The 55,324-nt window shown below is 63.6% G+C and carries 56 protein-coding genes and 1 other RNA gene (2 of these 57 only partly in view); 34 read left to right on the top strand and 23 right to left on the bottom strand.

Annotated features, from left to right (window positions below):
* The 3 genes in view from ACTIGF_RS04315 to ACTIGF_RS04305 are tightly spaced (at most 8 nt apart) and all read right to left on the bottom strand, a layout consistent with a single transcriptional unit that may run on beyond the window.
* Positions 1–397: the 5' portion of a type II secretion system protein gene (locus ACTIGF_RS04315; RefSeq protein ID WP_439635695.1), read on the bottom strand. The gene continues 353 nt to the left of window position 1, outside the view; 397 of the gene's 750 nt are visible here — the first part of the coding sequence; the start codon lies at positions 395–397; its stop codon lies off the left edge, out of view.
* A gap of 8 nt (positions 398–405) precedes the next feature.
* Positions 406–1,434: a glycosyltransferase family 2 protein gene (locus ACTIGF_RS04310; protein ID WP_439635694.1), complete on the bottom strand. Its 1,029-nt coding sequence runs from the start codon at positions 1,432–1,434 to the stop codon at positions 406–408.
* The gene (locus ACTIGF_RS04305) at positions 1,431–2,360 is read right to left on the bottom strand and encodes a sulfotransferase family protein (protein WP_439635693.1); all 930 of its coding nucleotides are present in this window, start codon (positions 2,358–2,360) and stop codon (positions 1,431–1,433) included. The genes ACTIGF_RS04310 and ACTIGF_RS04305 overlap by 4 nt, the downstream gene beginning before the upstream one ends.
* Before the next feature lie 153 nt (positions 2,361–2,513).
* On the opposite strand from ACTIGF_RS04305, the gene ACTIGF_RS04300 reads away from it, so the two are divergent.
* The 8 genes from ACTIGF_RS04300 to ACTIGF_RS04265 all read left to right on the top strand — a co-directional run bounded on the left by ACTIGF_RS04300 (position 2,514) and on the right by ACTIGF_RS04265 (position 10,304).
* Entirely contained in the window at positions 2,514–6,065 is a 3,552-nt protein-coding gene (locus ACTIGF_RS04300) for a glycosyltransferase (protein ID WP_439635692.1), read from the top strand.
* A gap of 79 nt (positions 6,066–6,144) precedes the next feature.
* Positions 6,145–6,459: a DUF4164 family protein gene (locus ACTIGF_RS04295; protein ID WP_421860369.1), complete on the top strand. Its 315-nt coding sequence runs from the start codon at positions 6,145–6,147 to the stop codon at positions 6,457–6,459.
* A complete protein-coding gene (locus ACTIGF_RS04290; RefSeq protein ID WP_375548207.1) occupies positions 6,456–6,860 on the top strand; it encodes a cell division protein ZapA in 405 nt (134 codons plus the stop codon). Before ACTIGF_RS04295 ends, ACTIGF_RS04290 begins: the two co-directional genes overlap by 4 nt.
* A gap of 34 nt (positions 6,861–6,894) precedes the next feature.
* Positions 6,895–7,054: non-coding RNA, 6S RNA (gene ssrS / locus ACTIGF_RS04285), on the top strand.
* A 20-nt stretch (positions 7,055–7,074) separates the two neighbouring features.
* Positions 7,075–7,650, top strand: a complete 576-nt coding sequence (locus ACTIGF_RS04280; protein ID WP_439635691.1) for a 5-formyltetrahydrofolate cyclo-ligase — start codon at positions 7,075–7,077, stop codon at positions 7,648–7,650.
* Between the two features lie 93 nt (positions 7,651–7,743).
* Entirely contained in the window at positions 7,744–8,529 is a 786-nt protein-coding gene (locus ACTIGF_RS04275; RefSeq protein ID WP_439635690.1) for a hypothetical protein, read from the top strand.
* 107 nt (positions 8,530–8,636) lie between these two features.
* A complete protein-coding gene (locus ACTIGF_RS04270) occupies positions 8,637–9,407 on the top strand; it encodes a ferredoxin--NADP reductase (protein WP_439635689.1) in 771 nt (256 codons plus the stop codon).
* A 78-nt stretch (positions 9,408–9,485) separates the two neighbouring features.
* Positions 9,486–10,304 carry a TIGR00282 family metallophosphoesterase gene (locus ACTIGF_RS04265; protein ID WP_439635688.1) on the top strand — a complete coding sequence of 273 codons (819 nt, stop codon included), beginning with the start codon at positions 9,486–9,488 and terminating at the stop codon, positions 10,302–10,304.
* On the opposite strand, the gene fghA is transcribed toward ACTIGF_RS04265, so the two are convergent.
* From fghA to ACTIGF_RS04250, 3 genes are read right to left on the bottom strand one after another with little or no spacing between them, the layout of a single operon-like run.
* Positions 10,305–11,141: an S-formylglutathione hydrolase gene (fghA, locus tag ACTIGF_RS04260; protein ID WP_439635687.1), complete on the bottom strand. Its 837-nt coding sequence runs from the start codon at positions 11,139–11,141 to the stop codon at positions 10,305–10,307.
* Positions 11,142–11,145: 4 nt separating this feature from the next.
* On the bottom strand, positions 11,146–11,637 hold the full coding sequence (locus ACTIGF_RS04255) for a YaiI/YqxD family protein (RefSeq protein ID WP_439635686.1): 492 nt from the start codon (positions 11,635–11,637) through the stop codon (positions 11,146–11,148).
* Entirely contained in the window at positions 11,600–12,712 is a 1,113-nt protein-coding gene (locus ACTIGF_RS04250; RefSeq protein WP_439635685.1) for an S-(hydroxymethyl)glutathione dehydrogenase/class III alcohol dehydrogenase, read from the bottom strand. The genes ACTIGF_RS04255 and ACTIGF_RS04250 overlap by 38 nt, the downstream gene beginning before the upstream one ends.
* 180 nt (positions 12,713–12,892) lie before the next feature.
* Here ACTIGF_RS04250 and serA point away from each other — a divergent pair, with 180 nt between their 5' ends.
* Positions 12,893–14,116 (top strand): phosphoglycerate dehydrogenase, encoded by a 1,224-nt coding sequence (gene serA, locus ACTIGF_RS04245; protein WP_439635684.1) that lies wholly within the window; start codon positions 12,893–12,895, stop codon positions 14,114–14,116.
* Positions 14,117–14,174: 58 nt separating this feature from the next.
* On the opposite strand, the gene ACTIGF_RS04240 is transcribed toward serA, so the two are convergent.
* Together ACTIGF_RS04240 and fsa are read right to left on the bottom strand one after the other, a co-directional pair.
* Entirely contained in the window at positions 14,175–15,068 is an 894-nt protein-coding gene (locus ACTIGF_RS04240; protein ID WP_439636646.1) for a delta-class carbonic anhydrase, read from the bottom strand.
* A gap of 116 nt (positions 15,069–15,184) precedes the next feature.
* Positions 15,185–15,835: a fructose-6-phosphate aldolase gene (gene fsa / locus ACTIGF_RS04235; protein ID WP_439635683.1), complete on the bottom strand. Its 651-nt coding sequence runs from the start codon at positions 15,833–15,835 to the stop codon at positions 15,185–15,187.
* A 100-nt stretch (positions 15,836–15,935) separates the two neighbouring features.
* Here fsa and ACTIGF_RS04230 point away from each other — a divergent pair, with 100 nt between their 5' ends.
* Entirely contained in the window at positions 15,936–16,772 is an 837-nt protein-coding gene (locus ACTIGF_RS04230; RefSeq protein WP_439635682.1) for a methyltransferase domain-containing protein, read from the top strand.
* Here the strand turns inward: ACTIGF_RS04230 and ACTIGF_RS04225 are convergent.
* From ACTIGF_RS04225 to kdsB, 4 genes are all read right to left on the bottom strand, one after another.
* Complete coding sequence (locus ACTIGF_RS04225; RefSeq protein ID WP_439635681.1) at positions 16,769–18,175, bottom strand: exopolysaccharide biosynthesis polyprenyl glycosylphosphotransferase; 1,407 nt, start codon at positions 18,173–18,175, stop codon at positions 16,769–16,771. The genes ACTIGF_RS04230 and ACTIGF_RS04225 overlap by 4 nt on opposite strands.
* A gap of 80 nt (positions 18,176–18,255) precedes the next feature.
* On the bottom strand, positions 18,256–19,470 hold the full coding sequence (locus ACTIGF_RS04220) for an O-antigen ligase family protein (protein WP_439635680.1): 1,215 nt from the start codon (positions 19,468–19,470) through the stop codon (positions 18,256–18,258).
* Positions 19,467–20,108: a histidine phosphatase family protein gene (locus tag ACTIGF_RS04215; protein ID WP_439635679.1), complete on the bottom strand. Its 642-nt coding sequence runs from the start codon at positions 20,106–20,108 to the stop codon at positions 19,467–19,469. The genes ACTIGF_RS04220 and ACTIGF_RS04215 overlap by 4 nt, the downstream gene beginning before the upstream one ends.
* Entirely contained in the window at positions 20,108–20,884 is a 777-nt protein-coding gene (gene kdsB, locus ACTIGF_RS04210; RefSeq protein WP_439635678.1) for a 3-deoxy-manno-octulosonate cytidylyltransferase, read from the bottom strand. Before kdsB ends, ACTIGF_RS04215 begins: the two co-directional genes overlap by 1 nt.
* A gap of 188 nt (positions 20,885–21,072) precedes the next feature.
* On the opposite strand from kdsB, the gene ACTIGF_RS04205 reads away from it, so the two are divergent.
* Positions 21,073–21,843, top strand: a complete 771-nt coding sequence (locus ACTIGF_RS04205) for a YebC/PmpR family DNA-binding transcriptional regulator (protein WP_439635677.1) — start codon at positions 21,073–21,075, stop codon at positions 21,841–21,843.
* Positions 21,843–22,487 carry a (d)CMP kinase gene (cmk, locus tag ACTIGF_RS04200; RefSeq protein WP_439635676.1) on the top strand — a complete coding sequence of 215 codons (645 nt, stop codon included), beginning with the start codon at positions 21,843–21,845 and terminating at the stop codon, positions 22,485–22,487. Before ACTIGF_RS04205 ends, cmk begins: the two co-directional genes overlap by 1 nt.
* A 37-nt stretch (positions 22,488–22,524) precedes the next feature.
* On the opposite strand, the gene ACTIGF_RS04195 is transcribed toward cmk, so the two are convergent.
* Positions 22,525–24,345 (bottom strand): autotransporter domain-containing protein, encoded by a 1,821-nt coding sequence (locus ACTIGF_RS04195; protein WP_439635675.1) that lies wholly within the window; start codon positions 24,343–24,345, stop codon positions 22,525–22,527.
* A 158-nt stretch (positions 24,346–24,503) separates the two neighbouring features.
* Here ACTIGF_RS04195 and ACTIGF_RS04190 point away from each other — a divergent pair, with 158 nt between their 5' ends.
* From ACTIGF_RS04190 to ACTIGF_RS04165, 6 genes are all read left to right on the top strand, one after another.
* Positions 24,504–25,298: an aldo/keto reductase gene (locus ACTIGF_RS04190; RefSeq protein WP_439635674.1), complete on the top strand. Its 795-nt coding sequence runs from the start codon at positions 24,504–24,506 to the stop codon at positions 25,296–25,298.
* 27 nt (positions 25,299–25,325) lie between these two features.
* Positions 25,326–26,573 (top strand): FAD-binding domain-containing protein, encoded by a 1,248-nt coding sequence (locus tag ACTIGF_RS04185; protein ID WP_439635673.1) that lies wholly within the window; start codon positions 25,326–25,328, stop codon positions 26,571–26,573.
* 101 nt (positions 26,574–26,674) lie between these two features.
* Entirely contained in the window at positions 26,675–27,640 is a 966-nt protein-coding gene (locus ACTIGF_RS04180; protein ID WP_439635672.1) for an ArsR/SmtB family transcription factor, read from the top strand.
* A complete protein-coding gene (gene pgi, locus ACTIGF_RS04175) occupies positions 27,630–29,162 on the top strand; it encodes a glucose-6-phosphate isomerase (RefSeq protein WP_439635671.1) in 1,533 nt (510 codons plus the stop codon). The genes ACTIGF_RS04180 and pgi overlap by 11 nt, the downstream gene beginning before the upstream one ends.
* A 70-nt stretch (positions 29,163–29,232) precedes the next feature.
* Entirely contained in the window at positions 29,233–31,221 is a 1,989-nt protein-coding gene (tkt, locus tag ACTIGF_RS04170; RefSeq protein WP_439635670.1) for a transketolase, read from the top strand.
* 213 nt (positions 31,222–31,434) lie between these two features.
* Positions 31,435–31,692 carry a YjhX family toxin gene (locus tag ACTIGF_RS04165; RefSeq protein WP_439635669.1) on the top strand — a complete coding sequence of 86 codons (258 nt, stop codon included), beginning with the start codon at positions 31,435–31,437 and terminating at the stop codon, positions 31,690–31,692.
* Positions 31,693–31,721: 29 nt separating this feature from the next.
* On the opposite strand, the gene ACTIGF_RS04160 is transcribed toward ACTIGF_RS04165, so the two are convergent.
* Together ACTIGF_RS04160 and ACTIGF_RS04155 are read right to left on the bottom strand one after the other, a co-directional pair.
* On the bottom strand, positions 31,722–32,903 hold the full coding sequence (locus ACTIGF_RS04160) for a cupin domain-containing protein (RefSeq protein WP_439635668.1): 1,182 nt from the start codon (positions 32,901–32,903) through the stop codon (positions 31,722–31,724).
* 5 nt (positions 32,904–32,908) lie between these two features.
* On the bottom strand, positions 32,909–33,604 hold the full coding sequence (locus ACTIGF_RS04155) for a hypothetical protein (protein WP_439635667.1): 696 nt from the start codon (positions 33,602–33,604) through the stop codon (positions 32,909–32,911).
* 125 nt (positions 33,605–33,729) lie between these two features.
* On the opposite strand from ACTIGF_RS04155, the gene ruvC reads away from it, so the two are divergent.
* From ruvC to ftsH, 14 genes are all read left to right on the top strand, one after another.
* Positions 33,730–34,227 carry a crossover junction endodeoxyribonuclease RuvC gene (ruvC, locus tag ACTIGF_RS04150; RefSeq protein WP_439635666.1) on the top strand — a complete coding sequence of 166 codons (498 nt, stop codon included), beginning with the start codon at positions 33,730–33,732 and terminating at the stop codon, positions 34,225–34,227.
* The gene (gene ruvA, locus ACTIGF_RS04145) at positions 34,224–34,874 is read left to right on the top strand and encodes a Holliday junction branch migration protein RuvA (RefSeq protein ID WP_439635665.1); all 651 of its coding nucleotides are present in this window, start codon (positions 34,224–34,226) and stop codon (positions 34,872–34,874) included. Before ruvC ends, ruvA begins: the two co-directional genes overlap by 4 nt.
* Entirely contained in the window at positions 34,871–35,902 is a 1,032-nt protein-coding gene (gene ruvB, locus ACTIGF_RS04140) for a Holliday junction branch migration DNA helicase RuvB (RefSeq protein ID WP_439635664.1), read from the top strand. The genes ruvA and ruvB overlap by 4 nt, the downstream gene beginning before the upstream one ends.
* A 39-nt stretch (positions 35,903–35,941) precedes the next feature.
* The gene (locus tag ACTIGF_RS04135; protein ID WP_439635663.1) at positions 35,942–36,430 is read left to right on the top strand and encodes a hypothetical protein; all 489 of its coding nucleotides are present in this window, start codon (positions 35,942–35,944) and stop codon (positions 36,428–36,430) included.
* A 5-nt stretch (positions 36,431–36,435) separates the two neighbouring features.
* The gene (gene ybgC, locus ACTIGF_RS04130; protein WP_439635662.1) at positions 36,436–36,879 is read left to right on the top strand and encodes a tol-pal system-associated acyl-CoA thioesterase; all 444 of its coding nucleotides are present in this window, start codon (positions 36,436–36,438) and stop codon (positions 36,877–36,879) included.
* A 167-nt stretch (positions 36,880–37,046) separates the two neighbouring features.
* A complete protein-coding gene (locus ACTIGF_RS04125) occupies positions 37,047–37,700 on the top strand; it encodes a MotA/TolQ/ExbB proton channel family protein (protein WP_439635661.1) in 654 nt (217 codons plus the stop codon).
* A 3-nt stretch (positions 37,701–37,703) separates the two neighbouring features.
* Positions 37,704–38,135, top strand: a complete 432-nt coding sequence (locus ACTIGF_RS04120) for an ExbD/TolR family protein (protein ID WP_022700401.1) — start codon at positions 37,704–37,706, stop codon at positions 38,133–38,135.
* A gap of 12 nt (positions 38,136–38,147) precedes the next feature.
* Positions 38,148–38,969: a hypothetical protein gene (locus ACTIGF_RS04115; protein ID WP_439635660.1), complete on the top strand. Its 822-nt coding sequence runs from the start codon at positions 38,148–38,150 to the stop codon at positions 38,967–38,969.
* Positions 38,970–38,998: 29 nt separating this feature from the next.
* On the top strand, positions 38,999–40,345 hold the full coding sequence (gene tolB, locus ACTIGF_RS04110; protein ID WP_439635659.1) for a Tol-Pal system beta propeller repeat protein TolB: 1,347 nt from the start codon (positions 38,999–39,001) through the stop codon (positions 40,343–40,345).
* A 135-nt stretch (positions 40,346–40,480) separates the two neighbouring features.
* Entirely contained in the window at positions 40,481–40,996 is a 516-nt protein-coding gene (gene pal / locus ACTIGF_RS04105; protein ID WP_375548242.1) for a peptidoglycan-associated lipoprotein Pal, read from the top strand.
* Positions 40,997–41,074: 78 nt separating this feature from the next.
* On the top strand, positions 41,075–41,548 hold the full coding sequence (locus tag ACTIGF_RS04100; RefSeq protein WP_439635658.1) for a hypothetical protein: 474 nt from the start codon (positions 41,075–41,077) through the stop codon (positions 41,546–41,548).
* A 76-nt stretch (positions 41,549–41,624) separates the two neighbouring features.
* The gene (ybgF, locus tag ACTIGF_RS04095) at positions 41,625–42,599 is read left to right on the top strand and encodes a tol-pal system protein YbgF (RefSeq protein WP_439635657.1); all 975 of its coding nucleotides are present in this window, start codon (positions 41,625–41,627) and stop codon (positions 42,597–42,599) included.
* 8 nt (positions 42,600–42,607) lie between these two features.
* A complete protein-coding gene (tilS, locus tag ACTIGF_RS04090; RefSeq protein WP_439635656.1) occupies positions 42,608–43,891 on the top strand; it encodes a tRNA lysidine(34) synthetase TilS in 1,284 nt (427 codons plus the stop codon).
* 77 nt (positions 43,892–43,968) lie between these two features.
* The gene (gene ftsH / locus ACTIGF_RS04085) at positions 43,969–45,906 is read left to right on the top strand and encodes an ATP-dependent zinc metalloprotease FtsH (RefSeq protein ID WP_439636645.1); all 1,938 of its coding nucleotides are present in this window, start codon (positions 43,969–43,971) and stop codon (positions 45,904–45,906) included.
* 59 nt (positions 45,907–45,965) lie between these two features.
* Here the strand turns inward: ftsH and ACTIGF_RS04080 are convergent, their stop codons facing one another.
* The 5 genes from ACTIGF_RS04080 to ACTIGF_RS04060 form a co-directional block, all read right to left on the bottom strand.
* Positions 45,966–46,316 (bottom strand): hypothetical protein, encoded by a 351-nt coding sequence (locus ACTIGF_RS04080; protein ID WP_439635655.1) that lies wholly within the window; start codon positions 46,314–46,316, stop codon positions 45,966–45,968.
* Positions 46,317–46,325: 9 nt separating this feature from the next.
* Positions 46,326–47,153 (bottom strand): hypothetical protein, encoded by an 828-nt coding sequence (locus tag ACTIGF_RS04075; protein WP_439635654.1) that lies wholly within the window; start codon positions 47,151–47,153, stop codon positions 46,326–46,328.
* A 140-nt stretch (positions 47,154–47,293) separates the two neighbouring features.
* Positions 47,294–48,403 (bottom strand): hypothetical protein, encoded by a 1,110-nt coding sequence (locus tag ACTIGF_RS04070; RefSeq protein ID WP_439635653.1) that lies wholly within the window; start codon positions 48,401–48,403, stop codon positions 47,294–47,296.
* Positions 48,404–48,450: 47 nt separating this feature from the next.
* Positions 48,451–49,197, bottom strand: a complete 747-nt coding sequence (locus ACTIGF_RS04065) for a helix-turn-helix domain-containing protein (protein WP_439635652.1) — start codon at positions 49,195–49,197, stop codon at positions 48,451–48,453.
* A gap of 59 nt (positions 49,198–49,256) precedes the next feature.
* Positions 49,257–49,622, bottom strand: a complete 366-nt coding sequence (locus ACTIGF_RS04060) for a hypothetical protein (RefSeq protein ID WP_439635651.1) — start codon at positions 49,620–49,622, stop codon at positions 49,257–49,259.
* Positions 49,623–49,711: 89 nt separating this feature from the next.
* Here ACTIGF_RS04060 and ACTIGF_RS04055 point away from each other — a divergent pair, with 89 nt between their 5' ends.
* Together ACTIGF_RS04055 and folP are read left to right on the top strand one after the other, a co-directional pair.
* Positions 49,712–50,644, top strand: coding sequence for a LysR family transcriptional regulator (locus tag ACTIGF_RS04055; RefSeq protein WP_439635650.1), 933 nt, complete (start codon positions 49,712–49,714; stop codon positions 50,642–50,644).
* Positions 50,638–51,477 (top strand): dihydropteroate synthase, encoded by an 840-nt coding sequence (folP, locus tag ACTIGF_RS04050; protein ID WP_439635649.1) that lies wholly within the window; start codon positions 50,638–50,640, stop codon positions 51,475–51,477. Before ACTIGF_RS04055 ends, folP begins: the two co-directional genes overlap by 7 nt.
* On the opposite strand, the gene ACTIGF_RS04045 is transcribed toward folP, so the two are convergent.
* The 3 genes from ACTIGF_RS04045 to ACTIGF_RS04035 form a co-directional block, all read right to left on the bottom strand.
* Complete coding sequence (locus tag ACTIGF_RS04045; RefSeq protein WP_439635648.1) at positions 51,474–52,094, bottom strand: ankyrin repeat domain-containing protein; 621 nt, start codon at positions 52,092–52,094, stop codon at positions 51,474–51,476. The genes folP and ACTIGF_RS04045 overlap by 4 nt on opposite strands.
* Positions 52,095–52,154: 60 nt before the next feature.
* Entirely contained in the window at positions 52,155–54,134 is a 1,980-nt protein-coding gene (locus tag ACTIGF_RS04040; RefSeq protein WP_439635647.1) for a DEAD/DEAH box helicase, read from the bottom strand.
* Positions 54,135–54,300: 166 nt separating this feature from the next.
* Positions 54,301–55,324, bottom strand: the 3' portion of a protein-coding gene (locus tag ACTIGF_RS04035; RefSeq protein ID WP_439635646.1) for an ABC transporter ATP-binding protein. It continues 773 nt past the right edge of the window; 1,024 of the gene's 1,797 nt are visible here — the last part of the coding sequence; its start codon lies off the right edge, out of view; the stop codon is at positions 54,301–54,303.

The raw sequence follows: 55,324 nt of genomic DNA, 5'->3' as shown, positions 1-55,324 counted from the left end.
TGTCTAGACGAAGCGCATATCTCTGCGCGCCCGGACGCTGGGTCGTGACAGGGAGACTGGTGAGCGCGCTGAACTGTGTGTCGTCGCCCGTAAACACGCCGGGTTCGTTCGTATACTCGGCGCGCGTGTTCTCCACGGCCCGGCGGACGCCGGCCAGGGTGATGTAATCTTGGGACGCGTTGCGGGCGGCCTGTTCGATCCGCAAACCATTCGACGTCGAGGCGCGGACGGTTTCCAGAACCGTCGCGGTCAGGATCGCTGTGACCGCGAGCATGATGAGGACTTCAATCAGCGTGTACCCGGCGGAACGGTTCATGGTCATCCAGATCGGTTCAAGAGCGCCCTTCAGGCAATAGCACGGCTTCAAAAGGGTTTGAACGCACTCGGCCTGAGTCATGTGCATTGTTAATCGCGGCTGGAGACCCGCTCGCCTTTCCCGGTGAGCTTGGCGCCGCGCCGTGTCACCAGAACCGGAGACCAGATCATGGCCCGCATAAGCGAGGCGAGGGACCCGGTTCTGATGGGGCGCAAGGCTTTGCGCTGGCTCATCACGGCGCCCAGGCCCTTCCAGGCGGCGCCATAGGCGCGTTTGAGATAGTTGCGTCGCTCGGTGTCAGCCCGCAGATAGAGATAAAGATTGATCGCCAGGTGAAGTGGCGTCAGGACCGGCAACAACGCCGCCGGCGTGTTCTTGAAAAAGACCCAGATCCGGTTCCGGTGGCCGTGAAACAGGGTGAATTCCGAATGTCGGCCCGTGGTCCCAGAACCGGCATGATAGACGATGGCGTCTGTAAGCTGGATGCAGATCTGTCCGGTCAGGCGGACGCGGAAACCGTAATCCACATCTTCGCAATAACAAAAAAAGCGCTCGTCAAACCCGCCCAGCTCCAGAAAGCGCGCCCGGTCATAGAAGGCGGCGGCGCCGCAAGGCGCAAACGTTTCGCCTTCTGCAGGGGTCTCGCTCAGCGGTCGTCCCTCCAGAGCCCGCCAGGCCACGCCGCCCGCATACCAGACATCGCCCGCGCCATCGAGGATGTCCGGTTCATCCAGCCTGAGCTGCGTGGACCCGAAAGCCGGGCAGTCCGGCCAGCGTCGTGCGCCGTCCAGCAAGGCGTCCAGCCAGTTCGGCGCGACGCGCGTATCCGGGTTCAGCAGGGCGATCCAGCGCGCCTGTGACGCGCGGGCCGCGCGGTTATTGCCGCCTGCAAAGCCCAGATTCTCGCCTGGGCGATCAATGCGGAACCGGCTGTCCGGCAAGGTCAGCGCATCAACTGCGCCGTCCGTGGAGGCGTTGTCCACGATCACCGCTTCAAAGTCGGTGAAGCTTTGCGCCGCCAGCGCATCCACACACGGCTGCAGAAAGTCGCCGCTGTTATAGGCGACGATGATGACCGTGATTGTCGGGGAGGTCCGGACGGAAGGGGTGTCGGTCATGCCGGTCCACCCAGCAACGGCCGATCAGCGGAGAGGCTTTCAAAGCGCTCGCGGATGTAGCGCTCGCCCTCTTCGCGTTCTTGCGCCGTGGTGCTCCGTGTCTCTGTGATGGCGTCGTAAAGCGCCTCCGCCTCGCTGAAATTCTCCAGCTGGTCCAGCGTATCGCGAATATCGCTCTGATGGGTGCCCGACGAATTCAGGCGGCGGTTCAGGAAAGCGGTGCACTCCGAGCATGATGGCTCGTTCAGAAATGCGCAGATATTTTCCATAAGCGCTTCGGGGTCAGATTGCAGACGATCAAAGTCGACCCTGAACACACGGCCAGGTCCAAGCGCTCTTTCTGCGTTCCAGGCGGCGCGCACATGGTCCATCCAGATTTCCAACGCCGCTTCGCGTTCGGTGGCGACGCCGCCCGCCACATCAAATTTTTCCAGCGAGGCGATGACGCCCTGAGGCGCGCGCAGATGAAACAGGAATTGCGCCTGGGGGAACATCCGGGCCAGCGCCCAGGTGTAGAACGTGTTGATCGGCGCGCCGTCCACCCAGCGTGTCTTGGGGTGATCTGGATCGAGACGGATATGCAAGAACTCAGGATCCGCCAGCTGGTCGGCGCTGGGGCGGCCTTCCTCGCCATACTTGTCCTTGAGCCGTCTGGCGAAGGCGTCATGAACCACGGCGTCGATGGCGCGTCCCTTGTGTTCAAGAAACGCATCGAACGGGAAGCTGACATTGGAGAGATGTGAGAACTCTCCGCGTTCGGACCCCAGTCTGAACGATTGCAGGCTCGCCACGGTTTCCGCCGCGATCCAGGCCGTCTCCGGCATGGGCTGAATGTCGGGATGCTGGCCGAGCGCCCAGGTCATCACTGAAGTGCCCGAGCGCGGCGCGCCAATGATGAAAACGGGCCGGGGCGATGACGTGGACATGCGGGACGCGCCTGAGGCAAGCAGTAATCTGCACTAAGGCAGCGTGTTTAGCATTTTTCACTTCAGGCGCAATGAAGCGCACACTTCTCGTCTTGACGGGGCGGCCCCGATAAGGGCTACACAGTTGCGCATCACACGGCGCTGGCGGGACATATGACGGAAAACACTTCAACGGCGATCATGGTTCTGGGCATGCATCGCTCGGGGACTTCAGCGCTCACACGGATCCTGAACATTCTCGGCGCCGATCTGCCTGAGGATGTGATCCCGGCCAACGCTTACAACAAGTCCGGCTATTGGGAGCCCACGGGCGTGGTCGCCCTCAACGACGCCTGGCTGGTGAAAGCGGACGCGGCCTGGGATGCGCCCTTCTTGCAGGACGAGGCGCTCCATGAGGCGCTGCCGCGAAACGCCGTCAAGACGGCGGCGGACACACTCCGGACAGCGTTTGGCGAAGGCCATGACCTGATCGCCGTGAAAGATCCGCGCTGCACGCTTTATGCGCCCACCTGGCGGCAGGCGCTGGAGCGGGCGGGCTATGCGCCGGCGCAATTGCTGATCCACAGGGATCCGGCGGAAGTGGCGCAATCGCTGGCGCACCGCGACAAGTTCACCGCTGATGAAGCGGGGCTGTTATGGGCCTGGTACAGCCTGAAAGCGCTCAAGGCGTTTCAGTCTGATGGCGGGGCGGTGGTCAGCTATTCAGCTTTGCGCCAGGATTGGCGGGCGGTCATTGAAACGGTGCGTTCGGGTCTTGGTCTTGACGGGCTCAAGGTGACCCCGGACGCCGCATCTCAGGTTGATGCTTTTCTCAAGGAACCGCGGTCTCGCGCTGAGGCTGATTTCAGCGCTGGCGTAGCTGAGATTCTCACCGAGATCTCCGATTTGCACGACAAGGCGGAAGCCGGAAGCCTGTCAGACGATCTGGGCGCTGTGGAAGACGAGGTCTTGCGCCGCGCCGGCCAAAGCCGCGCCGCCATTTTGCGCGTCCGGGCCGAGGGTCACAAGCAGGTCGCAAAAATTGAACGCGAGCGCGACAAGGCGCGAGAGGCGCAAAAGCAGACCGAAGCGACTCTGACGGAGGAACGCGACCAGGCGCGCGCCGCATTTGAGAGGGCGGAAGAGGAGAAGCAGGCGACTTTAACCCAGCTCCTTAACGCCTCGAACGCTTTGGGGAATTTGAGGAATGAGAACTTAAGCCTCTCCTCGCAGATTTCCGAACTGGTCAGTGATTTCAAAGCGCTCGAAATCTCTGTTCGCGCTTATCAGGAGCACGCTCAATCGCTGGAAAATGAGCTGGAGAATACCCAGGCTGATTATGTCGCGGCCGATTCCGAACGCCAGGCTTTGCGTGCGGAGGCCATGCGCCTGAAAGCCATCGAGGACAGCTCGATCTGGAAAGCCACCACGCCTTTACGGGCTGTGATGACGCGCCTTCCGGGCGTCCGAAACCTCATCCGGCGCGGTTTGAAAGCTGCCTGGTGGACGGCGACCGGGCAGATGGGTGCGCGCTTGCGCGCCCGCAAGGCGTCACAGCTTGCCGCCCAGCTTGATGCTGCCCGCGCCCCGGAGAACGGTGCGCCCGCAAATTCTCCCCGCTCACAGATCAAGACTCTCAACAGTGTGCTCACTGAAGAGTTTGGCGATGCGGCGAGTTATATCCCCGAACTGATCAGCCGGTACGATCTCGCCTTCCAGTCGGAAGGCCAGCCGCCGATCAAGACTGTGGTGGGTGATGAGGCCGCGCGCAAACTGGCGGAGCGTCTGGCCAAGATTGCAGCCAAGCGGCCCAGGGCGCAGACGCCTGACGTCTCCATCATCATCCCGGCCTATAATCAGATTTCCTACACGCTGGCCTGCATTGAAAGCGTTTTCGCGAGCCATCCGAAATCGAGCTTTGAGATCCTGGTGGGCGACGATCAGTCCACCGACGGCACCCAGGCGGCGGCCAAGGTCTCGATGGATCATGTGCGCTGGGTGCGCCATGAAACCAATCAGGGCTTTGTGGGCAATTGCAATCTGACCGCCGAACAGGCGCGTGGTCGGCATGTGCTGATGCTGAACAATGACACCCTGGTGCTTCCCGACTGGCTGGATACGCTGGTGGAGACGCTGGACGCCGACCCCAAGGTCGGTCTGGTGGGATCCAAACTGATTTACCCTGACGGGCGCTTGCAGGAAGCGGGCGGGATTTTCTGGCAGGACGGTTCAGCCTGGAATCTGGGCCGGTTTGACCACCCCCGGCGCCCTGAGTTCAGCTATGCCCGGGATGTGGATTACATCTCCGGCGCCTCCATCGCGCTGCCCCGGGCGCTGTGGGACAAGCTGGGCGGCTTTGATGATATTTTCCGCCCGGCCTATGCCGAGGATGCCGACCTGGCGTTCCGTGTGCGCGCCGAAGGGCTGCGCACTGTCTTCCAGCCGCGCTCCATGCTGGTCCATTTCGAAGGCGTGAGCTCGGGTACGGATCTGGCGTCCGGGGCCAAGGCGTGTCAGGTGAAGAACCTTGAACAATTACGCGATCGCTGGTCGAACGTGCTGGCCGCGCATCGCCCCAACGGGCGGCAACCCGAGCGCGAAAAAGAACGCGGAATTCAAAAGCGTATTCTTTTCATCGACATGACGACGCCTGAGCCCCAGCATGATGCAGGCTCTCTGGTGGCGGTGGAGACGATGCGCGCGCTCCAGGCGCTGGGCTACAAGGTGACGTTCGTGCCGGTCGACAATTTCTTGTGGACCAAGACCTATTCCGCGCCTCTGCAGGCGATGGGCGTCGAGACGATCTATCACCCGTTTTATTCGCGCTTCGAGCCGTTCATCACGGCGCGCGGAGCCGAATTTGACCTGGTCATGATACACCGCTTCGCCGCCGCAGAGCGGGTGATGGGCGCGGTGCGCACGCATGCGCCGCAAGCCAAAATCGCCTTCATGCCGGCGGATCTCCATTTCCTGCGTGAACATCGCGAAGCTGAATTGGCTGATGATGCGCTGGCGCAGGACGCGGCGGCGCAGACCAAGCGTCGCGAGCTGGCGATCATCCGCTCTGCAGATGTCGTGTTGCCGCATTCGGATGCTGAAATCGCATTGCTGGACGAGGAAACGCCCCAGACGCCGGCTTTCAAATTGCCGCTGATCCATGATCCTGAACCGATCCCGGCCGGATTTCATCGCCGCGAGGGCATCGGCTTTCTGGGCGGATTCGGGCACCCGCCGAATGTGGACGCCGTTGACTGGTTCCTGTCGGAGATCTGGCCCGAAGTGCGCGCCCAGAAACCGGATGCGCGTTTTGTCCTGGCGGGCAGCAAGATGCCGGACCGTTTCAAGGCGCTGGACGGCAAGAACGGCGTGAAGGTGTTGGGTTTCGTTGAAACGGTCGATGAATTCTTCGGTCAGATCCGCGCCTCTGTGGCGCCGCTGCGCTATGGCGCGGGCGCCAAGGGCAAGGTCGCAGCCAGCCTGGCGCTCGGCACGCCTTGCGTGTCAACGATGATCGGTGCGGAGGGCATGGGTCTGACCCCCGGCGTGGACGTGCTGGTGTCTGATGACCCCAAAGGCTTTGCGCGCCATATCCTCGCCATGCTTGAGGATGAAAACCGGTGGAATGACGTACGCCAGGCCGGCGTTGAGTTCGCCCGTCGGGAGACCTCGCGCGAGGTCGTTCGGGCGCGATTGTCAGACATGTTGGCGCAGTTGAAGCTGAGCTGAGGGCCGGGCGCAGAGATTCTTTCAGGCTCGCCCTGTCACACTGCTTGAACTTTTGCCGTTAAAGACGGATTTTAAGGGCATGAGTGCGCCTGAACCTCCTGCCGCCGACGATCCGTTGGCTGATGCTGTCGACCGGCTGAACCGGGCCGTGTCGCGTGTGGGCGCACGGCTGGAAGACTATCAGCTGCGTCTGAGCGCCGCCGCGGGCGATGTGGAGGCGGCGCGTGATCTCGATGATGACCGCGCCCGCCTGGCGGCCGCGCTGGATGAGGCGCAAGCGCGTGAAGACGAGCTGCAGGCCGCAGCGACCGACGCCGCGCAGGCGCTCGACGCCGCCATGAGCGATCTGCAAACCCTGCTCGCCGCAACCGATGATGCAGAGGAGACGGCGTGAGCAAGGTCACCATCTCCCTGAACGGGCGCGCCTTCACCATCGGTTGCGAAGAAGGCCAGCAGGCCTATCTGCGGGAGCTGGCTGGGCATCTGGACACGCATGTGCGTGATCTGGCGAACAAGGTCGGGCAGATCGGCGATGTGCGCCTGCTGTTGATGGCGGCCCTTATCGTCACCGATGAAATGCGTGAGGCGCGCGGCAAGGTCGATGAGCTGGAAGATACGGTGCTCGACCTCAAGGGCAAGGTCTCCCAGGCGGACGCCCGCCGGCGCGCGGACCGCGCGCGGGCGGCTGAAGCGCTGATCAGCGCCGCCGAACAGCTTGAGACCATGACCGGGACAGGGGCCGCGGCGGGCGTGACGACTGCGCCGGTGGAGCCTTCAGATGGAGAAAGCGCTTGAGCGCGGGCGATCTCGCCCCCATCTATATCAGCGGCGGTAGCTGGACCGTTCGGCAGGTCTTAACATCCCGAGGACCTTACATCTCTGAGAGGGAGCTGCCTCTGGACTGGACCGTGGTCCTATCTAAGCGGCGCCCACCTGGTTTACCGGGTCATCAGGGTTGGAAAACGACCACCGGCGGAATTGGCGCCGCCACCTTGCCTTTCCACCTCTCATGCTGACGGCCTGGCGCAAAACAAACGCCAGGCGCGCGGCGCGGACCGCGCGGGCGGCGGCCTACGCCAAAGAGCCCGACGCCGGGCGCAGGCTGGTCGAACATTTCCCCGACAGCCTTTGGCCGAAAGTCCGGCAAGTGGTGGCGGGCTACGCCGCGATCGGCGACGAGATCAACCCTCAGACCTTGCTTGAGACCTTCGCGCTGGAGCAGGCGCGCATCGCCTTGCCGTGCGTGGTTGCGAAGGATCAGCCGCTGACATTTCGCGGCTGGACGCTCGACCAGCCTCTGGAGCGTGGACCGTTCGGCACGCGAGAGCCTGCAGCCTCCTCTCCTGAACTGACGCCGAGCTTGATTCTTGTCCCCCTCGTCGGGTTTGACCTGAAGGGGCGACGGCTGGGCTATGGCGGCGGGTTTTATGACCGGACGCTGGAAAAGCTGAAACAATCGGGTCCCTTGACCGTGGTCGGACTGGCCTATGCCGCGCAAAAACTGGCCAAGGTTCCCGCCGAAGCGCACGACATGCGTCTCGATTGGGTCGTCACGGAGCAGGGCGCTCACCAGATCGCCTCCTGAACCGCATTACAAAGCGGCAAGCTGGCGTCCACGGCATTGACCCCAAGCCGGCCGGATGTCTGACTTGCGGTGCAAAACCAAGCGGCGGAATGAATGAACGCGCTCGCCTCTCCCGATTTGTCGGCGGTCTCCCTGTCGAGACTGACCGGCGAAATCAGTCCGACTGTGCTGAAATGGGCGTCGGGCGCTGTGGCCGCGGCGTTGCATCTGGGGCTCGGCGCTGCGGCGCTGTATCTGCTGCATGCGCCGAACCCGCAGCCGCTCCCCGATCGCACGATCCATCTGACGATGGTGACGGTCCCCGAAGTCGAGCCTGAGCCCGTTGAGGAACCAGAATCCAGCGTCGCGCCTCAACCCGTCCCGGAGCCGGTGCAAGATGGGCCAGCGCTCACGTCTGATGCAGCGCTTGTCGAACCTGCTCCTGCGCCTCAGCGTCAGGCCGAGGCTGCAACTGCGGCCCCTTCGCCACCCTCTGAACCGGCGCCGCAACAGGTGCTGACGGCGGAAGGCGGACAAGCGGGCTGGGCGCCGGATGCGGGACCTGCCGTCAGTGAACGCAAGGCCGGGGCCTTGCGCGGCCTGCTCTGTGCGGGCGGTTCTGAGCATACGCGCGCCGCAGCCGGCTGCGATCCGGCGGCGCAAACCGATCCCAATGGCTACGCCGCCTATGCGGATGCTGCAGGCATCGCGCAAATCGAGGCGGCCTTCGGCCCGGTCGAGAGCCTGGGCTATGCGGGCGGCTCCACCGTGGATCTGGGGAGCTTCGCCCTGCCCGGGCAGGTCAATAACAACCAGCCCCATTATGTCTCCGGCGTGCATTCGGTTTTTGGCCAGCTGCCAGTGTCCGACAAGGTCCGTGATCCCGGCTTCGGCGACTGATCGGGATGATCCGGGGCGTGACCGCGCGCCGCAGTGCGAACCATTGGCAAGAAGCCGCCCCCGGCCTAGAACGCCCTCACTTATCAACTTCAGAAAGCGAGACGGCGATGGGCGCGTTTACGGAAGAGGAAGTCATTGCGGTCCGGCATTACACCGACCGATTGTTTTCATTCCGGGTGACACGCCCGCAAAGCTTCCGTTTCCGCTCGGGCGAGTTTGTGATGATCGGCCTGATGGTCGATGGCAAACCGCTGCTGCGCGCCTATTCCATCGCCAGCCCGGCCTGGGATGAAGAGCTTGATTTTTATTCGATCAAAGTGCCGGACGGCCCGTTGACCAGCCAGCTGCAGCATATCCAGCCCGGCGATACCATCCTGATGGGCAAGAAGTCTGTCGGCACCCTGGTGCTCGATGCGCTGGAGCCGGGCAAGCGGCTCTATCTCCTGTCCACCGGCACCGGCATCGCGCCCTTCGCCTCCGTGATCCGCGATCCCGAGACCTATGAACGCTTTGATCAGGTGATCCTGACCCATACCTGCCGCGAGGTGGCCGAGCTGACCTATGGCAAGGAGCTGGTCGACGCCGTGCGCGAAGACCCGCTGGTGGGCGAGTTTGTCGGCGACAAGCTGGTCTATTATCCGTCCGTCACCCGCGAAGAGTTCGAGCGCAAGGGCCGGATCACCCAGCTGATGGATGACGGCGTCATCTATGACGAGCTGGGCGTCCCGCCGCTCAACCCCGACACCGACCGGGTGATGATCTGCGGCTCCATGGAGATGCTCAACTCGTGCAAGGAGCGGTGTGACCGCGCGGGTCTGAAAGAAGGCTCCAACGCGCGTCCGGCCCAATATGTGGTCGAAAAATCGTTTGTGGGCTGACGCCCGGCGCAGGCCATCGCTGGCCTAACAGGCTCGCTTCGCCTATATCCGCACGCCTGAGCAAGGATAGGCGGTTTCATGCGTATTGCGTTTTTTGGCGATGTAGTCGGCAAGTCGGGCCGGGACGGGCTGTGCGAGGCGTTGCCTGATCTTCGCAAACAGCTCCAGCTCGATTTCGTCGTGGTCAACGCCGAGAACGCGGCGGGCGGCTTCGGGATCACCGAAAAGACCGCCAACGAGATGTATGATGCGGGCGCAGATGTTCTGACGCTCGGCAATCACGCCTGGGACCAGTCTGAAACCCTGTCGCATATTGAGCGTGAGCCGCGCCTGCTGCGCCCGGTCAATTATCGCGAAGGCACGGCGCCGGGGCGCGGAGCGGGGCTTTATGACCTGCCGGACGGCCGCCGGGTGCTGGTGATGAACGTGATGCTGCGCCTGTTCATGCAGCCGCTGGAAGACCCGTTCGCCTCGGTCAGCCATGAGATCGATTCCTGCCCGCTGGGCGCGGTGGCGGACGCCATCATCGTCGACATGCATGGCGAGGCGACGAGCGAGAAGGTGGCGCTGGGCAATTATTGCGATGGCCGCGCCAGCCTGGTCGTGGGCACCCACACCCATGTGCCGACTGCCGATCATCGCATCCTGCCCAAGGGCACGGCCTATCAGACCGATGCGGGCATGTGCGGCGATTATGATTCCGTCATCGGTATGGTGAAGGACGAGCCGATCAATCGCTTCGTCACCCATATGCGCTCGGGCCGCTTCACCCCGGCCTCGGGCGAGGCGACCGTGTGCGGGCTCTATGTGGAGACCGATGACGCGACGGGGCTGGCGGTGCGCTGCGAGCCGATCCGCGTGGGCGGCCAGCTCGCAGAGATCATCCCCGAGGTCTGATCAGAGCCGTTCGCTCAGCCACCGCAAATGGTCTTCCATGAAGGTGGCGATGAAGAAATAGCTGTGATCATAGCCGTCCTGGCGGTGCAGCGTCAGCGGCTGGCCGGCCTTGCGGCAGGCTTCTTCGAGCAGTTCAGGTTTGAGCTGTTCAGACAGGAACTGATCGCCTAGCCCTTGGTCCACCAGAATGCCGGCCTCGCACCGCGCGCCGTCTTCAATGAGGGCGCAGGCGTCGTATTGGCGCCAGGTCTTCAGATCATCGCCGAGATATCCGCCGAGCGCTTTCTGACCCCAGGGGCAGTGGATGGGTGAGCTGATGGGGGCAAAGGCGCTGATCGCCTTGAAAAGGTCGGGGCGCTTCAGGCCCAGGGTCAGCGCGCCATGCCCGCCCATGGAATGGCCCGTGATGGCGATGTCTTCCAAATCCAGGCACGGCGCGGCCTCGCCCGCGACCTTCAGAAGTTCGCCGGTGACATAGCTTTCCATGCGGTAGTGTTTGGCCCAGGGCGCTTGCGTGGCGTCCACATAGAAGCCGGCGCCAGAGCCGAAATCATAGCTCTCATGCTCGCCCGGCAGATCGAGACCGCGCGGCGAGGTGTCGGGGGCCAGGAAGGCGAGGCCCAGCTCGGCGCAGACGCGCTGGAAGCCGCCCTTGTCGGTGACATTGGCGTGGGTGCAGGTCAGGCCTGACAGATAAAGCACGACCGGAACCGGGCCGTCTTCCGCGGCGGGCGGCAGGTAGAGCGAGAACGTCATGTCCGTGCCGGTTTCCTTGGACTGATGGGTCCAGACCTGCTGGCGGCCGCCAAAACTGCGGTTTTCGGATTTCAGTTCCATGGGCTTATCGTCCTCGTTTGAGATCCTGGAACAGGCGTTCGAGCCCGTTGAGAAAGTTCGACCGGTCGCGGGGGCCGAACGGCTTGCCGCCGCCCCCTTCCATGGTTCCGGCGCTGCGTAGGTCCGTCATCAGATCGCGCATGGCGAGTTTCGACCCGATGGAGTGCGAGTCAAACTCTGTCCCGCGATGATCAATCGCCTTGCCGCCCGCCTTCAAACATCGGTCGGCCAGGGGAATGTCCCCGGTGATGCAGATATCGCCCGGCCCGATCCGCTCGGCGATCCAGTCGTCGGCGGCGTCCGCGCCTTCCGGTACGATCACCAGCTCCGCCCATTGGCTTTGCGGGCGGCGCAGACCGCCATCGCACACCAGCTTGACCTCGGTGCGATGGCGTTCGGCCACCTTGATCGCCTCATCCTTCACCGGACAGGCGTCAGCGTCGATGAAGAGCGTCAGATCAGAACTCCACGACCGAGCGTATGCTTTCGCCTGCATGCATCAGGTCGAAGGCGGTGTTGATGTCGTCGAGCGGCATCTTGTGCGTGATCAGGCTGTCGATATCGATCTTGCCGTCCATGTACCAGTCGACGATTTTCGGCACATCGGTCCGGCCGCGCGCGCCGCCGAAGGCTGACCCTTTCCAGACCCGGCCGGTGACCAGCTGGAAGGGGCGGGTGGAGATTTCCTGGCCCGCCTCGGCCACGCCGATGATGATGCTCTCGCCCCAGCCGCGATGGCAGCATTCCAGCGCCTGACGCATGACGTTCACATTGCCCGTGCAGTCAAAGCTGTAATCCGCGCCGCCGCCGGAAATGTCGAGAATGGCCTCGACGACCTTGTCCATGCCTATTTCATTGGGATTGATGAAGTCGGTCATGCCGAACTTTTCGGCATGGGCGCGCTTGGCCGGGTTGATATCGATGCCGATGATCTTGTCCGCGCCGACCATGCGGGCGGCCTGGATCACATTCAGGCCGATGCCCCCGAGGCCGAACACCGCGACATTGGCGCCCGGTTCGACGCCGGCGGTGAAGATCACAGCGCCAACGCCCGTGGTGACGCCGCAGCCGATATAGCAGACCTTGTCGAACGGCGCGTCCTCGCGGATTTTCGCCAGCGCGATTTCGGGCATGACGGTGAAGTTCGAGAAGGTCGAGCAGCCCATATAATGGTGGATCTTTTCACCATTCAGGCTGAAGCGCGACGTCCCGTCCGGCATCAGGCCCTGGCCCTGGGTGGAGCGGATCGAGGTGCACAGATTGGTCTTCTGGCTCAGGCAGCTTTTGCACTGGCGGCATTCCGGCGTGTAGAGCGGGATCACATGATCGCCCGGCTTCACGCTGGTCACGCCTTCGCCGACTTCACGTACGATCCCGGCGCCTTCATGGCCCAGAATGGAGGGGAAGATGCCTTCGCTGTCCTTGCCGTCGAGCGTGTAGGAATCGGTATGGCAGACGCCGGTCGCCATGATCTCGACCAGGACTTCGCCTGCGCGCGGCCCTTCAAGGTCCACCTCATGGATTTCAAGCGGTTTGTTGGGGGCGAATGCAATTGCGGCGCGGGTCTTCATGAAAGCCTCCTCAAGAATGGGCGGTCTGATCGACGGCGTATGGCGTCTCCAGATACGCGTGCAGGGGGACGGCGGCAAGGCGAGGCGCAGGATGAATTCAGGATATGCCCGAACCCAGCATTGAAATGTCTGGTCATTTGGGCACAGTGGTGCGACGCAACATGATCATTGGACGCCCCCATGGCTCACACCCCTGAATACACCGCCCTTTTGCTCGAAAACGTGCACCCGGACGCCGATAGCGCCCTGCAGACAGCCGGGCCGGTGACGGTGAAGCGTTTGTCGGGGTCTCCTGACCGCGCTCAGCTGGAAACGGAAATCGCCAGCGCGCACGCGTTGGGCATCCGCTCACGCACCCATGTGGACGCGGCCCTGCTGGACGCCGCCAAAGAGCTTCAGGCTATTGGCTGCTTCTGCATCGGCACCAATCAGGTTGATTTGAACGCCGCCGCCGAGCGCGGCGTGCCGGTGTTCAATGCGCCCTTCGCCAACACCCGCTCGGTGGCCGAGCTGACTTTGGCGTCCGTGATCATGCTGATGCGGCGCATTCCCGAAAAGATGTTCGCGATCCAGCGCGGGGAATGGCTGAAAACCGCTGACGGCGCCAATGAAGTGCGCAAGAAGAAGCTCGGCATTATCGGCTACGGCAATATCGGCGCCCAGCTGTCCGTGCTGGCGTCTGCTCTGGGCATGCATGTCTATTACTATGACATTGCGCCCAAGCTGGCTCATGGCAACGCCCGCCCGATGGATACGCTCGACGGGCTTTTGTCTGAGTGCGACGTGGTCACCTTGCACGTGCCCTCCACCGCCCGCACCAAGAACATGATCGGCGAGCGCGAGATCGCCCGGATGAAACCCGGCGCGTTCCTGATCAATCAGGCCCGTGGAGACCTGGTGGATGTGGATGCCTTGGCCGCGGCGCTCAATTCCGGTCATCTCGCCGGCGCGGCGGTGGACGTGTTCCCGGTTGAGCCCAAAAGCAAGGATGAGCGCTTTGAAAGCCCGCTCACCCAGTGCGCCAATGTCATCCTGACCCCGCATATCGGCGGCTCGACGCTGGAGGCGCAGCAGGCCATCGGTCTGGACGCGGCGGGCAAGCTGGCGCGGTATCTGTATGAAGGGTCGACCACGTTTGCCGTGAACTTTCCCCATGTGGACCCCGGTCCTATCCAGCCGGGACGCACCCGCGTTCTCGCCCCGCACAAGAACCGTCCGGGCTTCCTGCGGCGTTTGAATGACGCTGTGGAGCAGGTGGGCGCCAACGTCGCCGCGCAGTTCCTGCAAACCGAAGGCGATCTGGGCTATGCGGTCGCTGATCTTGAAGGCGATCTGCCGGGCGATTTCCTGGATCGCGTTCGCGCTATCGACGGCACGATCCGCGCGCGCCTGATCAAGGGATAAGTCCATACACAAAAAACCCCCGCCGGAAGGCGGGGGCTTGAGTGGCGGAGATCAATCTCTATTCGATCGGCGAGAGCAGTTCCGGCGCTGTCACCAGCTGGCGCACGCCATGGCTTTCAGTCTCATTGAAAACATTGCCCTCTTCAGCCCAACGGTGCAGGGAGCTGATGTCCACGCGCGCGCATTGCGGGCGAACATTCCAGGTGACTTCCAGGGGCGAGCAGGTGGACTGGGTATAGCTCGGCCCGGTGGTGGAGCCACGGAACAGCACCGGTTCGCCGGTGCCTGACGGCAGCATCATCGGTTGGTGATAGCCCGCTTCATTGGCCTCACCGGCATAACCAAACTGGGTGAAGTCCAGCGCGTCGGGATCATTGACCACCAGGAAGGTCTGCGCCTCGACCCGCAGGACGGGATCAGTGCAAGTGTCGCTCAGGCATGAGCCCAGGCCTTCGCCAGGCGCAATGTCACAACTGGAATAGACCCAGTGCACTTCAATCGTATCGCCGGGGCTGACATGGCCGAATGCGCCTTCGCCCTCATAAGGGTCTCGCAGCTCTTCCTCGGTCAGGTTCGCAGCATCATTGCAGGCATAGCCGCCATTGACGCCGTCGCCGACGAACACCGAGAAGCCCGGGCCTTTGTGTTCGGCGTTGGTATGCGTGTGAATGTTGCACAGATTCATCTGGGCGGGCTCGGGCGCCAGGTCGAACATCACGGAGTTCAACCCCTCAGGGTTTGTGATGTCGCGGGGCGTCTGCGGACCGAATCCTTGGCAGAGCGGCGCGTCGGCGGACGCCATGGCTACGCCATGCTCAAGATCGCCGACATTGGATTCGGTCTGAGACGCATCCACCGTATCAGCAGGCTCGGACTGAGCCTCGTCTGATGGAGCCGAGCAAGCCGCCAGCGCCAGCGCCAGTCCGGAAACGGCAAAGATATCCAAACGCATCATTCTCCCCTTTTTGAAAAACCTGACTCTAGGTGAATATGCATATTCACTTCGAGTCGCGATCTTCAAGAGACAAGCGGGAGAAATCGTATGAAAGTCGGTTTGAAGTCGGAGTCCTAGACCAGCCCGTAGCGACCTGTCGCTTTCCAGTCCGCCATAAAGGCGTCCAGTCCCAGATCCGTCTGGGGGTGCTTGATGAGCTGATCAAAGGTTTTCACAGGCAAGGTCGCCGCATCACATCCGGCGAGGGCTGCGCCTTCCACATGCTTGAGATGGCGCAGGGAAGCGGCGAGGATCGAGGTTTCGAACCCGTACTGATCATACATCGCCCGGATGTCTTCAAGCAGGTTGATCCCGTCTGATCCGGCGTCGTCAATGCGGCCCACAAATGGTGAGATGAAGGTCGCCCCGGCCTTGGCCGCCATCAGCGCCTGACTGAGCGAGAAACACAAGGTGACGTTGGTGGGCACGCCTTCTGCGTGGAATTCGCGGCAGGCCTGAAGCCCGGGCGCTGTCAGCGGCAGCTTGATCACCACATTATCGCCCAGGGCGCGCAGCTTGCGGCCTTCTTCCAGCATGCCGTCATAATCTGACGCCACCACTTCGGCGCTGACCGGGCCAGACACCGTTTTGGCGATTTCCTTGATGCGGTCAAACACCCCGGCGCCGGATCTCGCAATCAGGGACGGGTTGGTCGTCACCCCATCGATAAGGCCGGCGCGCGCTTCGATCTCAGTGATTTCGGCGGTGTCGAGAAAGATCTGCATGGGGCGCTCCGGTCAGCAATGAGACGTCGATATCTTGAACCAGCTTTAGTCCTCAATCATAACAGCACCATAAAACCGGTTTGGAAATGAGGAAGGCTGCATGGGCGCTGCAAACGCGGTCAAAACCTGGACGCATCAGACCCTGCCGCGGCCTCTTGTGAATTTCCTGTGGAATCTTGCGAGCGACGCCCGGGATTTGCCGGCGCGCTGGCGTACGCCTGGCGCGCCGCGCCCCTGGCGGGTCTGGCACAATGTGGGCGGCGGTGATTTCCACCAGATCGGTCAGGCCTATTTCAGCTGGTTCCAGCGCTCGGCCGGGCTTGAGCCGTCCGCCCATGTGCTGGACATGGGATGCGGGGCGGGCCGCATTGCGTTTTGCCTCGCCGAGTATCTGAATGCGCAGGGACGCTATACAGGTTTTGATTTGTCAGAGCGGGCGCTCCGGTTTGCCCGTCAGCATGTCCATGGCGAGGCCGACTTCGTGTTTGTTCGGGCCGATGTGCAAAGCCGCGAATATGGCGGCGCAGGCGACAAGGCGACCGGGTATCGCTTTCCGGTCGAGGCCGCGAGCATCGACGCGGCGTTGGCGATTTCACTGTTCAGCCATTTGCTCCCTGAAGACGCCGCCGCCTATCTCAAGGAGGCGGGGCGGGTCCTGAAACCGGGCGGGCGCTTGTGCCTGACCGGGTTCATCGTGGAACCGGGCATGGAGCTGTCAGACGCAGTGTTGTCCTTGCAGCCATTTCGCGACGGCGCCTGGGCGGCGGATCCGCGAGAGCCGGAGCGCGCGATCGGCTATGAGCGCGCCGTGTTTGAAGTCTGGTTGCGTGAGGCGGGGTTGCAGTTCGCGGAGCCTTTGGAGCCCGGTCACTGGTCGACCCCTCTGCAAGCCGGTGAGTTTCAAGACCGGATCGTGCTAGAGAAACCGCCGCTCTAGCGTCCAGAGCTGAACAGGACTTCGCGGACCGTGCGGATCAGGATCACGACGTCGCGCCAGAGTGACCAGTTCTGCACGTAATGGCTGTCCAGACGGGCGCGTTCTTCAAACGTGGTGTCGTTGCGGCCATTGACTTGCCACAAGCCGGTCAGACCCGGACGCACGCGCTGGTAATCCAGCATGGCCTGGCCATAACACTCTTGTTGATCCAGCGTCATCGGTCGCGGCCCGACAAGGCTCATATCGCCTTTGAGGACATTGATCAGCTGGGGCAGTTCGTCGAGGCTGGCCATGCGCAACAAACGTCCAACCGGGGTGATGCGCGGATCATCGTCCAGTTTCTGATAGGCGCGCCATTGCGCTTCGCGTTCGGGATCGCTCTCCAGGATTTCAGCCAGACGCGCTTCGGCGTTGACCACCATGGTGCGAAATTTCAGGCAGCCGAAAGGCTGGCCGTCGGCGCCCACGCGTTGCTGGCTGAACATCATCGGGCCGCCATCCTTGCGGATCGCGAGCATGATCAAGATCAATACCGGGCTGAGAAACACCAGCGCCCCGGCCGATGCGATGACGTCAAAGCCGCGCTTGAGCGCTTGAGCGAACGGACGGTCCTGCGCATTGATCATGGACAGGATCACGCCGTCTTCTGGCGGAAAGCGCACCAGATCGAAGGATTCGCCCGAGACCGCGCCCAGGGCCGGGCGATAATAATAGGATGCGCCCTGCGCTGACAGGAGACGCGCCATACGGGCGGCGATGCCTTGCGTCGCCGCGTCCGGCGCCAGGAAGACGGGGCGCTGGGTGAGGGGCGCGATCTGCTCAAGCAAAGCCGCATCGCTCAGCTGCGCGAAAGGCTCGAGCGCCAGACTGCGCTCGGCGTGCAGACCATGTCCGGCCTCAGAGCGGATGACGCTGTCGGGCGTCAGGGTCAGGTCCTGGGGCGCCAGCACGGTGACCGGCTGCAGCCAGCCGCCGCTGAGAGTGAACAGGGCGCGCACGCCCAGCCGCAATCCCAGAACCAGAACGGGGACGCAGACCCAGGCCGCCAGGACGGGCAATGCGCCGCTCAGATCGCCATAGGCGCTCATCCCGGCGATTTGCGCCAGCAAGGCCAGGGCGGAGGCTTTGAAGATCGTGCCGGCCGCGCCCATCACCGGCTCACGGCTGCGATAGTGTCCTTGGGCGTTGAACCAGCCGATGAGCAGCACGCCCGCCAGAAAGAAAATCGCAAGTTCGCCTTGTTCGGAAACGCCGCCGGTCAGGGCGTGCAGCGCCTGAAGCGCGATGCCGGACAGGCTGATCGCGCTCATGTCAGACAGGACGAAAACCTGCACGGGATTGATCGAGCCGGTGGAGCGCGCAGGCGCGTAGGGCGGTGCGTGTGCATCAATCCGGGACGACATGGGCTCTCCTCGATCCACTGCTTCCGCTCTGACGGCGGGTATGCGTGTGAGGAGCAAGAACGGCGCCGCGCTGGGGCGCTTTATTCAGACGCGCCTGTCCTGTTCAGGAACGCTGCGAAAACGCCCAGGGCGAGCGCAGCGTGATGCCATTCCTGATAGACGCCATAGCCCAGCAAGACGCTGACCCACCAGATGCCGCCCACATAGGCCAGACCCGTGATCTGATCAGCGTTCAAGGGCGCGCGTCCGACCGCGCGCGCGCCGGCGAACAGGGTTGCAGCGCAGAGCAGCGCGCCGATCGCGCCCGCATCCATCCAGATATGCAGGCCGGCATTGTGCGCGTGGAGCGGCAGGCGGTCGATCATGACATCGCGATAGGCAACTGAATCTGACAAGGCCCGCATACTGTCGAGCCCATGTCCGATCAGGGGCGATTGCCGGATTTGCTCCAGCACGGCCTTCCAGATCTCCAGTCGCCAGGCCCAGGAGAGCGGCAGGCCATCCTCCACGCTGTCGGGCATCAGGGCCAAGCCCATGCCCATGAATAAGGGCGCGCCCAACACCCAGACGCCCGCGCCCAGCAAAATGACCTGCAAGGTTGTGCGCGAGGCGAACTGGGTTGCGCCAGCAGCGACCAGGCCGAACACAAGCGCCAGGATGTTGGCTTCGACATCAAAACTGGCTGATGCGAATGCGGCCATGGCGAGAAGCGTCAGGGCCAGCCCGCGTCGCCAGGCGCCGTCCCGCCGCCATAAATATAGCGCGACGGGGCCCGCCAGCATCATGAAGGCGGTGGCGCCGCGCGACAGCGTCACCTTGGCGTTGCGAATGGCTTCTGCGGGGTAATTTGAGTCTTCAAGCTCAAGCTCGATCCAGCCGCCGATCAGGCCGCCCGTCAGCGCTTCGATCAGAAAATAACCGCCTGCCAGAAGCGCCACCACGCTCAGGACCCCGGCTTGTCGTTCTGCTTCTTCATCCGTCAGGCGGCACGCGATATAGGCGCCCATGACAAACAGCGGGATCAACAGAGCCAGCTTATAGGCCTGGTCGGCGCGCTCGTATGGCGACCACAGATGAGAGGCGCACAGCCAGGTCACGCTCAGCACGCCAAGAAACGCCAGTGTCGGCGCGCTTTTGAAGGACCGCCACCCAGACACGAAAATGACCGGCGTGAAGATGAAGCCGATCAGCGCCATGGATGTGGCGAGCCCCAACCCGCCCGCAGCGATGAAGACAGCGCTCAGCGTCAGCAGCACCGCAAGGGTGACCGAGGAGAGACGCCAGCGGGTCGTCACGGATTGAGGGCTTTCACAAAGGCTTCAGGCGGCAGATTCCAGGCCAGCAGCTCGCGACCCTCATGGGTCACACGCGCGGCGCCCATATGGCCGGTCTTGACCTTGGCGTCTTCGCTCGGGGCGCCTGTGGCCAGAAGCGCATGAAAATACCGCAAGATGCCGTTGGACGTCAGAATGAAGACGGTCGTGTCGTCGCCCCGATCGCGAGTCACGGAATCCAGCACGCTGCGGGCATTGGCTTTGAGTGTTTCCACCGTGGGGCTCCAGCCGGCGCCATTGGGCGGAATGGAGCGCTCGCGCCAATCGGTGATGGCGCTTTCGCCCCAGCTTTCGGTGATCTCTGCGTCCGTTTTGCCGCCCCAGACGCCGTAATCAATCTCGCGCAGGCGGTCATCGATCTCGACCTCGCCGGTGAAACCGCAAATCTCACCAACAAGCCGGGCGCCGGTGCGGGTGCGCTTGAGCGGGCCGGCGATGATCCGGTCTGGCAACTGGTTCAGCGTGCGCAGGGCTTCGCCCATGGCTCGCGATTGCTCCAGGCCCTTCTCGACAAGCGGCAGATCTTCGTTCGCTCCGACCCAGACCGGGGTGTCGTCCGGGCCGAATGTGTTGCCGTGGCGCGCCAGGATCAGCAGCATTACAAAATCTCCCCTTCGCGAGCGATGATGTCCGCCGCGACGACGGCGTCTCGTGGCGAGTCCACGGAATAGGGCGTTCGTCCACGGTAATCGGTGAGCACGATCCGGATCGGGATGCCGTTCTCCAGCGCGCGCAATTGCTCAAGGCTTTCCGCTTGCTCAAGCGGGCTCGGCTCCAGCGCCACCAGGTCTGACAGGGTATCGAATCGATAGGCGTAAAGCCCGATATGCTTATAGATCGGAAGGCCCGTATTCTCGCGCTTGAACGGGATGATGGCCTTTGAAAAGTATAGCGCGTTCAGGGCTTTGTCGAACACGACGCTGGTGCCGCCGACTTCTCCGCGGCGCTTGGCTTCGCTGAGTTTGTCGAGCGCGTCGTCCGTCAGGGCCACGGCGGGCGTGGCGAGTTTGAGCGCGGGGTCCGCTTTCATGGCGGCGGCGGCGGCGTCCACCACCCAGGGCGGGGTCAGCGGCGCGTCGCCTTGAAGATTGACGATGACGTCGTCAGCTTGAGCGAACGCGCGCACCGCCTCAAAGGCGCGCTCGGTGCCGTTGCGGCAGCTTTCGGGGGTCATGACGGCTTCTCCGCCAAAAGCCTTCACGGCCTCAAGGATTCGCGCATCATCGGTGGCGACGATCACCCGGTCGATAGAGGGCGCGGCGGCGGCCAGCCGACGCACGCGCTCAACCATGGGCACGCCAGCGATTTCATGAAGCGGTTTTCCGGGAAAACGGGTGGAGCCGTATCGGGCGGGAATAACGGCGATAACAGACATGAGGCGCCTATAAAGTGCAGCAAAATGGACAGATGGGTTCAATGCCATGGCCCGGCGCTGAAGGCCAGTGCGCGCGGTGAGCGCTCAAGGTCTTGGCCGAAGCGGCTTCAATAGGGTAGAAGGCCCGCTTCAAGAATTCATGCTGCCATGCTCGGCAGCTCGCCATTTGCCTTCCGGAGGTTTCGACCATGGCCGGCCACTCAAAATGGGCCAATATCCAGCACCGCAAGGGTCGCCAGGATAAAGCTCGCGCCAAATTGTTCTCGCGTTTGTCCAAGGAAGTCATGGTCGCCGTGAAAATGGGCGGCCCGGACCCTGACATGAACCCGCGCCTGCGCCTGGCGGTTCAGAACGCCAAGGGCCAGTCCATGCCCAAGGACAATATCGAGCGCGCGATCAAGAAAGCGGCGGGCGGTGATGTCGAAGAATATTTCGAGATCCGCTATGAGGGTTTTGGTCCTGCAGGCATCGGCCTGATCGTGGAAGCCTCAACCGACAACAAGAACCGAGCCGCCGGCGAAGTGCGCGCCGCCTTTTCCAAGAATGGCGGCAATCTGGGTGAAACCGGGTCTGTCAGCTTCATGTTCGACCAGGTGGGCGAGATCCGTTTCCCGCTTTCGGTCGCCGATGAAGAAGCCATGTTTGAAGCGGCGATTGAAGCCGGCGCTGAAGACGTGGTGCAAGAAGACCTGCTCGATGATGACGGCGAGCCGGCGCCCGAGCATGTGATCTATTGCGCCCGGGAAGACCTGGCCGAGGTCAGCTCGAACCTGCAAGAGCGCTTTGGCGACGCCAAGTCCGCCAACATCATCTGGAAGCCGCAAAACCTGATCGAGGTGACCGGCGACAAGGTGGCTACCGTGATGAAACTCATGGAAGCGCTTGAAGACCTTGATGATGTCAGCACCGTGTTCGCAAACTTCGACATCTCCGACGAAGACATGGCGAACCTCGAATAATGGCGGGTCAGTCGCGCCCCATCGTCATCGCCGTGGATGGTCCGCTCGCTTCGGGCAAGGGGACCATTGCACGGGCGCTGGGGGCGCGTTTCGGCGTGCCGCATCTGGATACGGGCGCGCTCTATCGCGCTGTGGCGGTCGCCATGCTTGAGCAGGGTTTGCCGCCGGAAAACGCGGATGAAGCCGAGCGCGTCGCGCGGGACCTGGATGTCGCCGCCATCGACGAATCCAAAATTCGCACTGCGGGAGCGGGCGTGGCCGCCAGCGTGGTGTCGGCTCATCCGCGGGTGCGAGCGGCGCTTCTGGATGTCCAGCGCGCTTTCGCCGCCCAGGACGGCGGGGCTGTGCTGGATGGACGCGATATCGGCACGGTGATCTGCCCGGACGCCGATGTGAAACTGTTCGTCACCGCCGACGAGGAAGCGCGCGCCTGGCGCCGCCGGGCCGAGCTCGTCAATCGCGGCGAAGAGATCAGTTTCGAGCAGGTGCTGGGCCAGTTACGCCAGCGAGACGCCCGTGACGCCAGCCGTGCTGACGCCCCGATGATCAAGGCGGACGACGCCATCGAACTCGACACGTCTGATATGTCGGTCGACGAGGCGGTGCGCAAGGCGATCAAACTGGTGGAAGCCAGGCTGGGCTGAGGCCCCGACCTCTGAAAGAGGCCGGGGCTCATCGGCTTTAGAAGCCCAGACGCACCTGCAGGCGAGCCTGCAGGCTTTCCGTGCCGTCGCCAGAACGACCCGCGGCCGTCAGGGCGACGCTCAACCGGTCGCGGATCTGGGCCTCATAGCCCAGCTGGGCGCGCAGCAGCCCATCCTCGTTTCCGCCAATTGAAGCTGTGGACAAGTCAATGTCGTTGAGAAGCACGCCGACCGTTCGCTCGGCGTCATCTTCGCTCTCATAGGCGAGACCGGCTTGCAGTTTGCCTGCTTCAGACACCTGCCAGCTGGCGCGGACGCCCGCCTCGTACAGCGTGCTGCTGAAATCAAGCGCCTGCACCCGACCGTTCAGAAGGACGCCTTGCTCGATATTGGCTGCGAGGTCGTAATCAGTGAACACCGCTCGCAGATAGGGCGTCAGCGCAAACGCCTCCGATGCTGCAAAATCCAGCCCGGCCTCAACAGCCGTGAAGCTGTGATCCACCACCAGCTGGCCGGTCACGGTGTTGCGGGGAGCGAACCCGGTGGCCCTCACGGTGTCCATGTCGGTGCGGCCCAGACCTGCGCCGCCCATCAGGTAGAACGCGCCCGTGGACCAGCCGCCATGGACGGCGACGGCGAAAGTCTCTGCATCGCCGGAGGCGGGCAGGACGCCGCTAATGGTGCTGCTGGTGTCAGCGAAGCTGGCGCGCGCGCCCGTAAAAAAGCCGTTGTCGAGATTGGCGGTGAAGCCCGCCGAAGCGGACCAGCCGTCATAATCAACGCCAGCTGAGCGTGCGCCGGCGTCCAAGGACCCGTCCAGCCAGCCGCCGGTGACATAGCCGCCGGTTTCGGACCTGGCGCGTCCTGCTTCGTCGAGCGCGTCCACGATCAAATGGCGGCCGATCTGATAGGCGTGCTCGGTCAGGCCGCCGGCGCTTTGTCCGGCATAATCCGCGTTCGCGCCGCTGGCGACCACGAAAGCGGCCAGCACGGCGTGGGACTGCGTGGTCGGATGGATGCCGTCATAATCGCTCCAGTCCGACGGGCAGGCGTCGAGCAGCAAGCCCTGGCTGACGCAGTCGGTGGACGTCTCGCTGAACCCGTAAAGGTTCGAATTGGCGTAGACGTCCAGAAGCAGGTCTTCGACATTGATGTAGAGCACATCTGCGCCGTATTGCGCGCTGATCGCGGCGTCGACGCCGCGCAGGCCGATATTGAACTGCGCCGCCGCCAGGTCGAACTGGGCGTCAAACGGCGCGGGCGCTTCCACGGACGAGCCGATGGGCGGCACCCCGAACAGCACAAAGCGCCGGGCGCCGGCGTCCGCCAGCGTCGACAGTGTTTGCTGGATGTCGGCGACGCCCTGATCGATATCCAGAGTTCCTCCGCCGAGCGCCGCAAGGAAGTTGTTGCCGCCGATCCAGATGGAGAAAATGTCGGAATCGGTCGGCGCTGTGATCTGGCCTCCAGCGACGCCAGCGGCGAAGAACTGGGCCTGCTCGATGGAGCCGGGCAGGATCGGACCGCCAGGCGCGCTGGCGAAGCCGGCGGTGCGCGCGCCGCCATGGGCGAAGTTGATCCCGTTCGAGGCGTCGCCGAGTACGCCGGTCAGGAAGGGCGACAGCGCCAGCGTCTGACCGGTCAGATATTCGTGCCAGACGGGACCATTGGAAAAGCGGCCATTGAAATAGACCGGTGGTCCGCCAGCGCCTGCCGCCAAAAACACATTGCCAGTGTCAGACAGGCTGTCACCGAAGACATAAGACTTGCCGGCTGTGAAATCCCACGATTGCGCAAGTGCTGGCGCAGACGCGAAAGACAGGGCGGCCAATGAGGCCCCCAGCATTTGTTTAAACATAAAGCTCCTCCCCAGAGCGTGTATCGGTGCGCATTTTTTATTGTTCGCACACTGTGATTAGCTGTTCTGAACTGTGAGGTTGTCAAGTTGCACCGTGCGAGCGAAGCGCGGACTCTGCCATGGCGGTTTGGCCTGGGACGGCATAGCGTGAGGGAATGATGAAGTTTTCTGCTCTCGGCTTTGGCGTCTCCGGCGCGCATGGCACGCCCCTTCTTCCGGCCTCAGAGACGCTGGCGTTGATCGAGAAAGCGGTCGCGGGCGGCGTTCGCGTCTTCGATACGGCGCCGTCTTACGGAGCTGGGGAGGCCGAGCGGCGCCTCGGTTTGGCGCTGAAAGCGGTTGATCGCTCAGACCTTGTCATTTGCACCAAGGCGGGGCTGACTAGTCATGGCCTTGCCGGTCGACGGCGTGATCTGTCGCCCGATGGTGTTGAGGCGAGCGTGCGCGCCTCGCTTGACCGGTTGGGGGTTGAGGGGGTCGACATCCTCTTCCTGCATGGCGCGGCGCCCCATGAGCTGGACGCGGCTCTGCTGGCGCGATTGCGGGCGCTCAAGCAAGCTGGCGCCTATAAGATGCTGGGGGCTGCGGGGCGCGGTCCAGCGCTCGACTGGGCGCTGGATGCAGGTTGGTTTGAAGTCCTCATGGCGCCGGTTCATCCTTTTCTGGACAGCGCGGAGACGGCGGCCCTCGACCGGGCTGCGCAGGCGGGGCTTCCCATCATGGCGATTGAAACCGCCGGTGATGCGCCGCCTGGATGGCGGGCGCCGCGTTCACTGGCGGACCTCTACCCGCTGGCCAAGAGAGTGCGATCAAAAGGCGCCGGGCGCGGGCGAATCGCGGTCCCGGACGGTCTTAAGCTGGCGCTCGGTCGGCCGGGCGTGGTCAGCGCGCTCTTCACCACCACGCGAGCAGCCCACCTCAACAGCAATCTGCAGAGCGCCGGACTTTCCTGACGCAAATCCCGGTCTAGCTCCGCCACCATGAGCCAGACAGAGTTATTCGCTTCGCCTCCCGTGCCGCCAACGCCCGACCGCCAGGCGGGCCTGGATCGCCTGAAAGCCTTCACCCCCATGATGGGGCGGCGCTATGCGGCGCAGCGCAATTTTGATTTCGGTCCTGAAGACCGCTCCAACATCTCTGTGTTGAGCGCGCATGTGCGCCATAGGCTGGTTCTGGAGCCTGAACTGGCCCAGGCGGCGCTGAAAGCTCATGGGCTTCAAACCGCCGAGAAATTCATCCAGGAAGTGTGCTGGCGGACCTATTGGAAAGGCTGGCTGGAGCTGCGCCCCTCGCGCTGGTCAGAGTACAAGGCTGAGCTGTCTCAAGCCTTACACACGCTGGGCGAAGACGAAGCTCTGCGCCGCCGGTATCACGCGGCCCGAAACGGTCTGACAGGGCTTGAATGCTTTGACGCCTGGGTGGGCGAGCTGATGCAGACCGGCTATCTGCACAATCACGCACGGATGTGGTTCGCCTCGATCTGGATTTATACGCTGGAGCTGCCCTGGGTTCTGGGCGCGGATCTGTTCCTGCGCCATCTGATCGATGGCGACCCGGCCTCCAACACGCTGAGCTGGCGTTGGGTGGGCGGGCTCCAGACGGCGGGCAAGACCTATCTGGCCCGCGCCTCCAATATTGAAAAGTACACAGGCGGTCGTTTCACGCCGGATGCTGGCGCGCTGGCGCACGACGCGCCGCCGCTTGACCCTGCGCTACAGCACCCGGCCCCGCAGACGCTTGCGGCGGGGGAGGCGCCTGATCCTGACGCTCCCGCCCTGGTCTGGCTGCATGAGGAGGATTTGCACGCCGAGAGCTGGGCTGCTGATAGGCTCGACGTGCGCGCGGTGGTTCGTCAGGCGCAGCCTTTGGCGCGGGGGGAACTCGAGCTGGGAGAGTGCGCGGCGCGCTTTACCCAGCAGGCCCTGATAGACGGCGCCAAGCGCGCGGGCGCCCATTTTGGCCTGACCGCGCAAGCCGCCGCGCACATTGAGGATGTCATCGACATGGCGCGGTCAGCTGGCGCGAAGCAAATCCTGATGCAGCGACCGGCGGTTGGGCCGGGTCAGGACCAGATGGCGGCGTATCGAGCCGCGTTGGCGCAAGCCGACCTCACGCTTTGCGAGATGCGCCGGTCTTGGGATGCGGCCTTTCACCCCTACGCGACCAAGGGCTTTTTCAAGTTCAAATCCGCCATTCCAACAGTCTTCGACCAACTCCGCCTGAACTGATCGCGCCTTAAACCGCGCCGAAAAGATGACTTTTCGGCATTCTCCCGCTAAGCGGTGGGGGATAGGCTACAGGCGCGGTTCGGCGCTGGGTGGGAGAGACCATGCAATCTGATCTGTTGGCGAAGCTCAAGGCTCTTGCGGAGCCGACACGCCTGCGGATTGTGTCTTTGCTGGCGCAGGGCGAACTCACCGTCAGCGAGATCATGCAGGTGCTGGGGCAAAGCCAGCCGCGTATTTCGCGCCATCTCAAACTTCTGGCCGACGCCGGTCTGTGCGAACGCTTTCCCGAGGGCGGCTGGGTGTTTTACCGCCTGATGCGCACCGGGCCGGTGAGCCGTCTCGCCGCGCTGGTGGAGGAATTCACCGAAGCCAATGAGCCTCAGGTCCATCGTGATCGTCAGCGCCTGCAAGAGCTCAAGCGTCTGCGCGCCGAAGAGGCCGCGAAATATTTCGAAGCCGCCGCTCAGGAATGGTCTCAGATTCGCTCCTTGCACTTTTCCGACGCCGAGGTGGAAGCCGCGATGCTGGATCTGGCCAAGGATCGCCGCTTCAAACAGCATGTGGATGTCGGCACCGGGACGGGCCGTATTCTCGAGCTGTTCATCGATCAGGCCGATGAGGGCATGGGCGTCGATCTGAGCCGTGAGATGCTCCATGTGGCGCGCGCCAAGCTGACCGAAGCGGGCTTGTCCTCGCGCTTCGTGCGTCAGGCCGATGCATCAGCCCTGCCGCTGGATGAAGGCGCGGCCGATCTCGTCTCGCTTCATCAGGTGCTGCATTACCTGCCGGACCCGCAAGCGGCGCTATCTGAGTGCGCGCGCGTGCTGGCGCCCGGCGGCTTGCTGCTGGTGGTGGACTTCGCCGAGCATCATCATGAGACCCTGCGCATCCAGCACCACCATCGCTGGCTGGGCTTCCCGCCCGCGCAGGTCACAGCCTGGCTGCAGACCAGCGGGCTGACCCTGAAATCCTTGCGCACCCTTGAGCCAGAAGGCATTGAAGGCGGGCTGACGGTGCTGATCTGGGCGGCCGAGCGTCCGGTCGAAGGGGATGAGGATGACGTCTGAGACGGGGATGAAGGCGATCGCTTCGGCGCAGGCCAGCGTTGATATGGCGAGCCTTCTGTCAGACGAGGCGCGGTCAGACGCGCTGCAGTTCGAAGCAGCGGGACTTTATCTCGATTTGCGCCGACAAAAGCTGACCCTGCCGACCTGGCGGGCGCTGGTCGAGCGGGCTGACATTTTAGGCGTCGACGAACGGCTGGCGGCCCTGTTCGCGGGCGAGATCGTGAACGGCACGGAACAACGCCCGGCCCTGCATCCCGCCTGCCGTAATCCTGCGCTGTTGGGCGAGTCGGACGCCGCCGCGGCGATGATCGCCACCCGTAAGAAGACGCGCGCTTTCGCCGACCTCATGGGGCGGCCCGATGCGCTGGACGGTCATCCGGTGCGGCGCGTGGTCAATATCGGCATTGGCGGCTCTGATCTGGGACCGCGCTTTGTCTATGACGCGCTTGGCGCGTTCCGCCGCGACGGCGTCGAGACGCATTTCGTCTCCAATCTCGATCCGGCCGATCTTGATGACGCGCTGGAAGGCGCTGATCCTGAGACCACGCTGATCCTTGTGATCTCCAAATCCTTCACCACCCAGGAAACCTTGATGAATGCGCGCGCGGCGCGCGCCTGGATCCTCGAGCATCTGGGAGAGGCGGGTGTCAGCGCCCGCTTCGCCGCCGCCACCGCCTGTCCTGACAAGGCCAAGGCGTTTGGTCTGGACGAGGCGCGTATCTTCGCCTTTCTCGACGGAGTTGGCGGGCGCTATTCGCTGTGGTCTGCAGCCGGTCTGGCGCTGGAGACGGGTCTGGGCTCTGACGTGTTTGATCGCCTGCTCAAAGGCGCGCAAGCGATGGACGAGCATGTCGCGACAACGCCGCTCGCGCGCAACATGCCCGTGGCGAAAGCGCTGGTCGACGTGTTCAATCGGGCGGGTCTGGGGCTGCCGTCGCGCTGTGTGGCCGCCTATTCCTCCCGCCTCGAGCGGCTGCCGAGCTATCTGCAGCAGCTGGAAATGGAAAGCCTGGGCAAATCCGTGAACGCCGAAGGGCAGCCTTTGTCTGAGGGCCATAGCGGACCCCTGGTCTGGGGCGGACGCGGATCAGACCTGCAGCATTCAGTGTTTCAATGGCTGCATCAGGGGCTGGATGAGGCTCCGGTCGATTTCATCGCCATCGCCGACCATGGCCGGAAAGACGAGCGCGTGCGGGCGTTAAACGCCAATCTCGCCGCACAGGGCGCGGCCCTGACCCATGGCCGCACGGGCGAGGGCGAGCTGGCGAGGCACAAGGCGATCCGGGGCGGGCGCGCGAGCGCCACATTCGTGATGGATCGGCTGAGCCCTGAAACCCTGGGCGCGCTGATCGCATTGCATGAGCACAAAGTCTTTGTGGAAGCCGTGATTTACGGCCTCAACCCGTTTGACCAATGGGGCGTCGAGCTGGGCAAAAGCCTTGCCCGCTCCATTCTTTCCGGCGACATGGCCGGGTTTGACGGCCCGGCGCGTGAGCTGACGCACCGATTGGGCCTTGATTGATGATGCTCAGGGCTGTGTAAACACTTTGCCGATACGCCCTTCGCACCCGCACACGATAAAGGCCAGCGATATGACCCAGCCCGCTCTTGATCCGGCCCGGATCCAGCCCCTCGCCAATGCGGTTCGCGCCCTGTCCATGGACGCTGTTGAAGCCGCCAAGTCCGGCCACCCCGGCATGCCCATGGGCATGGCGGACGCCGCGACCGTGCTGTGGACCCGGCACATCAAGTTTGACCCCAAGGACACCCAGTGGGCGGACCGGGACCGGTTCGTGCTGTCGGCGGGTCATGGCTCCATGCTGCTCTATTCGATCCTGCACCTGATCGGGGTTGAAGAGATGACGATGGAAGAGCTCAAAAACTTCCGTCAGCTGGGCTCCAAAACCGCCGGCCACCCTGAATTCGGTCATGCGCCGGGCATCGAGACCACCACCGGCCCGCTGGGCCAGGGCCTGGCGACGGCTGTGGGCATGGCGCTGGGCGAGCGCATGATGAACGCGCATTACGGCGATGATCTGGTGGATCACCGCACCTGGGTGATCGCCTCTGACGGCGACCTTCAGGAAGGCGTCAGCCAGGAAGCGATCTCCATCGCTGGCCATCTCAAGCTCAACAAGCTGGTGGTGCTGTGGGACGACAATTCCATCCAGATCGACGGCGACACCGCGCTGTCTGACACGGTCGACCATCGCAAGCGTTTTGAGAGCGCAGGCTGGATGACGCTGGAAGTGGACGGGCATGACGCGGCGGCTGTCGACAAGGCGCTCAACGACGCCAAGATGTCTGACAAGCCGGTGCTGATCGCGTGCAAGACCACGATCGGCTTTGGCGCCCCAACCAAGGCGGGCACCGCCGGCAGCCATGGCGCGCCGCTGGGCGCCGAGGAGATCAAGGGCGCCCGCGAAGCCCTGGGCTGGAGCCATGAGCCCTTCGTGATCCCTGACGAGATTTATGACGGCTGGCGCTTTGTCTCCGAGCTGGGCGCGCAGACGCGCGAGGCCTGGGACGCGCGCCTGACCGCGTCGGACAAGGCCGAGGCCTTCAAGGCGCAAATGTCGGCTGAACCGCCGAGAGCTGCGCTGGACGCGCTGGACGCGCACATCCAAAAAACGCTCAACGACAAGCCGGCGCTGGCGACCCGCGCCTCCTCGGGCAAGGCGATTGAAGCCTTCTGGCAGGCCTTCCCCGGCCTTATCGGCGGCTCGGCGGACCTGACGGGCTCCAACAACACTCATGCGCCGGGCATGGCCTCGATCACGCCGGACGATTTTTCAGGCTCCTATGTCCACTATGGCGTGCGCGAGTTTGGCATGGCGGCGGCCATGAACGGCATGGCGCTGCATGGCGGTTTGCGGCCCTATTCGGGCACCTTCCTGGTGTTCTCTGACTATTGCCGCGGCGCCATCCGCCTGTCTGCGCTGATGAACCAGCCGGTGATCTATGTCTTCACTCACGACTCCATCGGTCTTGGCGAAGACGGCCCGACCCACCAGCCGGTCGAGCATCTGACCGCCCTGCGGTCCATGCCCAATGTGGCGGTGTACCGTCCCGGCGATGCGGTGGAAGCGGCTGAAGCGTGGAAATGCGCGCTCGAACGCACCGACGGCCCGACGGTGCTGGTGCTGTCGCGTCAGAAAGTCCCGCATGTGCGTCAGGACGATGGGTCCAAGAACCTGTCAGGCAAGGGCGCCTATGTGATCCGCGAAGCCGAGGGCGACGCCCAGATCACCCTGATCGGCACCGGCACCGAGCTGAGCCTGGCGATCGAGGCGCAGGCCACACTCAAGGACAAGGGCGTTCACGCGCGCGTCGTCTCTGCGCCGTCGCTTGAGACTTTCCTGAAGCAGGATGCAGGCTATCGCGCCTCTGTGGTCGATCCGAAACTGCCTGTCGTGGCGGTTGAAGCGGCCTTGCGCTGGGGTTGGGACGGCTTGATCGGCCTGGAAGGCGGCTTTGTGGGCATGGAGGGCTTTGGCGCCTCGGCGCCGGCGGACGCGCTCTATCAGCATTTCGGCGTCACCGCCGACGCCGTGGTCGAGCAGGCGCTCAAGCGCGTCTAGCGTCGTCCCTGTGTCCTTCAGGTCATAGGCGGTCTGGGTCAATTCTGATATCCAGACCGCTTATGCGTAATACTTTGTCTGAGACCCGATAGGGCCTCCCCTCGCGGTTTGCGGGGGAGAGGCGGCCTTCAAGAGCCCGTTCGCTGCATGTCGGCGAGCGCCGTTTTCTTGTGTCTGCAGTCCGGCTGCGGACCCTCGGGACCGACAAATCCAATGGATATCTCAAAAGACGAACAGCGCGTGCTGCACGCGCTGGCCAAGGGCGGCTGCATTACGGCCGTCAAAACCTCATCAGGCCGCATTGTGGATGTGGAGCTGATCACGCGCGAAGGCTGGAGAATGCCCGGCGTGACGCCGCGCCTGTTCAGAAAGCTCAAGGCCAAACGCGCCCTCGCCTCCCGCAAGGGCGGACCCTATCGGGTCACGCGCCGCGGTTTGGAGCTGGTGCGCGCGCAGTTGGACAATCGCTAGGGCGTTGTGAGGGGAGACGGCGGGGCGGGTCAAACCCGCGCCGCCGCCCCGTACGCGATCAGGCGTTCCATCACATCGCGGGCCTTGGCGTCGTCCATGGCGCTGAAATCAGACAGGCTGATCGCTTCGCCTGAGAGCAGGCGCTCAAGCCCGGCCTCGGCCTCCACATCAAACGTCAGCGCGCCGCCGGGGGCGACCAGGGCGAGGTGATCGCCATCCTCGGTCAGCTCCAGCGCGATCAGCGGCCGGCGTTTGATCCGCGTATCCTCCGTAAGCGCTCCGAAGGTCAGCGCGCCGCGCGTGTCCGCCGGGCGCGAGGTGATGGCGGTGTCAGTGAACAGACTGATCACCGCATCAAGATCAGCATTTTCACCCACATCGCGCAGCGCGCTTCTGAACGCCTCGTCAAAATGATCGCGGCTGACCGCGCCCCTGGCGTAGCCCGGCGGCAGGGCGCGGCGCAGGGCGGGCGTGCGCAGGGCGGCTTCGGACACCGCTTCCAGCAGGAAGTCCGCCCAGGTTTTCACCAGTAAGCCCGTGGTGATGTGAAGCGAGGCCTGATCATCGCCCTCATTGACCGCGTCATGCATCAGCCCGCGCGGCACATACAGGACATCGCCCGGCTCCAGCACCAGCTCTTCGCGGGGCTCGGTCTGGGCGAAGCGACCCGGTGTGAAGCGCTCGCCGCGATAGGGCACGCCCACCGGGGCGTCATACAGCCGCCAGCGCTTGGCGCCCTCCACCTGCAGCACCAGAACGTCATGATTGTCGTAATGGGTCTGAAACCCCTGCGCGTTGGGCGGGGTGAGGTAGATATTGGTCTGGACCGGGCAGGAAAAATCCGCTTCCAGCTGGCGGCACAAATCCGCCAGCGGCTGATGGCGCGCTTGCAGCTGAGGCAGGATCAGCGTCGCGCCTTGCTGATAGAGCCGGGCGACCTCGCCGCGATCCACCAGGCCGTCCTCACGCAACCAGGCGCCGTCAGCCAGGCGCGGCTCGGCGCGCGCCATGGACAGATCCCCCTCGCGAAACAGGCCCTCGGCCAGCATGGCGTCAATCGCCTCAAGGCTGATCAGGGATGAAAAACGGTCTGGAGCGGATCCAGGCGCATGGAGCGCCTGGGCCTCGAACACCGTCGCGAAAAAGTTTTCAGCCGCATGCGGCGCGATCAACTCGGCCAGCACGCCCGCCGTTTCATGAGATAAGGTCATGTCGCTTAGCAGCGCCGGCCCTGATTGGCGGGATCGGCATACGGTCCGCTATCAGAATCCGAACACTGACGACCGCCGCGCTGGCCGCCTCTATGACCGCCGCGCCCCTGACCGACCGGATCCGCGTAAGAACCCTGGTCATTGTCCGTGTAGCCGCCGCGTTGACCGCCTCGGCCTTGGCCTGCCGGGTCCGCATAGGATCCCTGGTCATTGTCGGTATAGCCGCCGTTTTGTCCGCCGCGTCCTTGTCCGGGCGGATCGGCATAGGGGCCTTGATCGTTATCGGTGTAACCGCCGCGCTGGCCGCCGCGCCCCTGTCCGGGCGGGTCCGCGTACGGGCCCTGGTCAGCATCGGTGTAACCGCCTTGCTGACCGCCTCGTCCCTGACCGGGCGGATCAGCGTAGGGGCCTTGGTCTGCATCGGTGTAACCGGACTGGCCGCGGCAATTGCGTCCTTGGTTGGCGGGGTCTGCATAATTGCCCTGATCCGCGTCCGTGCAATTGCGCCCGCCGCCATACCGGCCATTCCGGCCGTATCCCATAGCGTCTGCGTAAGGACCGGAATCCGCATCCGTTTGACCGGTGTAACCCTGACCGCTCGCGGTTGCGCAGCCGGTCAGACCCGCCGCGCCGATCGCTGTGACGCCACCGGCGACTTGCGTCAGAAAAGAGCGCCGTGAGACCTTGCGTTTCTTGCTCATTTTCGTCTCCCCCATAGACTAAAACCTTACACGCATTATGGGTTGGAGAAAACTGAACGCGACCTGAACGGATGAACGTGCACGCAATGGTCGCCTTTTGTTCTGGGCGCCTTATGGTGTGAGCGATGAGCGCTTCGATTCGCATATTGGGCATTGATCCGGGGCTGAACGCCACGGGCTGGGGGGTGATCGACCAGACGGGCTCACGCCTGTCTCTGGTGGAGTATGGCGTCATCAAAGCGCCGCCCAAGGCCCCGATGGCGGAGCGTCTGACCGTGATCTACAACGCCATCGAAGTTCTGGTTGAGCAGTTCAAGCCGCATGAGGCCGCGGTGGAGGATCAGTTCGTTCACGCCAGCGCCGTCAGCGCGCTCAAGCTCGGACAGGCGCGGGCTGCGGCCATGCTGGCGCCGGCGCGCGCCGGGTTGGTGGTGGGCGAATACGCGCCGAAGCTCGTGAAGAAATCGGTGGTGGGCACCGGCTCCGCCGAGAAGGCGCAAGTGGCGGCGATGATCGCGATTTTACTGCCCGGCTCAAAGGCGGATGCGGACGCGGCGGATGCGCTGGCGGTCGCGGTCTGCCACGCTCACCACAGGACAAATTTGAAAGGACTGGCGTCGTGATTGGAAAGCTGAAAGGCGTCGTGGACTGTGTCGGCGAGGAAGAAGCCGTCATTGACGTCAATGGCGTCGGATATCTGGTCAGCGCCGGATTGCGCACCCTCGCCCGGCTGGAGCCGGGACAGCCCGTGTCGCTTCATATCGAGACCCATGTGCGTGAGGATCAGTTCAAACTCTTTGGTTTCTTGAGCGATTCAGAGCGCGCCTGGTTTGTCCGTTTGCAATCGGTGCAGGGCGTGGGCGCGAAGCATGCCCTCGCCATGCTCGACGCGATTGATGTGGGCGAGATTGAAAGCTCGGCGATCCTGGGCGATCCCATGCCGTTTGAACGCGCCAAGGGCGTCGGCAAAAAGCTCGCCCAACGCATCGCCACGGAACTGAAAGACAAGGCGCCGCCGCTTGGACGCGCGCTGGGCGCCGGCGCGGCCGGGCTCGCCGCCGCTCTGGCGCCTGCGGGCGCCGATGCGCCAGCCGCCACGTCGTCTCGCACGGACAATGTCATGCGTGAAAGCGCCGTCTCCGCGCTGGTCAATCTGGGCTATGCGGAAAGTGATGCGCGCAAGGCCGCCGCGGAAGCCTTGCGTCAGCTCGGCGATGATGCGACCGAAGGGTTGGTGATCAAATCGGCCCTGAAGGAGCTGGCGCGTTGAGCGAGCCGGAAGAGCGCATCATCTCTGCAGACGCCAATCCTGGTGATGGCCGGGACAAGGCCTTGCGCCCGCTCTCGTTTGAGGACTTCGTCGGTCAGCCCGCCGCCATCGCCAATCTGAAAGTCTTCACCCAGGCCGCAGGACGGCGCGGCGAAGCGCTGGACCATGTCCTGTTGTCCGGCCCGCCGGGCCTGGGCAAGACCACTTTGGCGCAGATCGTGGCGAAAGAGCTGGGCGTGAACTTTCGCGCCACCTCAGGCCCCGTCATCGCCAAGGCGGGCGATCTGGCGGCGATCCTGACCAATCTTGAAGAACGCGACGTCCTGTTCATCGACGAAATCCACCGGCTGTTGCCCGCCGTCGAGGAGATCCTCTATCCGGCGATGGAGGATTTCTGCCTGGATCTGGTGATCGGAGAGGGGCCGAGCGCGCGCACCGTGCGCATCGATCTGCCGCCTTTCACCCTGGTGGGCGCCACCACGCGCGCCGGCCTTCTGGCGACGCCGCTGCGCGACCGCTTCGGCGTGCCGGTGCGGCTTGAGTTTTATTCGGTTGATGAGCTGTCGGGCATCGTCGCCCGCGCCGCCCGCAAGCTGGGCGCGCCCATGAGCGAGGATGGCGCGATCGAGATCGCCAAGCGCGCCCGCGGCACGCCCCGCGTCGCTGGACGACTCTTGCGCCGGGTGCGTGATTTCGCCGAGGAAGACGGCGCGCCGCAGATCGACGCCAAGGTCGCCGACGGCGCCTTGCGGCGGCTGGAAGTGGATGCGGTCGGGCTCGACAGTCTCGATAGGCGGTATCTGCGGGTTCTGATCGAAGGCTTTGGCGGAGGGCCTGCGGGCGTTGAAACGCTGGCGGCGGCCTGCGCGGAGGCGCGCGATGCGCTCGAAGACGTGGTCGAACCCTTCCTGATCCAGCAAGGCTTCATCATGCGCACCCCGCGCGGCCGGGTGGCCGCCAAGCGCGCCTATGAGCATCTGGGCTTCACCATGCCGCAACACTTGAATGATGATCTGTTTGGAAACTAGTTTTGCTTATCAAGGCCGGAATAGGCGAGGGGTGACAATATGATACTCAAGACAGCATCAGCCTTGATCGTTAGCCTTGCGGCGACTGGCGCCGCCATGGCGCAATCCCAGGATCTATCTGCTTGCGATGAGAGCGCCTACACGCCGCCTTTCAGTACGGTGGTGATCTCGGTCATCTGCTTTGTGCCTGCAGCGGGAGGCCCTAATCCGTCGCCGAGGGTGGGGCGGATGACTTTCTTTCCAGACCCCTCTCAACCCGGCAGCGGCGCTATCCAGACTTCGCTCCCTTCTCACGCTGATTGCAACTCGAGTGGCGAGTTTCACACCGGGTCTTGGCAGGTCATGCCCGGCTCGTGTGACGTGAGCATCGAGTTCACTCATTCCATCAATAGCGACTATTTCCTCAGCTCCGGCCTCTATGGCGCGCTGGGGTTCTCGATCTTCTCTGTCGGCGCAAGTGATGGAACCGGCCCTTGGAGAAATGTCTTTGATTTTAACAACGTCACTCATATCCAGTCGTTTGAATAGCCACCATGAGCCAACCCCATGCCGGCGTCTGGCTGGATGACAAGACGCACCATTTGCCTGTCCGGGTCTATTACGAGGACACCGATTTCACCGGTGTCGTCTATTACGCCAACTATCTCAAATTCCTTGAGCGCGGGCGGACCGACGCCTTGCGCTGCGCGGGCGTCAGCCATGCCGAGATTCTGAAACTTGATCCGCCTCTGGGCTTCGCCGTGCGCAAGATCAATCTCGACTATCTCAAGCCCGCGCGCATCGATGACGCCCTGACCATCGAAACCCGGTTTGTCGCCGCCAAAGGCGCGCGTCTCATCATCAGCCAGCGCGTGATGTGCGCCGCCGAAGTGCTGGTCACCGCCGATCTGGAAGCCGCCTGCATCGATCTGGAGGGGCGGCCGCGGCGCTTGCCCAAGACGATGCTGGCTCAGCTCCAACGCTACGTAACCGGCTAAAAACCTCCCTCAATTCGCCGCAATCTGCGTCTTTTCTCAGCCTGTCACACTGTCGAGGCCGAGTACGGCTTGGCGTGACGCGTGCGTGCGGTTACACCTGCAGCCCGAGGGCGTTTCATTATGACGCATCCGCTTCGCCGGATGCGCGAGGGTCTAGCGGAGTTTCCATGGAAAGCGTTGCAGTTGAGCTGACGGGTCCGGCCACTGAACTGACCATCATGCATTTGTTCATGCGCGCCGACATCGTGGTGAAAGCGGTGATGGCGGTCCTGGCGTTCATGTCGATCTGGTCCTGGGCCATCGCCATCGAGAAATGGCTGCAACTCAACAACGCCCATGCCGGCGCGTCACGCTTTGAAAACGATTTCTGGTCTGGCGGGTCGCTGGACGAGTTGGTCGCGAAATACGCCAAGCCCGCCAAGGAGCCGTTCGGCCGGGTGCTCGCTGCGTCCATGCGCGACTGGGACGGGTATGCGGTCGCCAAAAGCGGCGGCGCAGAAGCCAATCGCGAACTGAGCAAGATGGAAAGCGGGTTGGGCGTTCTGGCCATTATCGGCTCGGCGGCGCCCTTTATCGGCCTGTTCGGCACGGTGTGGGGCATCATGAACGCCTTCCGCTCGATCGCCGCGTCCGAGAACACCTCGCTGGCCGTCGTGGCGCCGGGCATTTCCGAAGCCCTGTTCGCCACCGCTTTGGGGCTTCTGGCCGCCATCCCGGCCGTGATCTTCTTTAACGCCCTGTCGTCAAACCTCTCCAAATACGCCTCCCGCCTTGAAGGTCTCGTGGATGATCTGGCGGCGCTGGCGAGCCGGGGGAGCTGATTGATGGCTGGCGGTCTCGACACCGGCGGCGGCAATGGACGTCGCCGCTTCAAGCCCAACGCCGAAATCAACGTCACGCCCTTTGTGGACGTGATGCTGGTGCTGCTCATCGTGTTCATGATCTCCGCCCCGCTTCTGACCGTGGGGGTCGAGGTGGATCTGCCAGATACCGAAGCGCGCGCCATGACCACGTCGGAAGAGCCCTTGACCCTGACCATCCAGTCAGACGGCACGCTCTATCTGATGGAGACCGAAGTGGCGTTTGACGAGCTGGCGCCGCGGCTCCAGGCGATCACGGGAGCCGGGTCTGAAGCGCGCATCTATATCCGCGCCGATGACGGCGCGCCCTATGGCGACGTCATGCGTGTGATGGCCCGGGTGTCAGCGTCGGGCTACACCAATATCGGCCTCGTCACTGAACCGATCCGCGAATAGGGAGGCCGGGCCATGCGTCAGGCCCTGGGGCTCATCGTATCCCTCTTCGTTCATGCGGGACTGGTCGCGAGCGCGCTGATCGCGTTTCCGCAATCACGCCGCCTGACCGAAGAGCTGATGGTTGTTCCGGTGGAGCTGGTGACTTTGGCGCGTGAGACCAATGTGCGCGCGGCGCGTCCTGAACCCGAGCCCGAGATCGAGCCTGAAACGCCGGCGCCTCAACCCGCGCCGGAGCCTGAGCCTGCGCCGCCTGAAGCCGAGCCGGAAATCATTCCGCCTGCGCCCCAGGACGAGCCTGAGCCGGAGCCGGAACCGGAACCCGAACCAACCCCGCCAGAACCCGAACCTGAGCCAGAACCCGAACCCGAGCCGACGCCGCGTCCGCGCGAACCTGAGCCGCAGCAGCCGTCTCTGGACCTGGGCGCATTGTCTCAGCTGGTGGACCGGTCGCGTGAGAACGCCGCGCCGCAAGGCCAGGCTGAGGCGGGCGAGACCCGCAATCAGGCGGGGCCGGGCACGGCGATGACCGCCAGCCTGTCGGCGATGGCGGCGTCTCACATGAACCGCTGCATTCGTTCCAACGCAGATGCGCCGGCCAATATGGATCTGCGGATCTCCATGGAGATCCGGCTTGAGCGCAATGGCCGCCTGTCGGTTCCGCCGCGCCTGATCGACGAAGCGCGTATCATGAATTCGCCCAATTCTTTCCTGAGAGTGGCGGGTGAACGGGCCTTGCGCGGCGCGATCGAATGCCAACCCTATCCTCTACCTCCCGAACACTACGCCCAATGGCGCGTGCTTCGGGTCAATGTCGACACGCAACGCAATCGCTGACCCCAGTCGTTCGAACCCGGGAGCTTCCCATGACCGCCCTGCGCCAATTCTTCGCCTCGATCTTCGCGCTGATCGTGATGGCCGCATCGGCTTTTGGACAAACACCCCTGGTGGTGGATGTGACCGAAGGCACGCTCGACCCGACCCCGATCGCCATTCCGGATTTTCTGGGCGCGGACAATCGCGAGGGTGAGATCGGCGCCGACATCTCCCGCGTGATCACGAACAATCTTCAGACGTCTGGGCTGTTCGCCCCGGTTGATCCCGAAGCGTTCATTGAAGACATCACCGACATCAATCTGCGTCCCCGCTTTGGCGACTGGCGGGTGATCAATGCCTCGGCCTTGCTGGTGGGCGAGGTCAGCATTGACGAGAACGACCGCATGCTGGTCGCGTTCCGGCTGTGGGACGCCAACACCGAGCAGCAGATGCAGGGGCTGCAGTTCGTGACGTCGCCGGACAACTGGCGCCGGATCGCGCACAAGGTCTCCGACGCCGTCTATCAGCGCATGACCGGCGAAAGCGGCTATTTCGACACCCGCATCGTTTATGTGTCAGAGGGCTATGGCCCCAATGACGAGCCGATTCGACGCCTGGCGGTGATGGATCAGGATGGCGCGAACCCGTCCTTCCTGACGGACCGGTCCTATATGGCGCTGCTGCCGAACTATTCGCCGAGCGCCCAGCAGATCACCTATGTGTCGTTCCGCGACGGCCGGGCGACGAGCTATCTCTATGATCTTGAGACCGGACGTCAGGAAGCGCTGTTTGACACAGGCCCCTCGCTCGCCAGCGAAGGCCAGTCCCTGTCCGCCCGGTTCCATCCCGAGGGCCGTGCGCTTGTGGTCTCCGCCGAGCGCCATAGCGGGCACGACCTGTTCCGCTTTGATCTGCGCTCGCGCACCCTGCGCCAGCTGACCACGCATCCGGCCGATGATGTGGAGCCGTCCTATGCGCCGGATGGCGAGCGGATCGTGTTTTCATCCTCGCGCGGCGGACAGTCTCAACTCTACGTGATGAACGCAGACGGGACCGACCCGCAGCGCATCACCTTCGGCGAAGGCCGCTATACGACTCCGGTCTGGAGCCCGCGCGGCGATCTGATCGCTTTCACCAAACAGCGCAATGGCCAGTTCATGCTGGGTGTTGTGGCTGCGGACGGCTCGGGCGAGGAGCGTATTTTGTATGAAGGCTACTTCGTGGATACGCCCGCCTGGTCGCCCAATGGCCGCGTCTTGTTGTTCACACGAGGCGACAGGACACGCGAGGGAACAACGTACTCGATCTGGAGCACTGACCTTGCGGGTTTCAACCTGCGCCGCCTGCCGACGCAAGGCCAAGCGAGCGACCCGGCCTGGTCGCCCTTGATTGACTGAGCTTTGCTCGGCTAAGGTCTTAACCGAGGTGCGCGTTTTGGGGTTTTTTGGGGTGTGAAGCGCGCCAATTCTGATAGCATCCACACCGATTTGCCTATGCGGATCGCCATAGGCTTGGAGAGGGACGACACCAATATGAAACGCCTGTCAATTCTTGCCGCCCTGGCGCTCAGCGCCACGCTGGCCGCCTGTGCTTCCCAGCCGGAGCCGGTGGCTCCGATGCCTGAGCCTGAACCGCAGCCGGTCTATGAGCCTGCGCCTGAGCCGGCTGGTCCGACCCCGGGTTCGGTTGAAGACTTTGAAGTGAATGCGGGCGACCGCGTTTTCTTCGCTCTGGATCAGAGCACGCTGTCCAGCGAAGCGCGTGCGACCCTGCGACGTCAGGCCGCCTGGCTGTCGTCCTATCCGGGCGCCCGCATTCTGGTCGCCGGCAATTGCGACGAACGCGGCACGCGTGAGTACAACCTGGCCCTGGGCGCACGCCGCGCCAATGCGGCCCGTGACTTCCTGGTGAGCCAGGGCGTCGACCCGTCGCGCATCTCCACCGTGTCCTACGGTAAAGAGCGCCCGGTCTGCCGCCAGTCCAACGAAAGCTGCTGGGCGACCAACCGGAACGCCATGACCATGATCCAGTCGGGCGCCGTGTCGTAAGACCGGACCTGAAAAGGATTGATTGAAACGCCCGCAAGGTTCATCCTTGCGGGCGTTTCTGCTTGAGGGGGCAGCCTAATGATTATCAGAGCATTCGTAGGACTTGTTGTTGCGCCGGTGGCCGCTGTCGCCGCGCTGTATGGTCTCTCCATGGTGATGGAGCCGTCACCGGGCGTGTATGGCGCGCCAGGGTCTGACCCGGTCGCCACTGAAGAACCGGTTTCCGAACCCCATGAAGAGCCGATGGGCGAACCGCCTATCGCTCTGCCCTATGACGAGGGCGGAGCCGCCGCGTTTTTGGCGGATGTCTTTGAAGGGACCGAGGCCTACTGGCTCTGGGGCGTGGACAGCCGCGCGGACCTCGCCTCTTTCTCTGCGCAGGTCGCCGAGCCGGGTTCAGGCGGGGAGGCGTCCTGCACGCCCAGCCATGTCCAGCTTCAATGCACGCTGCAGCGGGCGGACGGCTATGGCTATACATTTGGGCTTCAGCAATCGGCGGATGGCGGTTGGTTCGTGGTGAACGATGAAGTCCGTCTGCTGGACAATTCCTGACTTCGCCTTGATTTCGCCGTTTGCTCGACGACACTAGCGCTCATAGCCCTGAGCCGCTTCACAGGACATCTGCGCCATGATTCGTTCGCTTTTCTCCGCCCTGTCAGCTCTTTTGCTGATGACCGCCTTGATGACCGTTCCAGCTGAAGCGCAATCGCGCCGGGAGCTGGCGGCGCGCCTGGATGCGGTTGAGGCGCGATTGGCGGAGGTCGAAGCGAGGGCGCTGCAAGGCGATCCGGTGGCGGAAACGCTGATGATGCGCGTGGATGATCTGGAGCGTCAGCAGCGCGTTCAAACCGGCGAGATCGAACGTCTGAACTTTGAAAACCGCCGCATGCGTCAGGAACTCGAACAATTGGGCGTCAATGTGGACCGGCTGTTGTCAGGCGGCGCGGCTTATGGCGCGGCAGGGGATGAAATGGGCGCGACGGGGGATCCTCTGTCTCTGGGCGGGCCGTCAGACCTCTTGTCCGCCGACGAAATTGATTCAAGCGACCCTTACGCTGAGGCGCGCGCGTCCACCGTGCAGCCCTTGCGCGCGCCGACGCCGGGCCAGAACACGCAAGCGCCGCGCGGGACGGGGCGCGAAAGCCTGTCGCAAAGCGCGGCTTTGCCCCAGCTGAACGCAGATATCAGTGAGCTGGACGCCCCGCCGGAAGCCGTCATGGATGCCGACACCCTGTTCCAGACAGCGAACGCCCGTCTGCTCGATGGTGATTTTGGCGGTGCGCGGGAATTGCTGCGTGAGTTCACCCAGACCTATCCTGAAGACGCCAAAGTCGGTCAGGCCTGGTACTGGCTGGGGGAAACCCATTTCATCAATGGCGATTTCCAGGATGCGGCGGACGCTTATATCGCGTCCTTGCAGGCGGATCGTCAGGGCGCGCGTGCGCCCGACGCCCTGGTCCGGTTGGGGGCGTCATTGGCGGCTTTGGGCGAAACCGGTCGCGCGTGCCAGGTGCTGGCCACCTTTCCGTCCGAGTTTCCGCGCGCCGGTGAGGATGCGCGCCGCAAGGCGCAACGTGAGACCGCACGGATCGGCTGCCGATAGGGGGCGATGTGTCTGAAGCGCTGGCGCTTGGGTTTTCCGGCGGCGGAGATTCTACTGCTCTGCTTCATGCCTTGCGCGCGGCGCATCCCGATTTCCCGCTGCACGCCCTGATCGTTGATCATCAGTTGCGGCCAGAAAGCGCGGTCGAAGCGGCAGACAATGCCGACTACGCCAGATCCCTTGGGGCTGAACCGCATATCCTGCGATGGACCGCGCCTAAGAAGAACCAGGCCGCCGCGCGTCAGGCGCGCCATCGCCTGTTGGCGGGCGCGTGTGAGGGGCTGGGGGTGCGTCTCTTATGCCTGGGCCATACGCTGGACGACCGGATCGAAACCCTGCGCATGCGGGCCAAACGCGAGGGCGGTTGGCGGACCTTGACCGGCATGACCCGGTTTGACGCGTCTCCGGTCTGGCCCGAAGGGCGAGACCTGACGGTGGTGCGCCCGTTTCTCGAATTGAGGCGCGCGGAGCTGCGCGAGTACCTCAGCCGTATCGAGGCGCGCTGGATCGAGGATCCCTCAAACGAAGACGCCCAGTATGAACGTGTGCAGGTGCGCCAGAAGGCGTACCCGCCCGGCGGTCCGGCTGAGCATGGCTTGTTGAGCCTGTCAGACCAGAGTGTGGATGCAGAGCGCCTGCTGCGCAGCGCGGCCTGGCGCCTGGTGGAGCGGGCTGTGAGCTGGACGCCCTGGGGCGGGGCGCGACTGAATGCGGACATGTTTTCACTGGCGGCCAAACCCATGGCGCTGCGAGCGATGGAAGCGGTCATGCTGGCGGTGTCGGGCGAGGCGCGGACGCCGCCACCTGACGGTGTCGAGGCTTGTCTGAAGGCGCTTGAGGCACGAGAGGCGCATACGCAATCGGGTGTTCTTCTGACCGCTGACGGCGTGATGGGGCGAGACCCTGGCGCGGTTCTGGGGCGGGCGGACGGCGGCGCAGAGCCTGTGGTCCTGGAGCTGCAAGCGGGCGAGGCCGGCCTGTTTGACGGCCGTGTTGAAGTCCGGGCGGAGACAGCGTGCCAGGTCGCCGCCTTGGGTGATAGGTTGCAGCCTGAGGATGTTTCACGCGCGGATGTACCGCCTGCGCTTCGCCAATCCTTAACGGTGATCTCAACTTATAATGGCGCTGAAGGCGGTGAGATCATGCAATTGCTGCTTGGCGATACAGACAATTGGTCGCTGCTTTGCATGACACGCTTGCGGCGCTGGCTGCTTCCTTGCGAAGCGCCGGCATGGTTTGATGGGGATAAATCTGCGTTGCATGTACGCGCCGCACTGGCGAAAACGGTCTGACGCCCCAATATCAGACGTAACAATTTGATGACCGCCTCAGATGCGCGCCCGAAACGATGGCGGCGCGGACAAGGACACTGACGATGAATATGCGCAATATGCTGGTTTGGGCGATCTTGCTGGTGCTGTTGCTGGCGTTGTTCAACATGCTCCAGGGACCGAGCCAGTCGGCGCCGTCCAACGAGATCAACTATTCCCAGTTCATGAACCAGGTCGAGAGCGGTCAGGTCAGCTCCGTCACCATTCAGGGCGACACGATCACCGGCCAGACCTCGGGCGGCGCCACCTTCCGCACCACCATTCCGGCAGACGCCAATGTCACGGCGGCGCTGCGGGCTGCGGATGTGGATATCACCGCTCAACAGCCCAGCGAAGGCGGCATCAGCCCGCTGGGCATTCTGATCAACTGGTTCCCGATGCTGCTGTTGATCGGTGTGTGGATCTTCTTCATGCGTCAGATGCAGGGCGGCGGTCGCGGCGCCATGGGCTTCGGCAAGTCCAAGGCGAAGCTTCTGACCGAGAAGACAGGCCGCGTCACGTTTGACGATGTGGCTGGCATTGATGAGGCCAAGGAAGAGCTTGAGGAGATCGTCGAGTTCCTCAAGGACCCCTCCAAGTTCCAGCGCCTGGGCGGCAAGATTCCCAAGGGCGCCTTGCTGATCGGCCCTCCGGGCACCGGTAAGACGCTCACCGCGCGCGCTGTCGCCGGTGAGGCGGGCGTGCCCTTCTTCACCATTTCGGGTTCTGATTTTGTGGAAATGTTCGTCGGTGTCGGCGCATCTCGTGTGCGCGACATGTTCGAACAGGCCAAGAAAAACGCGCCCTGCATCATCTTCATTGACGAGATCGACGCGGTGGGCCGTTCGCGCGGCGCGGGCCTGGGCGGCGGTAATGACGAACGCGAGCAGACGCTCAACCAGCTGCTGGTGGAGATGGACGGGTTTGAAGCCAATGAGGGCATCATCCTGATCGCGGCGACCAACCGTCCGGACGTTCTGGACCCGGCGCTGCTGCGTCCGGGCCGCTTTGACCGTCAGGTCATGGTGCCGAACCCCGACATCACGGGCCGTGAGAAAATCCTGAAAGTGCATATGCGTGACGTGCCGCTGGCTGACGATGTCGAGCCCAAAGTCATCGCACGCGGCACGCCGGGTTTCTCGGGCGCGGACCTCGCAAACCTTGTGAACGAAGCAGCTTTGCTGGCCGCGCGCCGCAACAAGCGCGTCGTCTCCATGGCGGAATTCGAAGACGCCAAAGACAAGGTGATGATGGGCCCCGAGCGCCGGACCATGGTCATGACCGAGAAAGAGCGCACGCTCACCGCCTATCACGAATCCGGTCACGCCATTGTGGCGCTGAACGTGCCGGCGGCCGATCCCGTCCACAAGGCGACGATCATCCCGCGCGGTCGCGCGCTGGGCATGGTCATGCAGCTGCCCGAGGGCGACAAGCTGTCGATGACCCATCAGGAGATGACGTCGCGTCTCGCCATCATGATGGGCGGGCGTGTGGCTGAAGAGCTGAAATTCGGCAAGGAGAACGTCACCTCCGGCGCCGCCAGCGACATCAAGCAGGCGACCCGTCTGGCTCGCGCCATGGTCACCCAATGGGGCTTCTCTGAAGAGATCGGTCCGGTGGACTATGGCGAAGACCAGGGTGAGGTTTTCCTGGGTCAGCAACTGGTTCAGTCCTCCTCGATCTCGGCGGAAACCGCCGCCAAGATCGAAAAAGAGGTCAAAGGCCTGGTTGAGGGCGGTCTGAAAGAGGCCCGCCGCATCCTGACCGAAAAAGGCGACGATTGGGTGGCCCTGTCCGAAGGGCTTCTGGAATACGAAACCCTGTCCGGTGATGAGATTGTTGAGCTGTTGAAGGGCAACAAACCTCATCGCGACACGGAAGTCCCGCCCAAAGCCGACGGCGGTTCGCCGCCTTCCGGCGCGGTGCCGGTCATTGATGATGACGAGGATGAAGCGCCGAGCACGGGCGGGCTTGAGCCCAAGCCGGGCGGCGCCTGACAGTCCCCTTCATTTGGATGATCAAACGGCCGCTCCATCAGGAGCGGCCGTTTTTCATTTCAGTGCGCGTCAGTGAGCATTTTGATCAGGTGATCAAGCGTGGTCGGGTCCAGAAACGCCCGCCCGCTTTCCAACGCCAGCGCTTCGATCGAGCAAGTTGGGTCGGCGAACCAGGATCTCCCGGCTTCATGGTCATGCATGACCTGTCCTTTGACACACAGCCATTTCCGAGCGGACGCATCATGTTCGAGGCGTATGCCGCGATAGCCGAGCCTTGTGGGCGGGGTCCAGTCCGGGCCGGTGGGCAATCCCTCAAGGGCTTCGAGCAAACGGGTTTCAAGCGCGCCCGTTACAAGCCATTCAGGATCACGGCGTCCGGAATAGATCTGAAGGATGACACGAAGGGTCATTGAACCGGCCTAGCTGATCACCACGCCGGCATTGGTGATCATGTAACTGCAGAACTGGGTGTAGTCGCCCCGGTCACAGGTGGCGGGATCGGTGATCTGGGCGCCGGCGTTGTCGGTGTTGATCACAGGGGTTGAGCCCGGCTTGTGCGACCAGCAGCCGTTCGTGTCCTGACGATACCAGTGAAAATCTGTGCCTGGCCAGATGACCAGCGCCACGTACCAGCCTGGCGTTTCGTCTGAAAAGTTAGCTGAGGCGACGAGCCCGTCCGCAACGGCGCTGGGCTGAACCCCGCCGCAGCTCATACCGGTGATGGGCGTGCCTGATTCGCGACCGGGCTGGGCGAAGGTGTTGGTGGCCTGGTTGTTGGCGTAATTATAGCAATTATTGTTCGCTAACCGCACAGCATTGTTGTTCCACCAATCAGGATCATAGGCGGGTGCGTTCTGGCCCTTGCAGTCGGGACAATCCACTTGCGGCAGCGCGGTGAGCAAAGGGCGCTCATGCGCGTTCGCGAGGGCGGATTGCACGGAAGCGCTCAGCTCCAGACGCTTGAGCGCCAGCGCGATCAGTTCTTGCTCAAGCTCCGGCGCGCCCGCCAGGGTCAGGCCATGTGCGCTCGCCGCGCCTAAGGCGTCCTGGCTCATGGCGTCCATGTCTGATCCAGGCTCAACGGGTATGAGCGTGAACCCTTGATATCCAAGCCCGCGGCTGGCGTTCGGGCTGGCGGGACCGACTTCGAGCGCCCGCTTGAACAGGGATATCGCCTCTGTTTCTGACAGGATGAAGCGCGGGTTGGGGCGGCCGGAGAAGATGTTCAATTGCACGGACAGGCTCATGGGATCCTCCCTTGATGAAGAGCGCCACAAGTATGCCTGAGGGAAAAATACAACCTATGAGTTTGTGTGGCGACACTGTCGCTCAACACGCATCAGCCCTGCACGCTTGCGCATGCAGGGCTGAGGAGAAGGACGGGTGATCAGCGCGCGATGTGCACGCCGTCCGCCTCTTCAAGCGCGGCGGTGACGCCCCAGCCGCCAAAGGTTTCAGACACCGCAAAAGTCAGCGTGTTCTCGCCGTCTCGCAGGTTCAGCGGCACGGCCACATGCCGGGTGATGGTGCCCAGATAGCGATAGTCGCGGCTGCGCCAGTCATTGCTGCCGACAAACAGACGTTCGCCATTCAAGAACACCTGCACCCGGTCGGAATAGCCGAACCGGACCAATGCCGTTCGGGGGCTGTCAGCCATAATCGTGGTCTCAGCGAAGACCGTATCGCCTTCGGAATGGCGGGTGACGCTCGCCAAATTGGCGATTTCGTTATAGGCCACCTCGAGCGTGGTCCAACGCGCATGAGAGGCGTGCAGGCTTTCAAAGCTCTGCTCGGCCAGTTGGGCTTCGCTGAAAGGCGCAGAGACGCGCCAGGTGCGCACAAGGTTCGCCGTGGGCTCCATCATCGGGCGTTCGGAGACGCCGATGATGTCGGGGTTTCTCTCAGGCGTGATCTGGATATTGCGCACATAGCCGGACGCCACGCCATTGGGCGCCAATTGCCAGAAGCCGACCCAGCCGGCGCCGTCTTCACGCTGCAGGTCGGGAATGTGATGGATCAACTGGCCGTCCATGAAGATGTCGGCTTGATCCTCGGCGACGACCACGCGCACATTCATCCAGCGGTTCAGGCCATGATGGACCTGGCTGATGGCGTCCGGATCTGAAAAGATCTGCCAGCCCGTCACGCCGTCATACGCGGGGGTGTACTGAACCGAATCCGGCATATTGTTGAGATGGTGCCGGAAATAGAACTTCTCCCAATCCCCCACGCCCTGTCCGCGCCACAGAACGCCGGTATGGCCCGGAGATCCGCTGATCGCCATCTCGAACGTGATCTCGCCGGTTTCAAACTGGGATCCGTCAATCCAGACCACGCCGTCGCGAAAGTGCAGCGCGTCGCGACCCAGAAACTCCGCGCGTTCGACCAGTTCAGCCTCGATGCGCCAGCTTTTACCTTCAAACTCAAACATGTCTTGCGCCAGGGCGGGCGCGCTTAGCGCCGCACACAGGGCGGCGGCGGTCATCATCAGTTTCATCTCGGTGCTCCTGCCAGAAGAGAAGGGGGTATGGCTGAAGACTGCCTCTATTGCGCCTGTCTGGTCTTGAAGATTTCGGACTCTACGGACCTTTCCGCATGCAGCGCGGTCGGCGTCAGCCCGGTCAGCGCTTTGACGGACCGGCTGAGATGGGCCTGATCGCTATAGCCGCTGACCAGCGCAATGTCCGCCCAGTTCGGGCGAGCGCTCTGGTCGGCGCGTTCAATCGCCGCCAACGCCCGGATCTGACCCGCGAGCGCTTTGGGCCCGACGCCCAGCCGTCCGCTCATGCAGCGATGAAGATGACGTTCGCTCACCCCGGCGCGGTCGGCGAGGACATTGGCGCGGACACGGCCTTTCGTGGCGCGCAACAGCCGCGCGGCCCAGATCGCCAACGCATCAGTCTGACGCGTCGGTGTGTCGGGGGACCGTAAAAGGCGCGGGAAATCACTCTGGGGGAGGATGGCGTCGGTCAATTCGTCAGGGCGTACGCCTAACAGACACAGCGCCTGTTCGGGCGGGATAAACGTGCCTTCCAGAACGGAGCCCGGCGGCGGGGCGTAGAGCCGAGGAGTGCGGATAGGGCCAAAAACCCAGTGCGATTGGTCCAGAAGCTCGCCAGACGGTGCGTACAGGCTTTCGGTCACAAGGCTCAGCCGACTTTCTGGCAGAACTCTATGCGGCGTGGAGGCGGGCAGGAACCCTGCATCATAGCGCCACTCATGCCTGCCGCGTTCGGCGCGGGACCGCGCTTCGCTATAGGGGCCTAGCCGAGTGATGAAATGCGCCGTCATAAGTCACCGGTTACCGGTCAGACCCAGACGGCGCAAATCGCATTCCTGTGATCAGGTGGTTAGTTGCCTGCGCCTGCGGACGGCGCGCCCGCCATGCGGGTTTGCACCGCAGACAGGTTGGACGCCAGCACAGCGTTGCCCGGCGCCAGGGCCAGCGCGGTTTCACAGGCCTGAGCCGCTTCGGCGGTCTGGCCCAGCTGGTGCAGGGCGATACAGGCGTTCGCATGGGCGGCGGCGCGAACACTGGTGCGCGACCCGCTTTCCAGCGCGGCGCGGCTGAAGTGCAGCGCGGTGTTCCAGTCGCCCTGGTTCAGGGCGCGGACTGAGCCGCGAATATCAGAATCGGCCACGCGGACCGGGGTGAAATCCTGGACCGGCGCGCCGGTCAGTTGCAGGGCGAGAATTGCAGTTGCAAACACGGACATATAAGCCTCCATTCAGTGATGGCTCAAATATGACGCGCCGCAGCATATGTACAATTGACTGAAACTGCATAATTGGTATTCATAGTTGAATGGATAACTGGTCAGACTACTATCTCGCCCTCTCCGTCTACGAAGCGGGCAGTCATGCCGCCGCCGGTCGTGTCCTGGGGCTCAGCCAGCCCACGGTCAGTCGCCGGATGCGAGCGCTGGAAACCCATCTGGGCGGCGCCTTGTTTGAGCGTCGGGGCGATATCCTGACGCCGACAGCGCTTGGCCGGTCGGTTCTCGATCATGCTCGCAACATGCAAGACGAGGCCGCTGCGATCGAGCGTGCGGCGCGCAGCGGCAATGAGCGGATCGAGGGGCGGGTGACAGTGGCCGCCAGCGACGGCGTCGGCGCAGACTGGCTGCCGGGCGCTCTGACACCCTTGCTTCAGGCGCACCCTGACCTGTCAGTCGAGCTCAAGATCGGGTTTGAGCCGGCCAATCTGGCGGGCGGCGACGCCGACATCGCCCTGCGTTGGGGCCAACCCGGGCCGCAACACAGCTTGCTCGCCCGCCGCGCGGCGGAAGTGGGCAGCGGCATGTACGCCTCGGAATGTTATCTCGAACGTCATGGCGCGCCGCAAACGCTTGATGATGTCGCTGATCATGTGGCTGTGGGGTGGGCGGCGCCGATCGCGTTTCAATGGCCGCGGACACCTATTGGCGACGAGCTCAAACCCCGACGGGACGTCATGGTCGCGACCCATCCCAGCGCCCATCTGGAGGGGCTGCGCAATGGTTTGGGCCTCGGTGTGACCTCGCATCGTCTGGCGCGGGTCAGCCCCGGGCTTGTGCGCATCCTGCCCGATTTCGAGGTGTTGCTGGATTTGTGGCTGGTCGCCCACGGCGCCGTGCGCCGGTCCCGCGCGCAAGCCACGGTGCTCGATCATATCGCCGAAGCCCTGCGCGCGGATCGGGACCATTTCCGCAATGGCGAGCCGTCGCGCTATTCCAAGGCGTCGAGCCGTCCATGCTAGCCTTCCCCATCCGTCCACACGTTGATGGTCGGCCGCAGGTCATGGGCATCGTCAACGTGACGCCTGACAGCTTTTCAGATGGCGGGCGTCACGCCAGCACGCAGGCGGCGCGCGATCATGGGCTGGCTTTGCTGGATGCGGGCGCGGATTGTCTGGATGTTGGCGGCGAGAGCACCCGTCCGGGCGCCGAGCCCGTCTCTGAAAGCGAAGAACTGGACCGCGTCGCGCCAGTGATCGAGGCGATCCTGGCGGAACGCCCGCTCACGCCGATCTCGATTGATACGATGAAGCCGGGCGTGGCGCGCGCCGCCGTGCATGCGGGCGCGAGCCTGTGGAATGACGTCAACGCCTTGCGCGCGGATACGGCGCCTGAAACCGCCATGGAGCTGGGGGTGCCGGTGTGCCTGATGCATATGCAGGGCGAACCGCGCACCATGCAGGCCGCGCCGCAGTATGACGACGTGGTCAACGACGTGGCGCGCTATCTGGGCCAGCGTGCCGGCGTTCTGCTCGCCACCGGCTTTGACCGCGATCTCATCGTGCTCGATCCGGGCATCGGCTTTGGCAAATCGCTTGAGCATAATCTCGAGCTCATGGCCTCGCTCGAGCATTTCGTCTCGCTGGGCCTGCCGGTTCTGTTCGGCGCTTCGCGCAAACGCTTCGTTCAGGCGATTGACCACACGGCGGATGATGCGATGGATCGGCTGGGCGGCTCGCTCGCCGTCGCGCTGCACGCCGCACGGGCCGGTTGCGCCATCGTGCGGGTCCATGATGTGCGCGAGACGGTGCAGGCGCTCAAGGTGCAGGCGGCGGTCTTGAACGCCGGGGCCTAAGCCCAGCCCAGAGCCTGACGCAGCGCCTTGTCGCCGATGATCTGTTCGCTGTGCCGCCAGTCCGCGTCTGGCTGCAGGCCCGCTTCAACCAGCAGAGCGGCGCAGGCGATGTGTTCATCGCGGGCGCCAGGTGGGGGATCGAGCCGGCCCTGAACGGCCCAGCCCAGCGGTGTGCCCTGATATTGCGTGTCGCGCAGATAGATATAGACGCCGTGGTCCATCAGGCGTTTGACGAGATCGGCCATGCCCATGATCGCGGCCCAGTGAAGGGCGGTGGCGCCGAACAGGCCGCGCGGATCGGGATTGGCGCCCTTGTCGAGCAGGCGGTGGGCGATGGACGGGCAGGACAGGCTGATGGCGCTGATCAGCAGGCTGTCGCCATTTCCCGGATGTATGGCGTCCAGATCTGCACCCGCCGAGATCAAGGCGTTGGCGAAAGCCAGCCCTTGCGAGTCTGACAGACGCCCGTCAAACACCCGATCACAGATCGCATGGATGGGGTGGGGCGTATGATCCCCTTCAACCACAGGCGCATTGGTCAGATGCGGCAAACGCCCGAGCAAATGGCTCAGGGCGGTTGCGTCTTGAGTTTCAAGGCATTCAATCAGGCTCGACATGGATCAAGCCTGCCGCACAGCGGCAGGCTTGTCCTGTCCATAGCGTGACCGCTTGGTAAGCTAGCTGTCAGTTTTGCGCTTGATGCGCTTTAACGGGCGATCGCCGCCCTCAGCTTTCTTGAACGCCGGCTTGCCGCCCTCGGCTTTCTTGAAGCCAGGCTTGGCGCCGGGGCCTTTCTTGAAGCCGCCGGGTTTGGCCGCATGGGGCTTGTCGCCATCGCGTTTCTTGAACGGCGGTTTGCCTTTCGGCGCCCAGTCGCGCTTGGGGCGCGTATCTTCAGCGGAGCCGCCGAAGAAATCATCATCATCATGACGCTTGGCGGCGCGTTCTTTCTTACCCGGACGCGGCGCGCGCTTGGGCTTGCTGCGGTCACGATCACCGCCGCGCGGACCCTTGTTGAAGTCCGGCGCAGCTGTTTCAAACGGTTCGTCGCCCGCCAGTGAGACCCGAACATTCTTGTCGGTTTCACGCGGCTGGTTCATCGCCTGCTTGAAGCCTTCGATCTTGTCTTCGGCGATCTGGAAACGGGTCGCAGAATCGCCAATCTTGATCGCTCCGATATCATTGCCCGCGACGCCGCCAACACGGCAGATCAGCGGCAAAAGCCAACGCGGTTCGGCGCGCTGCTTGCGGCCCAGGTCAATCTCGAACCATTGACCGTCGTCAAAGTCTTCGCGACCACGGCGCGGACCCCGATCGGCGCGCTCTTCGCGCTGACGTTCGGGCGGAGTGCCGGACAGCTCTTCCGGCGCCGGCATGCGGCGTTCAAGCTCGGCCAGGAAGCCGGCGGCCAGTTTTTCAGCGCCAAACTGTTCGATCAGAGCGCGGATTTCATCCAGCCGGTCCTCATCCACATCATTGGCGAGGGCGGGGTGTTCGGCCAGGCGTTCGCGGTCCTTCTCACGGACATCGTCCGCATCAGGCGCGTTCACCCATTGCGCTTCCACCTTGGCGTCGCGCAGCAGGCGGATGATCCGGCCTTTGCGAGAGCTGGCGACCACGAACACGCTGGTGCCTTTCGACCCCGCACGACCGGTTCGGCCAGAGCGGTGCAGCAGGCTTTCAGCATTGGTCGGCGGTTCGGCGTGAACCACCAGGTCGAGACCCGGCAGGTCGATGCCGCGGGCCGCCACGTCAGTGGCGACGCAGACATTCGCCCGGCCGTCGCGCAGCGCTTGCAGCGCCTTGGTGCGTTCAGCCTGGGTCAGCTCGCCGGACAGCGCCACAGCGTGGAAGCCGCGATTGTGCAGCTTGGCGGCGAGACGGTTCACTTCATCGCGGCGCGCGCAGAACACCAGGGCGCGCGGCGCCGCGTGATAGCGCAGCACGTTGATGACGGCGTTCTCGCGGTCGTGACCGGAGACCGTGTGCGCCACATAGCTGATGTCGGCGTGCTGGCCGGTGGCGCTGAGCTTGGAGATGCGCAGGGCGTCGCGCTGATAAGTCTCGGCGATGCGGGCGATCTCTTTGGAGACCGTGGCCGAGAACAAGAGGGTGCGGCGCTCTTCGGGCGCAGAGCCGAGGATGAATTCAAGGTCCTCGCGGAACCCGAAATCGAGCATTTCGTCGGCTTCATCCAGCGCGATGGCGCGGATATTGGACAGGTCCAGCGCCTTGCGCTCGATATGGTCGCGCAGACGGCCCGGCGTGCCCACGACGATGTGGGCGCCGCGATCGAGAACCCGGCGCTCGGTGCGGGCGTCAAGACCGCCCACGGCGCTGGCGAGGCGGGCGCCGGCGTTGGCGTACAGCCAGTCGAGTTCGCGCTGAACCTGCAAGGCGAGTTCGCGGGTCGGGGCGATGATCAGCGCCAGCGGCGCGCCCGCTTGCGGCAGGCGGTCTTCGCCGGCCAGCAGGGTCTCGGCCATGGCCAGACCAAAGGCGACGGTCTTGCCTGAGCCGGTCTGGGCGGAGACCAGAAGGTCGCGGCCCACAGCCTCATCGGTCAGAACCGCGGACTGGACTTCGGTCAGGGCGTCATAGCCCTTCGTCTCCAGCGCTGAGACCAGCGCTGAAGGAATGGTGGTGGGGAACTTCATATGTACCTCGCAAAGGACGTGCGCCTCACAATCCCTTGCTTGAGGCCAGCCCTGAAAACCTGATCGCGCGGAGTGCCCCAGCGCGACTGAGCGGCGGCTGATAGCAGGCCTCGCACCGAAAAGATACGAAAAACCTGCATCAGCCCCGAAATGGCCTTGATTGGGCCTAGCCCTCCGCCAGCGCTGCGAGGCGCGCATAAACGCCTTCGCCCTGGGCGGCCAGCTCGTCATGCGTGCCCTGTTCGACGACCCGCCCCTTGTCAAAAACCAGGATGCGATCCGCATCCCGAATAGTCGACAGCCGGTGGGCGATGACGATGGCGGTCTTGCCTTGGGTCACATCCGCCATCGCCTCTTGAACGTCGCGTTCGGTCTCGTTGTCCAGCGCGCTGGTGGCCTCATCAAAGATCAGGATCGGCGCATCCGCCAGCACGGCGCGCGCGATGGCGATGCGCTGGCGTTCGCCGCCCGACAGCTTCACCCCCCGCTCGCCCACCAGCGTGTCATAGCCTTTGGGCAAGGTGATGATGAAGTCATGAGCGCGGGCGCGTTTCGCCGCGTCCACGATTTGCTCATCGGTGGCCTCCGGGCAGGCATAGGCGATGTTCTCCGCAATGGTGCGGTGGAACAGGGCCGGGTCCTGAGGCACCAGCGCGATGCAGCGCCGCAGGCTCGACTGGGTGATGGTGCGCACGTCCTGGCCATCAATGACGATCGCGCCCGCATCCACATCGTGAAAGCGCTGAACCAGCTTGACGAAACTGGACTTGCCCGACCCTGTCGGGCCGACGAGCGCCACGCGCTCACCCGCCGGAATGGTCAGGGAGAAGTCTTCGTAAAGCGGCGTGTCCTGTCCCTGATAGGTGAAGCGCACATCCTTGAAGACCACTTCGCCGCGTCCGGGTTTGAAATCGGGCGCGCCGGGCAGATCTGCGATCTGGGCGTCGGTCCGGGCGAAGGCGGCGAGGTCCTGGATCTCGTCCAGACCGCGCTGGACGTTCTGAACTTCCTCGCCGAACCGGCGCATATAGCCCGCCATCATCAAGAAGGCGGTGATGCCGAACACCACGTCGCCCGCGGTCGCCTCACCTTGCGTCCACAGCTGCAGCAACAGGCCCGCCAGGCCCGCCTGCAGCATGATGACGGCGGTCATCTGGATCAGCCAAGCGTTGGTGAAACGAAGCCAGGTC

The sequence above is a fragment of the Oceanicaulis sp. genome (genome assembly GCF_051859625.1).
Classification (GTDB): domain Bacteria; phylum Pseudomonadota; class Alphaproteobacteria; order Caulobacterales; family Maricaulaceae; genus Oceanicaulis.
This window is presented reverse-complemented; position numbering and strand designations above follow the sequence as displayed.

What these genes read in the sequence shown, in the direction of transcription:
- ACTIGF_RS04310 (WP_439635694.1), bottom strand. Translation starts at nt 1,434, where the DNA reads ATGACCGACACCCCTTCCGTCCGGACCTCCCCGACAATCACGGTCATC.
- ACTIGF_RS04305 (WP_439635693.1), bottom strand. Translation starts at nt 2,360, where the DNA reads ATGTCCACGTCATCGCCCCGGCCCGTTTTCATCATTGGCGCGCCGCGC.
- ACTIGF_RS04300 (WP_439635692.1), top strand. Translation starts at nt 2,514, where the DNA reads ATGACGGAAAACACTTCAACGGCGATCATGGTTCTGGGCATGCATCGC.
- ACTIGF_RS04295 (WP_421860369.1), top strand. Translation starts at nt 6,145, where the DNA reads ATGAGTGCGCCTGAACCTCCTGCCGCCGACGATCCGTTGGCTGATGCT.
- ACTIGF_RS04280 (WP_439635691.1), top strand. Translation starts at nt 7,075, where the DNA reads ATGCTGACGGCCTGGCGCAAAACAAACGCCAGGCGCGCGGCGCGGACC.
- ACTIGF_RS04275 (WP_439635690.1), top strand. Translation starts at nt 7,744, where the DNA reads ATGAACGCGCTCGCCTCTCCCGATTTGTCGGCGGTCTCCCTGTCGAGA.
- ACTIGF_RS04270 (WP_439635689.1), top strand. Translation starts at nt 8,637, where the DNA reads ATGGGCGCGTTTACGGAAGAGGAAGTCATTGCGGTCCGGCATTACACC.
- ACTIGF_RS04265 (WP_439635688.1), top strand. Translation starts at nt 9,486, where the DNA reads ATGCGTATTGCGTTTTTTGGCGATGTAGTCGGCAAGTCGGGCCGGGAC.
- fghA (WP_439635687.1), bottom strand. Translation starts at nt 11,141, where the DNA reads ATGGAACTGAAATCCGAAAACCGCAGTTTTGGCGGCCGCCAGCAGGTC.
- ACTIGF_RS04255 (WP_439635686.1), bottom strand. Translation starts at nt 11,637, where the DNA reads ATGCAGGCGAAAGCATACGCTCGGTCGTGGAGTTCTGATCTGACGCTC.
- ACTIGF_RS04250 (WP_439635685.1), bottom strand. Translation starts at nt 12,712, where the DNA reads ATGAAGACCCGCGCCGCAATTGCATTCGCCCCCAACAAACCGCTTGAA.
- serA (WP_439635684.1), top strand. Translation starts at nt 12,893, where the DNA reads ATGGCTCACACCCCTGAATACACCGCCCTTTTGCTCGAAAACGTGCAC.
- ACTIGF_RS04240 (WP_439636646.1), bottom strand. Translation starts at nt 15,068, where the DNA reads ATGCGTTTGGATATCTTTGCCGTTTCCGGACTGGCGCTGGCGCTGGCG.
- fsa (WP_439635683.1), bottom strand. Translation starts at nt 15,835, where the DNA reads ATGCAGATCTTTCTCGACACCGCCGAAATCACTGAGATCGAAGCGCGC.
- ACTIGF_RS04230 (WP_439635682.1), top strand. Translation starts at nt 15,936, where the DNA reads ATGGGCGCTGCAAACGCGGTCAAAACCTGGACGCATCAGACCCTGCCG.
- ACTIGF_RS04225 (WP_439635681.1), bottom strand. Translation starts at nt 18,175, where the DNA reads ATGTCGTCCCGGATTGATGCACACGCACCGCCCTACGCGCCTGCGCGC.
- ACTIGF_RS04215 (WP_439635679.1), bottom strand. Translation starts at nt 20,108, where the DNA reads ATGCTGCTGATCCTGGCGCGCCACGGCAACACATTCGGCCCGGACGAC.
- kdsB (WP_439635678.1), bottom strand. Translation starts at nt 20,884, where the DNA reads ATGTCTGTTATCGCCGTTATTCCCGCCCGATACGGCTCCACCCGTTTT.
- ACTIGF_RS04205 (WP_439635677.1), top strand. Translation starts at nt 21,073, where the DNA reads ATGGCCGGCCACTCAAAATGGGCCAATATCCAGCACCGCAAGGGTCGC.
- cmk (WP_439635676.1), top strand. Translation starts at nt 21,843, where the DNA reads ATGGCGGGTCAGTCGCGCCCCATCGTCATCGCCGTGGATGGTCCGCTC.
- ACTIGF_RS04195 (WP_439635675.1), bottom strand. Translation starts at nt 24,345, where the DNA reads ATGTTTAAACAAATGCTGGGGGCCTCATTGGCCGCCCTGTCTTTCGCG.
- ACTIGF_RS04190 (WP_439635674.1), top strand. Translation starts at nt 24,504, where the DNA reads ATGAAGTTTTCTGCTCTCGGCTTTGGCGTCTCCGGCGCGCATGGCACG.
- ACTIGF_RS04185 (WP_439635673.1), top strand. Translation starts at nt 25,326, where the DNA reads ATGAGCCAGACAGAGTTATTCGCTTCGCCTCCCGTGCCGCCAACGCCC.
- ACTIGF_RS04180 (WP_439635672.1), top strand. Translation starts at nt 26,675, where the DNA reads ATGCAATCTGATCTGTTGGCGAAGCTCAAGGCTCTTGCGGAGCCGACA.
- pgi (WP_439635671.1), top strand. Translation starts at nt 27,630, where the DNA reads ATGACGTCTGAGACGGGGATGAAGGCGATCGCTTCGGCGCAGGCCAGC.
- tkt (WP_439635670.1), top strand. Translation starts at nt 29,233, where the DNA reads ATGACCCAGCCCGCTCTTGATCCGGCCCGGATCCAGCCCCTCGCCAAT.
- ACTIGF_RS04165 (WP_439635669.1), top strand. Translation starts at nt 31,435, where the DNA reads ATGGATATCTCAAAAGACGAACAGCGCGTGCTGCACGCGCTGGCCAAG.
- ACTIGF_RS04160 (WP_439635668.1), bottom strand. Translation starts at nt 32,903, where the DNA reads ATGACCTTATCTCATGAAACGGCGGGCGTGCTGGCCGAGTTGATCGCG.
- ACTIGF_RS04155 (WP_439635667.1), bottom strand. Translation starts at nt 33,604, where the DNA reads ATGAGCAAGAAACGCAAGGTCTCACGGCGCTCTTTTCTGACGCAAGTC.
- ruvC (WP_439635666.1), top strand. Translation starts at nt 33,730, where the DNA reads ATGAGCGCTTCGATTCGCATATTGGGCATTGATCCGGGGCTGAACGCC.
- ACTIGF_RS04135 (WP_439635663.1), top strand. Translation starts at nt 35,942, where the DNA reads ATGATACTCAAGACAGCATCAGCCTTGATCGTTAGCCTTGCGGCGACT.
- ybgC (WP_439635662.1), top strand. Translation starts at nt 36,436, where the DNA reads ATGAGCCAACCCCATGCCGGCGTCTGGCTGGATGACAAGACGCACCAT.
- ACTIGF_RS04125 (WP_439635661.1), top strand. Translation starts at nt 37,047, where the DNA reads ATGGAAAGCGTTGCAGTTGAGCTGACGGGTCCGGCCACTGAACTGACC.
- ACTIGF_RS04120 (WP_022700401.1), top strand. Translation starts at nt 37,704, where the DNA reads ATGGCTGGCGGTCTCGACACCGGCGGCGGCAATGGACGTCGCCGCTTC.
- ACTIGF_RS04115 (WP_439635660.1), top strand. Translation starts at nt 38,148, where the DNA reads ATGCGTCAGGCCCTGGGGCTCATCGTATCCCTCTTCGTTCATGCGGGA.
- tolB (WP_439635659.1), top strand. Translation starts at nt 38,999, where the DNA reads ATGACCGCCCTGCGCCAATTCTTCGCCTCGATCTTCGCGCTGATCGTG.
- pal (WP_375548242.1), top strand. Translation starts at nt 40,481, where the DNA reads ATGAAACGCCTGTCAATTCTTGCCGCCCTGGCGCTCAGCGCCACGCTG.
- ACTIGF_RS04100 (WP_439635658.1), top strand. Translation starts at nt 41,075, where the DNA reads ATGATTATCAGAGCATTCGTAGGACTTGTTGTTGCGCCGGTGGCCGCT.
- ybgF (WP_439635657.1), top strand. Translation starts at nt 41,625, where the DNA reads ATGATTCGTTCGCTTTTCTCCGCCCTGTCAGCTCTTTTGCTGATGACC.
- ACTIGF_RS04080 (WP_439635655.1), bottom strand. Translation starts at nt 46,316, where the DNA reads ATGACCCTTCGTGTCATCCTTCAGATCTATTCCGGACGCCGTGATCCT.
- ACTIGF_RS04075 (WP_439635654.1), bottom strand. Translation starts at nt 47,153, where the DNA reads ATGAGCCTGTCCGTGCAATTGAACATCTTCTCCGGCCGCCCCAACCCG.
- ACTIGF_RS04070 (WP_439635653.1), bottom strand. Translation starts at nt 48,403, where the DNA reads ATGAAACTGATGATGACCGCCGCCGCCCTGTGTGCGGCGCTAAGCGCG.
- ACTIGF_RS04065 (WP_439635652.1), bottom strand. Translation starts at nt 49,197, where the DNA reads ATGACGGCGCATTTCATCACTCGGCTAGGCCCCTATAGCGAAGCGCGG.
- ACTIGF_RS04060 (WP_439635651.1), bottom strand. Translation starts at nt 49,622, where the DNA reads ATGTCCGTGTTTGCAACTGCAATTCTCGCCCTGCAACTGACCGGCGCG.
- ACTIGF_RS04055 (WP_439635650.1), top strand. Translation starts at nt 49,712, where the DNA reads ATGGATAACTGGTCAGACTACTATCTCGCCCTCTCCGTCTACGAAGCG.
- folP (WP_439635649.1), top strand. Translation starts at nt 50,638, where the DNA reads ATGCTAGCCTTCCCCATCCGTCCACACGTTGATGGTCGGCCGCAGGTC.
- ACTIGF_RS04045 (WP_439635648.1), bottom strand. Translation starts at nt 52,094, where the DNA reads ATGTCGAGCCTGATTGAATGCCTTGAAACTCAAGACGCAACCGCCCTG.
- ACTIGF_RS04040 (WP_439635647.1), bottom strand. Translation starts at nt 54,134, where the DNA reads ATGAAGTTCCCCACCACCATTCCTTCAGCGCTGGTCTCAGCGCTGGAG.